Raw genomic sequence first — 57,341 nt, 5'->3', positions numbered from 1 at the left:
GCAATTGAATGGCGTTAAGGATTTTGAGGTGAAGGCTACTGATGGCCTTTCAGAAGTAAAAGACAGTTTTAAATTAATTGTTTCTAACCCGCCGTTTCATCAGGGCGTTAAAACTCACTATGCGGTCACTGAAGAGTTTCTGGATCAGGCAGCTAATCGTCTGACTCGAGGAGGAGAGTTGAGGATCGTGGCTAACAACTTTTTAAGGTATCAGCCCATCATTCTTAAAGCGTTCGGTAATTGTGAATCTCTGGTTGTGAAGGATGGCTTCACTGTATATAAAGCGATCAAGAAATAGTTATATTTCTTTTAGTTATAAAAGCCTGAATAAATAGTATTTCCGCTATAAGAAACTGTTTTGATATTCTTCGCGGCATTAAATTAGCCATAAGCGAAAGAAAATGCTTCTCGTCACACAGGTGAAGAGAAGCATTACACGGTAAAAAGCTTTACGGTAAAAGTGCCGCGACTTATCCGTCCTTTGGTATTACTCATTTCATATTCATGCCTCTGTTAAAAGTCAAAACTTGTGATGGCTGATATGATCCGACCTGGAATAGTGAGAGAAAGATGTTCGGTTTATCCATCAAGAAAACCCTGACCACCACCATGTTGGCTGCAACTGTCGTATTGGCAGGCTGCTCCGGTGAAACAGAAAAACAGGCTGAATCCAAAACGCCTGAAGCATCAGTAGTAAAAGTAGGTATGTCCGGTACCTATTTCCCATTCACTTTTATGAAAGAAGGTAAGCTGCAGGGCTTTGAAATTGATGTCTGGAATGAGCTGGGTACACGTCTGGGCTCCGATATTAAATTCGTGACGGCACCTTTCTCTGGTCTGTTCGGCATGCTGGAAGCCGGTCAGCTGGATACGATTTCCAACCAGATTACTCTGACCGATGCCCGTACTGACCGTTATGCATTTGCTACGCCTTATGTTTTTGATGGTGCGCAGGTGGTGGTTCACAACGATACCAACGACATCAGTTCTGTTACCGATCTGGCCGGTAAAAAAGTAGCCGTTAACCTCGGTTCCAATTTTGAAGCGATTCTTCGTCAACAGGATCCTGAAAACAAAATCGATATCGTTACCTACGACACAGGCATCGAGCGTGATGTAGTTCTGAAGCGTTCTGATGCGTTCGTTATGGACCGTGTCAGTGTTCTGGCTCTGATTGAAAAGTCTGACCTGCCTCTGAAGCCGGTTGGTGAGCCAATTGAGACTCTGCGTAATGCCATGCCTTTCCTGAAAAACGAAGAAGGTATCGCTTTGAGCGAAAAAGTCAGCAAAGCACTGAATGGCATGCGTGCTGACGGTACTCTGGCGACTATTTCCAAAAAATGGTTTGGTGCTGATATCACCGCTAACCCAGCCGGTTAATAACGGATTGAACAGCTGTAATGCCCTGGCTTAGGTCCAATCCTGATGCCGGGGCTTTTTGTTGAGATGAATAGATGATTGATTACGAATACGCCATTGGGCTGCTGCCGACGGTGACCATGAACCTGAGTACAACGCTCTGGATGACGCTGGGTGGGCTGGTGCTCTCCCTGTCATTGGGCCTTGTGCTGGCGCTGCTTAAAATAACACGGCCATTCCATCTTCATCATTTTGCCGATCTCTATATTTCTTTCTTCAGGGGGTCACCCCTGTTGGTGCAGCTGTTCATCTTTTATTACGGTCTGCCACAGCTGATTCCAGCCATGGCTGAGCTGCCCGCTATTGTGGCTGTGATTATTGGTTTAGGGCTTCATTTTGCGGCTTATATGTCCGAGAGTATGCGTGCAGCGATAATCGGCGTACATTCCGGACAGATGGAAGCAGCCCTGAGTGTAGGTATGACCAGAGCCCAGGGCATGCGTCGAATCATCATTCCTCAGGCTGCCCGCGTTGCTTTTCCGGGTCTTATGAATAATGCCATTGACCTACTGAAAAGTACCTCTCTGGCATTCACTCTCGGTGTCGTGGAAATTATGGCCCGAGCCCAGATGGAAGCGGCCAGTAGTTTCCGTTTTTTCGAGAGTTATCTGACAGTTGCACTGATTTACTGGGCCGTAGTAGTGGCTTGTACCTGGTTCCAGAAGTGGGCTGAAAAACAGCTGAACCGGGCCTATGTATAAGGTTTCAGTGTTTGTCAGCTAACTGACAAACGAACATGAAAGGCAGGAGTTTCCCCAACTCCTGCTGATATTCTGACTTCTTCTTTCAACTGCTTTTCTCATTTCTAATATTTCCTATACTAACGAAAAGTTATTGCTTTGTTTGACCAGGGAGAGGTCACAAATGAGTATCAAGACACGCTTACAGTTTATTGCCCCCAAGTATTCAGAGCTTGTTGGTGAACTGAAGAAAAGATATAAGGCTGCACAGCCTGTAAAAGCTCTATTTCGTGGCATTGACCGTATGGTTCAAAGAATGAAGTCAGGCTTTCGATACGTTGGCGGCAAAGCCAATGATCTGGCTTATCAGATTCCCAGACCAAAAATCACCTTCCGCCGAGCCGTTCATGCTCAGGTTGAAAGCATGATGTTTGATAAGAGCTACAAAGGAAAGTGCAAAGAGGGCGTCTTTGTTACTGATAAGGATATGATGGATGTAATTAAGCTTCACTCTGGTGAGATAAACAGTACACAAGTGACTTTGGGAGAAGGGGAACGCCAATCGGTGGGGCTAAAAGTCACTAAAGTTCGGCGAAAAGCCGGTGCCAAGTTAGACAAGGATTTTAAGGTCGCTACTGACAAGCTTGTAAAAGCCCAGCGAGCATATGAGAGGTCTATTGCATCCAGTAAAAGCACAGACACTCAGAATGAAGAACTTGAAGATAAGTTAATTGATGCTGGAAAAGAGCTGAACACTGTATCTCAGGAAAGGGATAAACTCAGAAGCCTGACGATGATGGTTAGAAAACAGGCTTTGGTCGAAAAATCAACTTCACTGGCAGCTGCAAAAGATGCCATCCGAATTGAACATGCGGTTGATTCATTTGCAGCCGCTGATATGCATAACATTCATGGTGAAATTGCCAAGTCAGGTGCCAGAGTAGTAAAGGCAGCGGAAAGAAGAGAAAGCGAAGCTACAGCTAAGGAAGCCAAATTCAAAGCTCAGTTGCATGATGTCTTTACCAGAAGTATTGAAGGCACTGATGTTTATAAGTCTCAGATTGATCATTTCCAGCGCAGGCAGGCCGTTTGGGGTACTGACCAGTTACATACACTATCTTCCAAGATGGGTGGGTTTGAGCAGCGGTTGCCAGGCCTGGATTATTATATGAGTCATGCTTACGAAAATAGAAAGAATAAAAATATTTTCCCGACCACACCTACAAAAGACGATATAAAACTTCAGGCATTCAAGTCAATGCATGAAGACTTGTCAGAACTTATGCCCGCCATTGACGCAACAATGGCTGAAATAAGGGTTGATGAAGATAAGGAGAATGGAATATCGAGATCCTTTGATATGGACAGACTGGAAGAGTTTCAAAGGCTCACTGCTTTGAAAAATGTACACAAAGAGTTTGGAGAGATGCTGGCGCAGAAGCCTACGGACGATGAAGATGTTGATTTGATCAAGAAAACGATGGAAGACATCACGGGTAGTTTTGGTGAGTACTTGGGTTTTGGTTACCACCCTGGATCCGACATGCCAACCTTGCACAAAGAGTCGTCCGAGAAGTACAAGCATATGGACTGGAAGTTATTGAAAGATATTAAAGGAGTCGTCTCTTCAGAAACAGATGAGAAAGAATAGCTTGCTAAGGCTGGCACCTGACTGGGTGCCAGCGTCTTAAAGAAGCAACTCTCTACAGTGCCAGATAATACGGTTGTAAAAACTGGTAAGATAACTCCGAGTATTGTTGCCCTTCCTTAAAAAGAAAAATCTCTTCTTCCTGACATTCTTCTGAAACCAGATCAAGTACAAGAATATTTCTGTGGGCTGCCCGAGCCGGCGATGTCCTTATTGAAATACACCTGGAAAGCTTCAGGTTATGATGTTTTGCCTGCCGCAGAAAACTTTCTGATTCTATGACGGGCAAGAGTAACCATGCTTTCCCTTCAGGTATCATCAGTCTTTTGATATCTCTGGCTAACTCCTCAAAACTCAAGCTGTCTGTATGTCTTGCTTGTGAGCGCTGTTGATCAGGGGCTTTCAGGGAATTTTCAAAGAAGGGTGGGTTGCAGATAATGGTATCGTAGGACTCTGCTGCGTATGACTGTATGGAGGAATGAATTGCGTTTAGCCTGTCACTCCATAAGCTTTGAGAAAAATTCTCCTGACATTGACTAATGGCTTCCTGATCCATTTCTACCGCATCAATAAAGGCTGTACTTCTCTGGGCAGCCATAAGGCTGAGGAGACCTGTTCCTGCACCTATATCAAGAATTCTATGAGACGACTCAACGTCCACTATTGCTCCGAACAGAACAGCATCAGCTGTAACTTTCATTGCACAGCGACCTTGTTCGATGCGGAACTGTTTAAATTGAAAATAATTGTTTCTGGCCATTAATACATATCAATTTGAAGAGGGTTAACGGTCGGTTCGAATGCCTTGCTGAAAAAGTACTGCAGCAATAATCATAACCAGCCCGATATAGGTGGCAGGAGCGATTATTTCATTAAGAATCTGACTGATAAAAATCAGTGACAGAAAAGGGCTTAAATAACTGATATTGCTGATCAGTGCTGTATTTTCGGTTAGCTTGAGAGCCTTTAGCCAGAAGATATAGGCTATGCCCATTTCGATCAAGCCGATATAAACTGCACCGGCCAGGCCTTCTAAAGGGATTGGCCAGATACTGGATTGCCAGAGTGTCGCTGTGGTAATCCATGGCAGACCAAACAGGAAGCAGAGCAGGAGACTGACAAGAGAATCACCTGACTGTTTTGTACTGTAGGTCCAGTAAAGAGCCCAGACCAGTGTCGCCATCAGCATCAATATCACGCCCAAAGGACTGTCGAACGACATGTTGTGAATATCGCCACCGGTACTGATGATAAAGACGCCGAAGTAAGCGGCCAGACAGCACAGGCTGTCTTTCACGGTCAGTTTCTTGCCCAGCAGTAGAGAGGACAATAATGTAAGAGCCAGTGGCCAGGTGTAATTCAAGGCTTGTGCCTGCTGTGCTGGCAATAGGTTGTAACTTTTAAATAGCAGCAGGTGGTAAAGAAAAGGGTTGAATAAACCTAAAACCAGATAAGTTTTCCATGATTCTTTTGCTTGCCTCACGACAAGGCAGCCCTTTCTTTGAATCAGTACGGCCGCACTTAAAAACAGAATAGAAGTCACTACAGGCCAGAAAACCATCTGCCAAGGGTCAATATAAGTCAGTGTGAGTTTAAAAGCTGTTGCGATGGTGGACCAGAGCAAGGCTGTCGCTAGGGCGTAGAGGCAGGCTCTGGTTTCTGTGGTCATTAATATGCCCGTTTTACTGATAACTCTGGGAGAACAAGTATAACGGACAGTTTTTATCAGCTATAGGGCTGTTATTCCTATTTAGCAGGCTTTCCCCAGATTTCTTTCAATCGTTGATCTCTGCCACAGTTGTAGCGGTAAAATTTATAACGAACCGGGTTCTTCTTGTAGTAATCCTGATGATAACCTTCCGCTGGGTAGAAATTCTTGAACGGTTCTACCTCGGTGTAGACTTTTTTGAAGCGTTTACTTTCTTCAAGTTTCTTCAATGAAGAGACTGCAGCGGCTTCCTGTTTTTTTCCCTGATAATAAATACCGGTTCTGTACTGGCTGCCCGAATCGCAGAACTGCCTATTTTCTACGGTCGGGTCAATCGTTTTCCAGTAGATATCGACCAATTGTTGATAGCTCACTTTAGCAGGATTGAAGGTAACTTTTACCGCTTCGGTATGACCTGTTCTGCCTGATGACACCTGTCTGTAAGTCGGGTCTTTTTCCGGGCCTGCGGTATAACCACTGACGGCTTCCAGAACACCATCGACTTTTTCAAAATCCGACTCAGTACACCAGAAACAACCGCCTGCAAAAATGGCTGTCTCAACCTTTGTGCTGCCTGATTTAGTTGGTTGTTTATCATTGCTGCCGGCAACAGCAAGGCTGATACCTAAAGCCAGTCCGGTGATTGAAAGCCACTTCAATTTGCTGTTCATAATGTGATCCTGAATTGTTCTTATGTAGCTATACGCATATTCAGGCAGACTGGATTCATTGAAGAAAAAGAAACACTTTCGACAGAAATATGGACAGTGGTTAGTCAGGTACCCCTGGTGGGCGGTAGTAACCACCCAGTTTGTCTGCGTAGTCTCGCAGTAAAGAGGCCTGTAACCGAAGAATATGAAGCGCTGCAGTAGCGCCAGGCTGATCGGGAGTCTGAAGCAATTCATTAATGGCGGCATTGGTTTGCAGGAAACTCTGGTCGAGCTGTTTACGCTCACTCACTGAAGGGGGGCCGTGCTCTGTTATGTCGCCCGCATAGTATTTGCAGCACTTGTCCATAACGGAGTGCAGATATCGGACATGGGTAAACCAGTGAGTTAAACTATCCTTGCTGAATGCTACTGTGGTGGTAATGGCATTGAAGGGCTCAATGGGTGAATCTACATTTATATCAAGTAGCTTCAGATTAACATTGGCCGATGAAATCCCTGCTGAATAAAAAAACTCTTTATCCATATCTGATTTGTCAGGCTTGGTCAGAGACATTAGAGGGAAATCTGGTAGAGGAAGCTTCTGTCTTTGTTCTTTCAAATGGGCAATTTCAAGTTGCAGGCTACTGTACTCAGCGTGTGCGTTTTTAGGATTATTCTGGAAATCCAGCTTGCCACAATCAGCCAGCCTTCCCTTTATTTCCAGATCGATATCGTCTCTCTGTTGAACCCATTTATTGATAAGCATGCTGACAACTCGTTGGTGCAGTTCTTCCTTCTGACAACGGAAAGTGGATTTGTCATCAGAAGTAACTTGCCCTGTTTGTAAGTGGCATTGAAGCTGTTGTCCGGTTCTTTTCAGTCCCGCACTGTCTTCACCAAAAGCAGGAGGTTTGTAGCCAGTTGTTATGGTTGTTGGAGTGAGGCGAACACTTTCAATGGTAGATCGAATCACTTTTTTTAGTGCTTCAGAGCTTAATGAAGTGCTTCCCTGGTTTTTTATGGGTTCAAAGAAATTCAGGGTGATAGATTCCAGTGCGCCCTCAAGCCATTGCCCACCTTTGTCAGCACTCTCATGAACAGACTGTTTCAGTGAATCCCTGAAACTTTGCATGGTTGCAGGAGAGATATGGTCGCTTATTTGCTCAATGCCCAGTTTTTCGCAGATCTGATCGAATATTTTTCCGCGAGGATAGAAAGGTGAAGCTTTAGTGAGTGCTTCCAGCTGATCTCTGACAGGCTTGTGAGTTGGGCTTGATGGTTGGGGGATCTCAAACGGTTGACCGGTTTCAGTTTTGGCCTTCAAAAGGAACTTCTCAAGCTCACTTCTGAAAGCTGTATCCAGCTGAGCCTCAGTGGCCAATTCTGAATCCAGTCTGTGGTGATTGAGTGTTTCACGAAATGCTGAAAGAGCACTGGTAGAGAATGCTCTTTTTGGGTCAATATTGAGGCGTGTACAGGTCTGTGTGAAGTCTGAGCCTTCAGGTAAGTATCTCTCGAGCTGATTGACGCGATGTTCTGCCTGACTGGCAACAAGCCCTTCATAAAGTTGAGTTAAAGACTGGTGCTGTCGAGCAAGCGCTTTCTGTTCGGTAGATTCAAGGTGAGAAAGCAGATCAGCCAGGTTATTCAATTGCTCTTTAATGCTGTACAGTTTTTCTGACGTTGGGTAGCTATCCAGGGTCAACGTCAAGGCCATATCAGAGGCCATTGTGTCGAGAGTCTGAGAAGTATATTGGGTATCGCTCCATTCATTTATTGTTGACAGTGCCTTTCTTAGTGATTTCAGTTCGTTCTTTTTTACCTGTTTTATATTTTTAAGCAGTTTTTCTCCATCTTCACCTGTTGAAACAGCTCTTTTAGGGCCATAGGGCTTTTTACCCCATGCACTGACTCTGCGAACGGTTTCTTTCAGGGCGGATGTTTCAGGTTCCAAAGATGACTGTATTTCAAGGTGATCCCGATCGATTGATCTCTGGCTAACTGTTTGCTGTCTATGAGTATCACTGATGGAAGGTAAAAGTTTGTGACCGGGAACACTGTTTATCGTCAGAGCTCTAGCCAAAAATCGGGCTGCTTCAATTTTCTGACTTGTTTCTGACGATATTAGAGGGGTTTTGGGTACAGTGGCTGCTAGCTCTTTTTGAAAGTTCTGATCTACTTCAAAGTCTTTGGCTGGCATAGTATCAGCGATAGGCTCACCTTCAGTTGCGCTGAAGAAAGTATCACTCGAAGAGACAGAGCTTGACCGCTCTGTTAACGATAAGGATGGCTGAAGCGTTTGTGGTCGAGTATTAGTGGCTACTTTAGAGGGCTGCTGGTACTTTTTGGCTCTGCGCCCCCGAAAGTCTACGAAATTCCTGACTTGCTTTAATTTAGTGGTACAGCTTCTGTATAGGCCACCAAATGGTCGAAGAATTGTTCCAAACATTTAGCCTTCCCTGGCTGAAGCTGGTTTTTGAAATCTAGAATTTCAGCCAGCTATGAATCATCCATTAATTATAAACCTTTTTTGCTATTCCTCTTCGGTATTCAGCTCAACTCTGCGGTTTCTGGCTCTGCCGTCACGGGTGTCATTATGTTCCTTGATGATACCGCCTCTGTATGGTTCTACCTGCTCAGAGCTGACTCCCTGCTCAATCAGATAATCAGTAACACTTTTAGCACGCCGCAGGCAGAGACCTTCATTGTGACTTGGAGGGCCTGAGATATCAGTATGCCCATAAGCATTCAGCTTCATTTTAGGGTTGGCCTTGAGTTTGTAGGCAACGCCATCAAGATAAGCTTTGGCTTTGTCTGACAGGGTTGATTTATCAAACTTGAACTGAATCTGACCCAGAGGCTTGATCAGAATGATAGGGCAACCCTTGTCATCGACTCTTGTGCCGGGAGGTGTGTTTGGACATTGATCAACATTATCCGCTACACCATCTTTATCCGAGTCTGGGCAACCACTGGCATCGACAGGAGTATTGGCTGGAGTGTTTGGGCAGAGGTCCAGGTAATTGGGAACACCGTCATTGTCACTGTCTACAGGGCAGCCTCTTCTATTGAACTTCGTGCCTTTAGGCGCTGAGAATGGGCAGCGTTTGTTTATGCCTTTGTCTGTCTCCGCACTATGGCAGAGCAAACCACCAAGGATCGCAAGTCCTGCGCCGCCTGTAGCGGCTGCACCAGCGGTTTCCATGGCGCCCAGAATCAGGCCGCCAGCACCGCCAGCGAGGATACAGTGTCCCTGTTGCTTAAGACTGGAGCAGCCAGAAAGCAGGAACATCAGTGGTATAAGTACAAACAGTTGTCGTGCAGGTTTCATCGTCATGAGATCGACCCTGATTATTGATTAGGGTGTGAAGTGTGCAGGCAAGTATAGGTCAGGCATTTGAGGTGTAATGAAAATTAATCAGAGCTTATATTATCTTTGCCCTTCCATAGAGGAATCTACTCCCTTTCGCTCATGAGAGTACTTTAGAAAGAATGGTCTTTTAGTCCGTATGTGGTATCGCAACTTGCCATGATCACGGTTTAATGAAAGACAATAGCAGCCTCTATGGGCTGAAAAAGTGCACACCAAACAGCCAGAAGTAGACAATGCAATGAACTGAAACAGAGTGATTTCGACTGAGTCAGGCATTCTCCAACAATATGGCAAGAAGAATAATAAAGGGGTAAGAGATGCAGTGGGATCGTGAACTGGATGTAGTGGTAGTTGGCTCCGGACTGGGTGCTCTGACCTCTGCCGTCTGTTTGAAAGAGCTGGGTGTTGAGTCGGTTGAAGTCATTGAAAAAGCCGAACGCTTTGGTGGCACCAGTGCCGTGTCCGGTGGCGGCATCTGGATTCCCAATAATCATTACGCCAAAGCTTGTGGCGCTACTGACAGTGTTGACGATGCCCGAGCCTATCTTGCCAGTACTATTGAAGAAGGCACTGTTCCGGAAGAGCTGATTGAAACCTATATCCAGCAGGCACCTGCCATGCTGAAGTTTGTTACCGAGCGAGCGAAAGAAGTCGGTTATATCTCTCTGGAACATTACCCTGATTACTATATGCAAAACCCTGGTGCCAGAGCAGGGCACAGATCTCTGGAACCTATGCCCATCAACCATGATGAGCTGGGTGACGATATGAATAAGCTTCAGTCAACTCACCACATGCTTTACCTCTATGATCGAATTGGTATGACTCAGGTAGAAGGACATGATCTGGTCACCCGTTCAAAGGGCTGGATGGGTGTCATGGCAAAGTTGATGCTGACATACGCCAGTGAAACCTTTTGGCGAATGAAGCATAAAACCAAACGATCGCGTCGTCTTTCCTGTGGTTCTGCCGGCGTTGCCCGTATGTATCTAGCAGCCAGAAAACGTAATGTGGCTGTTACTCTTAACACTGCACTGGAAGAGCTTGTCCAGGACAATATCGGCCGTGTCATTGGCATCAAGGCGAAAGAGAATGGCCGTGACGTTTATATCAAGGCTCGCAAAGGTGTCGTTCTGGGCAGTGGCGGTTTTGAATACAATCAGGAACTGCGTGAAAAGTATCTTCCAAAACCAACCAGCACCGAATGGTCTGGCGGTAATATTCGAACCAATACGGGGGATGCACTGCTGGCCTGCCTGAAACTGGGTGCAAAAACCCGACTGATGAATGGTGCCTGGTGGTGCACAACCATCTCAGCACCGGATGAACCTGCACCAAGATTGGCCATTATGGAGAAATCCCTGCCCGGTTCCTGCGTGGTTAATATGGCCGGTAAGCGAATTGCTAACGAGTCACAAAACTATATGGCTTATCAGACCGAGTTCTTCCAGTCTCACTCTGATGACAACCCTAATGCACCAGCCTACATGGTGTTCGATAAGCGCTTCCGTAACAGTTATCTAGTTGGTCCGCTGTTGGACGTTCAATCCCGTCCGGACTTCAGATTACCGAAGAGTTATTTCGAGAATGGCTTTATGGCCAAGGAAGACTCTATCGACAGCTTGGCGCAGAAACTGGGTATCGATCAGGCTGGTTTGAACAACACTATTACTCAGATGAATGCCTATGCCAAAACAGGTAAAGACCCTGAGTTTCAACGCGGTGATACTGAATACGACCGTTACTACGGTGATGCGACAGTGACGCCTAACCCTTGCCTGCATGCCATTGATGAAGGCCCTTTCTATGCTGTGCGTATTGATCCGGGCGACTTCGGAACTCATGGTGGTATGGATACCAGTGTCAATGCTCAGGTACTTTCTGAAGCCACAGGTAAACCAATAGAAGGCCTGTATGCCATTGGTAACTGTGCTGCCGCTATCCTGCCAACCTATCCGGGACCGGGCTCAACACTGGGTCCAGCTATGACTTTTGGCTATCAGGCGGCGAAACATATTGCCAGTCAGTCAGCATCTGTAGATAAGTCAGATGACAAAGTGACTAAAGAAGAAGCCGTTCCAGCATAATATCCCGTGGCACATAGTTTGCATTCTGATTTGATGCTGATGGGGAAAACAGAAAGGAATCAGAATGCACTCTATGCCTGCAAACCCTAGTAAACAGCTGATGGATTTGTTACTAACAATTAGACGTCGTATAAAAAACGAGCAGGGTGAAGCTTTGAGCCTGATTGATCCCAGTCTTCTGGATCAACTTAAACGGCTTAAACCCACTGTATCCCAGGAAACGTCGATATTGATTGATAACTTGTTTCAACAGCTGAATGAATCTTTGGAGCCTGAACCTTTAGAGAGTAAACCGCACAGAATATATCGTGGTCAGGTTGTTGCTGCTTAAGATTTTTCTAAACAGTCTCTGAGGTTCAATCCAGAAAATAGTAATAAAAATTCAGGAACCATTAATGGCCGCTTCTCAAACAATTAACAGACAATGGTTGCTTAAAACCCGTCCTTCCGGAATGGTCAGTCAGGATAATTTTGAATACGCAGAGTGCGCCATTCCAGAGCCTGATCTGCAGTCTGGCCAAGTGTTGTTGCAGAATCTCTATCTTAGTTTTGACCCGGCCATGCGAGGCTGGATGGATGACGAACCCAGCTATCTGCCACCGGTGCAGATTGGTGAAGTGATGAGAGCATCATCCGTCGCTAAAGTTATTCGTTCTGACAACCGGAGCTGGCCTGAAGGCAGTCTGGTGCAGGGAATGTTTGGCTGGCAGGACTATGCCGTTGCCGGGCCAAATGATCTGGTTCCGCCAACAGCTGTGGCTGAAGGTATTCCGCCAACTACAGTACTGTCAGTATTCGGAGGCAGCAGTCTGACAGCTTATTTCGGTATGATGGATGTTGGTCGGCCTCAGCCCGGTGAAACGGTTTTGGTTTCAGGCGCTGCGGGAGCAGTTGGTTCGGTAGTGGTTCAGTTGGCAAAACTGAAAGGCTGTCGTGTTATTGCCATCGCTGGTACCGATGAAAAATGCCAGTGGTTGAAAGATGAATGCGGTGCAGACGAAGCTATCAATTATAAAACCAGAAATATACATCAGTGCCTGTCAGAGCTTTGCCCTTCAGGTGTTGATATCTTTTTTGACAACGTAGGTGGTGAAACGCTGGAGCAGGCCATTGAACATATGGCTGATTTTGGTCGTATCGTGCTCTGTGGCCAGATCAGTGAGTACAACGCCGAGCAACCTCAGCCAGGTCCTGCCAACCTGAAGTATTTGATTACCCGCCGTATTAAAATGCAGGGTTTTATTATGCTGGACTACCTTGACCGGGTTGAAGAGGCAGCAGGCAAGCTTGGAGAGTGGGTAATGTCCGGGAAGATTAAATATCGGGAAGATATTCAGGAAGGGTTTGATCAGATTCCTGCAACGCTTGAACGATTGTTCCAGGGTGAAAATAAAGGAAAACAACTGCTCGCACTGTAAAGTTCAGGACCTGTGGACTGCGGTTGACAGGTTCATTTGCATCCACTTTGTTTCGCTTCCTGCCGGAACTTTGTGGCATTTACCTCTGTCAGAAACTTTCCTGAAACCGCTAATCTCTTTACTATTCGCTCTGATTAATTGTACTGCTCAATAACGAGTGGTTAAAGCCAGATAGTATTTTACTGAGGTTCTGAATGACAGAAGGCCTGACACAAGCCATCGGTTCTCAACAAAAGACTGATTCAATCGTTGCGAAGCCTGTTTCCAGGCTGTTCAGTGTTGCCCCCATGATGGACTGGACTGACAGGCACTGTCGTTATTTTCATCGTCTGCTCAGTGAGCATTCCCTGCTTTATACTGAGATGGTGACTACTGGTGCTCTGGTGTTCGGTGACAAGGAACGTTTTCTTCGTCACTCTCCCGAGGAGTATCCTCTGGCACTTCAGTTAGGTGGTAATGACCCGGAGCATTTGGCCTTATCCGCTCGTTATGGCGAGCAGGCTGGCTATCAGGAAGTGAACCTGAACGTTGGTTGCCCAAGTGACAGGGTTCAAAATGGTCGTATTGGTGCCTGTCTGATGGCGGAGCCGGAAACGGTTGCTAATGCTGTGAAGGCAATGAAAGACAGTGTTTCGATACCTGTCACGGTCAAGCATCGAATTGGTATTGACGGTCGTGAATCTTACGAAGAGCTGGTGGACTTTGTCGGCACTGTTGCTGAAGCGGGTTGCGAAACGTTTATTGTTCATGCGCGTATTGCCATTCTTCAGGGATTATCGCCGAAAGAAAACCGCGATGTACCACCGCTGAAACCGGAAGTGGTTTACCAGTTGAAGAAGGATTTTCCGGGTCTTGAAGTTACCATCAACGGCGGCATAAAAAGCTTTGATGATATTAGCCAGCATCTTCAGCATCTAGATGGCGTTATGCTGGGTCGTGAGGCGTACCATAATCCTTACTTGTTAGCGGAAGTGGATAACCGTTTGTACGGTTCTGAAAAGCCACTGCCTGAGCGCAGAGCCATCATTGAACAAATGCTGCCGTATATGGAAAAAGAACTGTCCTCAGGGGCGTATCTCAGCCATATCACTCGTCATTTGCTGGGGCTGTATCAAGGAGAGCCCGGCGCGCGCAGATTCCGTCGCTATATCAGTGAGAATGCCCACAAGAAAGGTGCAGGGCTCGAAGTATTGATGAAAGCGGTTGAAGAAGTGGAAGCAGTTCGTCTGCAGGTTAAGGAAAACTTCATCAAAGATTGATTGAAGGCATTTTGACTGGTTGCAGAGCGGTCAGCTTTCCTGACGGCTCTGAACTTCTTCCAGCTGGGAAACCAGTTCACCAAAGGCTTTCTGGTTTTCTTCATTCATGCTCATTAGCACTTTATGGGCATCAATAACCCGCTGAGCTTGCGCTGTCTGTTCATCCGCCGAATCACAGCCAATGCTGTTAAGCGCCAGATTGAGATTCTCAAGACCTTCCAGCTGTTCAACAATATTGAAAACAGAATCAAACCCCATGCTCATCAGGATGCGGGTGATGTCTTCGTGTGTGGAGATAATGACAGGAGTCAGCCCAAATTGCTTTTTAGCCTGAATCGAGAGCCTTGCCAGTAAACCGAGCGATGTACTGTCGATAGTTTCTGTTGCTGAAAGGTCAATGATCACTGACTTGAAGCCAGGTTCGGAGAACATTCGATCAAGAAACAACTCAAGACTGGAGCAAAGGTTCAAACGCACTTCGCCTGAGAGTTTCAGGACATAAGTGCCTTCGTTTTCAGCGTACTGTAATTTTCCTGGATTCATGCTCAACTTCGAGCCAGTATCAGCATGGCAACGTCGTCCGGGGTTTCCTTAATCTTATGCAAACCCAGTTTTTCGGTCAGTGCTGAAACGTTGTCGGCTCCCTCTCTGATGACAGACAACAAATAGTCTTCCTTCTCCTGAAGTGTCTGCTGTGGCAGTACCTCCAGAATACCGTCGGACAGGATAGTCAAGGTGAATTGCTTGGGCAAGTCTATTGTAACGTCCTGAAAGCTGGCATCCTCAAAAAGGCCTACAGGCAGACCACGACCTTCAATGCAGCTGGTTTTTTCCGGCGTGCTGATGATAGGGAGAGGATAGTGACCACCAAAGGCATAGGTCAGAGTTTCATCCCGGGTATCAATAACACCGCCAAAAACTACAATATGTTTTCCCAGACCGGCTTCCAGTAAACTTCGATTGATAAAGCTCAGTACGTGCGAGGGTTTGACTTTGGCTCGGCCACCATGGGACTGGTACTCACGCAATAATTGCATGGACATATGTTTCAGTAACACAGTGACAAAGGCTGACGATGCGCCATGGCCGGAAACATCGGCCAGGTAAAAAGCGAAGCTGTGCTCATTCAATTCAAAGTAATCAACAAAGTCACCGCTCAGATAGAGCGACGGGATAATGTTGTGATCGACTTTGAAGTTTTCAAAACACAGTGGCTCCTGAGGAAGCATCCGCATCTGAACCTGACGGCCGGCTTTTTGATCTTCTTTAAGCAGGTGCAGGTTGTTTTCCAGAGATTTAATCGCTTCCTCAAGGCTTTCTCTGTACCGTCGATTTTCAACGGTCAACTGAGCGCTCTCAAGGGCACGATTGATCGCATACTCAAGAACTTCCAGATCAACGATTGGTTTGATGATGTAATCATTGGCACCAAGCCTTAGGGCTTCGACTACATCAGCCATAACCCCGGCACCCGATACGACAATAAAAGGTGTATCCAGCGACAATTCCCGAACATTGCGCAATACGGCAAGGCCGTCCATACGAGGCATTCGCAGATCGCACAGAATAAGGTCGGGCGATATCTCTGAGTAGGTTGCCAGCCCCTGCTCACCATTCTCAGCCTGTATCACTCTGAAACCACTGTCCTCGAGATAGGCCACGATGCTCTCTCTGACAATAGTGTCATCATCAATGACCAGAATGGTATTGCTGGCCAGACTCATATGAGAACCTCTCGGCTGACAGGATACATAGGCGTTTGCTCAGAGTGTGCTTCAGGAAAAGGTATAGTTAACATCGCATATTATTTGAAACATACTCTCAAGCCGATACTGCCGCAAGCAGTACCGGCAAGAGTTTGAGTTAGAAACCGTCGCCAGGCAGCTCACCGGTAATCATGTATTCACGGCGCTGCAGGTAGGCATCGCGAATAAAACTGTAACGATCACCTACAACAAGCTCTTCAGAGCCTAGCAGATTAGCGCGGAGATTGACGAGATCAATGCCTTTGGCGATGTACTTGTCCTTATCCGGAGAAATGTAACCCTGAGGATCAAGGTATGAGTCAGGGTAGAGACCAAGGCCTGAACGAAGCGTTTTAGGGCCGAAAATCGGCAGTACAACGTAAGGGCCTGAAGGTGCACCCCAGTTAGCCAGAGTCAGACCAAAGTCCTCATACTTTTCTTCCAACCCAATCGGTGTTGCAACATCCACCATACCCAGCATGCCAACGGTTGAATTCAAACCAAAGCGACCAATCGCGGTTGCTGTTTCACCCAGTTTGAACTGCAGCAGTGAGTTAGCTGCGTTACGGATTTCGCCAAGGTTGTTGAAAAAGTTGGCCACCAGGTTCTGTACCGGTTTCGGTGTTACCTTGTCATAGCCTTTAGCCAGAGGCTTAAGGGCATAGCTGTCGATGACATCATTAAACCTGAATACTGCCCGGTTGGCTCCTTCCCATGGGTCGTCATAGGAAACGACTTGCGCATGGCCGACACTGATCATGCCGCAGGATAATAGAATTGCTAAGAAAGTATTTTTCATTTTGCCAGATTTGGAAGTAGTAGATGTTTTGGCCACAGCATGTCCCTCTTCGTCCCTGATTTAACTGCCTGAGTCCAGAATGTGACGCCAATTGGGTCACATAAGCTAAATGCATTGGCTTTTTCTGGCTATGAGTATTTCACGGAATTATCTCACTGTCCGTAAAATAAAGTAAAAGCTTATGACGTTATATGAACCCGAAAGGGTTTATATGAGTGCTCTTCAGGTCGATATCGGCAGAATCGGCTGTTTAAAAAATGCTCTGGTGTGTGGTCAATGTTTGTGCGACTATGAGTCACGTCACGCTCAGGAGGAAACATGGATAGAAATCTTGAAGTTGGCAGTAAAAGCGATCACACATCGCCTGAAGACAGGCAAGCCCATATTCAGATGCTGAGAGCAGCTTATCTGGAAGGGAGTTTAACCGTCGACAGCAGTCGGCTGGCTGATAAAATGCTGAAGTTTGAGCAGGCTGTTGAAGAAGTCTTACCTAAACAATAGATTAATCAACTGTTTAGGACGATGTAAATATACTCAATAACCTTCAGACAGTATTGGCAAAAATCACTTCATTATATAGAATGCAAATAAGTCAGCGACGCTTTGTTAAAAAGCAGACAGATCGCTGGCTTTTCTTATGCTCCCGTAGCTCAGCTGGATAGAGCAATCGCCTCCTAAGCGATAGGCCAGTGGTTCGAATCCACTCGGGAGCGCCAGTCATACCAAGCCTCGCACTACTTCTAACACTCTCTGTACTTAGCTTACTGTACTTATGAGTGTACTCATGCCTTCATATCAACAACAAAAGTCTGGAAACTGGAAAGCCATAATAAGGAAGAAAGGATACCCGACTCAGAATAAAACCTTCACTACAAAAGCAGAGGCTATTTATTGGGCTGAGAAGGTAGAAGCTTTAATAGTCGATGCAGTAGAAGGGACGGTCTCCGAGAAGCTACCTGAAGGCCAAGACTACCCTTTCCCTGAGTTATTCCTTCTTTATATAGGTTCCATCCAGAGCAGACTGAAGAGGCCAGATAAAGAAGAAGGTTATATCCGCAGACTTTTACCCTACCTGAAGAACAGAACCCTCCTAACCTTATCCCCTATTGATTTAGAAGTAATAAGAGATACCAGACTTAAGAAGCTGACAGGAACTACTGTCAGAAAAGACCTTCTATTTATATCAAGAGTTTATACATTCGCAATTAAGACACTGAAGGTTACAGTTGATAACCCTATTAAGAGTCTGCACCTACCATCAGAGAACCTACCTAGAGACAGAACGGCTACAAAGGGTGAGTTAAACCTTCTACTTGCTAACGCTCCTGATAGGATGAAACCAATCTTTGAACTTGCTGTTTATACCAGTATGAGAAGGTCTGAACTTGTGGCTCTTAATTGGGACTGGATAGACCTTAATAGACGTATAATTACCCTTCCTGATTCAAAGACCGGACAGCGTGTAGTACCTCTCTCTGAGGCTGCTGTACAGCTCCTGTCTGCCCTTCCTATGAGACCTGCCACTGTCGTATTCCCTGTTACTCCTGATGCTGTGACAAAGGCTTTCTCAAGAGCTAAGAAGAGAGCAGGGCTAAGGGATATTCGATTCCACGACCTGAGGCATACGGCTATTACTCATTATGCAAATAAAGGCTTGACGGCTCCACAGCTACAGGTGATTTCTGGTCATAAAACACTCTCTCAACTGAACCGCTATTGTAACCTCAAGGCGGCTGATGTCCTCTGTCTGATGGATTAGTGATGGATTAGGACTACTGTACCGATAGAGCGCTCTGTTGGCTCTGTATGGAGGTCTTGGGTAAGGTCTCAGCAGAGCTGAGAGAGTAGTTCCTTTAGTGGTCGTGAGCCTTGTCGATGCGGAGGTGATAAGGTTGCACTATTGAAGTGAGATGCAGTAGGAGGGTAGTCGGTCACTGATCAACTGAATAAGGCTCTATTCTTGCTGCTCCCTTGATACCTCTTTGACCAGCTATACAGTATTCAAGCCCTTCTACTGGCTTTGCTCTGCAAAGACAACTATTGCATCGTATAGGCTTTAGCCATAGAGCGCTCTGTCTACGACAGTAATCATATATTGAACTTCTTCTATCTTCCTTCTTCCTTCTCTGGAGAGAAGTCAGAGAGTAGTAGCCTTAAATCCCTTGGAAAGAGTATTGGTAAAAGTATTGGTAAAAGTATTGGTATGTTTATCAATATTGAATAGACCCTCTTATTAATTTTAATAACACCCCCTTATTAATATTGAATAGACCCCCTTATTAATATTGATAACACCCCTTATATTGATCGAAATTCAACCAACTTCTGCTAAATGCCTAAAAATGTCTAGCATGCTAGACAGATATTTCTGATCCCTTCTGAATAAACCCACCCTATAGATATACAGCTTCCTCAAGGCTGACCTTTTAACCAAACAACTTTATCTGAATAACTCTTCCTGACTGCCTTCCAAGTATGTGCTTGGTTTGGGCTTGAGAAGGATGAGGCTTATCAGAGAGGAGTTATTCAAATGGAGTTCACATACCATGCTAAATCTCAAAGGAGTAAAGAACGCAGAGGGTAAGAAGACCACTCTGACCCAGAAGTATTCAAGGGAAGCGTTACTTAAGCTCAAAGGTGGTCAAGCCTTCTCTGTCTGGTTCGTAATGGCAGATGACTTTCTGTTTATGTCGATGCACGACGGCAAGACAGTACTGAAGCATTACCAGCCTACAGCCGGAACTCTGGCGGAGAAGACCGGATTAGGTGTTCAGGCAGTGAGAAGAGCTATCAAGGCACTGAAGGAAGCAGGGTTAATTACTACTGTCTCCAGCAAGAAAGGCTTTGCTGACTACTTGTACGTAGAGACTGGTAATGATCTCAGAAAGTTCTTCCCATCTCTTGCTACTTCAGAGTCAGTAGCAGAGCAAGTACCGGAGCAAGAAGCTTCAGGCTGCACCTCGCTGACCCTTAACACTGCACCTACTGCATCTCCTACTTACCACCCTTCAGGATTAGACCCAGACGCTGAGTTCTAGGCTGAGTCTTAATAGGACAATATATGCCCACTCTATTACAGCTACAGGACGATACAGCAGAGGCGATCAGAGCACTCCTTGAAGCCCGATTACAGGGCGAGCTGAGCAAGGCAGGCAATCATAGTCCTACTGTCGTTCAAGCGCTTCTGAGCGCCTATAGCAGGCAGTATGAGACAGTACTGGCTAGTCTGTCCCTTTCGTCTTGGGGTAAGGCTCACCCGATAGCCCCTGAATTGGGGAGGGAATTATCTATTGTGGTAGACAAGCCAATATTTGAACCCCTTGCAGGACTAGGGCTGGAATAAACCCATACTATAGATACACATAAAGCGGATTGAATTCCTAGCTGACTGTATCGAATAGAGCAGGCGCTTAAAATTGAGCGCCTAGTACAACCCGTCAGGAGCAAGATTTCTTGCGCCTAGCAAATCAGTTTTAAAGCCGTTTCAGGCTACTTCTCTGCTGCCTTACCCAAGGCATACATCAAACCATAACGCTTCATCAGAAAGCTTATTCAGCTTGCCATTACGGGTAGTTTCCTCGTTATGGGCTTGTAATGGATGGGTCTTGCTGAGTGAGCTTTTTAATGAGGGAAACTCATAATGAATACTACTACTGAAACACTCACAGACTCAGAAGTACAAGCTGAATACAGCAAGATTCAAGAGCTTCACAAGGTAGAAGTCAAGCTCGGCTTTGATAGCTCAGGTTGGATTGATCTACGTTGTATCGCTGCTGACACTGGCAGGTTGCACAAAGATTTGATGAAGAGAGTTCGGTCTCGCTTCCAAGCTGTTGATTTCTGGAACCCTGAAGATGAAATAGGTGGGCGAAAAAATGCGCCCACCTCAACTAGGCCATACAAAGTCTTCTCTGAAGAGTACGAGACAAGTCAGGGTGACCTAAGACCTACTTACTCCCTGAACAAAGCAGCTTGTTATTATCTCTTGATGGGTATGACAGGCAAGAAGACAGAAGCGATACACGATGCCTATGTTCAAGCATTCGAGGCTATGGATACTCTGCTCAAGCGTATCAGTGAAGCTCAGCTCAGTAGCTTACAATCTCAAATGCAAACTGCTGGTACTAATATGAAGCTGGCTCAGAAAGAGCTGGTAGACATTTACTCAGACTGCTGTATCAGAGATGTGTATATGTCTCATGCTCGTAATGCTGCATTCAAGACAGCTTACCCTGTTCAGAAGGACTTCTTTGCTCTTCTTCGACACATCAAATGGATTGGCCTGAAGAACAAGCCTATTCAATCTGCGGTGCAGAAAGGATATGTAAGAGCTACTTCTGTTGAGAAGAGAGGTAAGAACGGGAAGTCTTATACACAACAGAATACCTACATTACTTCAGAAGGTCAGGAGTACTTGTCTTTCAGAGTTCAGAAGATGATCGAACTGAAGCCAGAGGTAGTTAAGCTTCTGGAGAGAGATAAGAAGACCAAAGGATGGTCACAGGAAAGGATTGATGCCTTTACTGATATGGGGATTATCTGACCCTCGTCGCTCAGTTAGTACCTCGTTCACCATCCCTTTTACTACCGCATCGTAAAGAACTTGCCTTTAGTCATGCAAGTCTCCAAGTCCTGAGTACTGACTTCAAACTACTCACTTCAACTACTCCCTACTACCTACAAAACCCCGATAGGAGAACCTATATGGTTACAAGCACTAATGGAGGATATGACCTCCAAGAGAAGTTACGTAATGGAATCAAGATCACAGGTCAAGACCGTTACCAAAGTACAAAGACTCCACAGCAAGAAGCAGAAGCCCTGAGCTTGTTCATGCCTAATGAGTTGAAAGGTTCCTCAGTCGAAGGAATTCAAGCTAATGCAGATGCCCTGTCTCGTATGGGAAGTGGCAGCCTGTCCGGTGGTGTGAAGAAGTATCAGAAGGAGCAGTACCGATGAGCAAGCAAATTACAGTACAACCAGTGAAGCCTAAGATTGAGCACAGCTTCAACCAGCTTGGTCTAGATGCACTAAGAGGGAACCTTAATTCCTACTTTGATCAGTTTGCTTGTAATCACATGGATTCTGAAGACATGGAGTCTCTTTCTAACTCTCTGTCCAAGATCAACTCTGCTGTACAGGCTGACTACAAAGCTCTGGTTAAGTACGAGAAAGACTTAGCAGCTTTCCAGAAGTGGGAAGAGAGCGAGGCCAAGCGTATTCAAGCTGAGTTACTGGCAGAAGAGCAAGCCGCTGAAGCTGCTGAAGATGCAAGAATCTCCGGTCTGTCTGATATGGCTCTGACTGTTGAAACACTTGAGACACCTAAGGGTACAAGTCTCTACAGCAAACTTCTTACAGCTATGAAAGGGAGAGTCAAGTAATGACAGCCAAAGGTTATACATTCAACAAGCGTTCAGGCCGGTTCAAGGCTCAAGCTCGATGCAATGGTAAGACAGTTCATATCGGTTACTTCGATACAGCAGAAGAAGCCTCAGTTGCATACTTAGCTTTCAAGGAGAATCAGGCATGACATTTGGTGTTAATCAAGATATGTACAAGGGTACGACCTGCCTGCAAGAAGAGAAGACTAAGTACTGGTCTCCTTCTCAAGACCATAAAGGGCGAGTGCCTTGCTCTCTCGGTGCAGGAGATGTAACACGCTGCTACATTGGTCTGAACTGTAAGCAGGTAGAAGAAGATGGCCGTATGTACTTTGTCCCTCTTGACTACAAGGAAGGTGCAGAGTGAGAGAAGTCCAAGTACAAGGAGGTGATACCTTAGCGGGTATTGCTTCCAGAGCTGGCACTACTGTGTCTAAGCTTCAGTCTCTGAATGGTATCCGTAACCCTAAGCTGATTGCTGAAGGTCAAACTATTAAGCTCCCTGTCAATAAGGAGGTGCAGAATGTCTCTGAAGAAACAGCTTAAGAAGTGCAATCTTCTAGCTCCCTACCTTGAAGGATCAGAGTTTAGTGTCACGAACTCAGGGTGTATTACTGCTGGTACTTGCTCTTGGTCTGTAGACACGTTCATTGATGGTCAGGCTGCTGCTCGCTTGGGTGTACCAGATAACATGCTGCATCAGTTCAACCTGATTGAAGCAGAAGGCATCAGTCGTAAGGCTGGCAAAGCTACTACTCATCATCCATTTGGAGATGCAAGTACACAAACCACAGCCCGTACAAAGGGACACTACACAACCTCACAAGGAGACTTTCTATAATGGCATACTCTAATCTTATCGGCGATATCCCTACCAAAGCAGTAGAAGCGGTAGCACTGGCTATTCCGTTCCCTACTGTAACAGTCGCTAACTTGGCAGACGTAGGCCACCCTATTAACAACCCTGAGAAGTCAGGTAAGAAGCTTGGTGCTTGTGCTATCACTGAGACAGGTGTTCTGTACGTAAGCACTGGTGCTCTTGCTGCATCTCCTTGGAAGGTTGTTACTACTACTGAAGTGACTCCTGCCTAATGGATATCAGTACTCTGACAGTAGTAGAGTTAGTAGCTTACTTACAGCTCCTGCAACGGCTTATTCTCGATGCCAGTTCTGACTCTTCAGTGATGGATGTACTATTGGTCAAGCAGGCCGCTCTTAAGGCAGAAGCACAGACCCGAGCATTGGTACTGGTATAGAAAGATAGGGGCTACAGCAGCCCCTGAGGTACTCTGATTCCTACAGGAGTCAAGAACCAATCAACGACCAGCCAGAGAAAGGCGGCATCTGTCTCTTCACCTTCTGTACTAATTCCCTCTCTTCCCTTCAATTCACTACTCAGGCTCCAATAGGGCGCTCTCAGTCGTCTATCAGACTCAGGCTACCCGATTGCACAGGTCTGTTGTAACGACCACAGGGAGGCACTCGATCCCGTAGGGATGATTAACCGCTTTTGCAGTGCAGAGTAGGGAGCAGCAGTCAGTAGCGCCACGGTCTCAAGCTGGAAGAAGAAAGCAGTTCGCCCAATGATTAACAGTCTTGTAATCTCTCTGTCTTTGAGGTGCAAGAGGCAGTACAAGCTCTATCGGTCATCGACTAATTCCCTAGCCTTCTTGGTTAGGGTTCTTTTTCTAAGTACAGAACCTAAGTACATACTCAGAAATAACTTGGAAAATATTCTTCAACTTTGATGTCAGATTCAAATACTTGATTCGGATTGTGTTAGGTATTCCCCCTATATACCAAAGTGCCCTGCCCCGTACGGGTACTTGCTAGGCTGGTGCTGAACTTGTGAGAGAGGGAGGGCTTTTGTAGGTGGAAATAATTACATCATGCTATAGAGAGAACAGGGTATCCTGTAGGGTTATTTGTCTAGGATACTAGATACTTTATTCTATCTTGGTAGTCTATCCGATAGGTGGGTACAGTCACTCGTACCTATCTTAACTACTACTCAGCTACTGAAGGTGGGCACGTCTGCTATGAAGTGGGGCTTGTGCTCTTGAGCGTAGCGAAAACCATGTATGTGATACATGGAAAAACTCCCAAATTAGGGAATAACTAGCAGTTAGAAGTAGAAGCTATAAGTCAGTATTAGTATAATAAGTACTCCCAAGCAATCTTTAAGATTCACGGAATTACAAGACTATGACTTTTAAATACTCAGCTCCTGCTCTGGATTCTTTTACTCTGTTGTTAGATTCAGAGAAGATACAAATCAAAGACAAGAGATTAACCTGTAAAGCTGTCACTGCTTACATTGATACTGACACAGGACATCTTGACTTAGATGATATAGAGAACCCAAGACAGAACCCTACTATTAAGCACTCGCATGGTAGCTTCAGTACTTACTATAAGATGACTGCTGTCAGGCATGGCAGTACAGGCACAAGAGATTATCTGACACTGACAGTTAACTCTAAGCACTTAGGTAGCAAGTACCTTGAAGGGTTGCAGCACTCAAACATCAAAGACGCTTACGACCTGATACAGGAAGAGGGTATATTCTCTTGCTCCTTCTCTGACTTCTTATCTGGTCTGGTATGGGATGTTGATATAAAGAGAGACTTCTACACAGACAAGCCTTATGCAGCATTGATTAAACAGCTTAAGAAGATGCCTAAGCCAGAGTACAGAAAGCTTGCAAAGGCTCATCAGCAGAAGACTAACCAAGGCTTTCAGGTATCAAGAAGAGATACAGCAGCTTATCCAATGCTCAAGACATATAACAAAGAGCTTGAGCTACTACATAACTCTTCTGACTTTGCATCTGAATACTTGAAAGAAGTTAAGGTAGAGTATCCATACAGAACAGAGGTTACATTACGCCGTAAGTCTCAAATGAAGAAGTACGGTTTACTCTCTGAAGATCAGAATAACTCTCTCGGCATCGTGCTTAAGGCTGCACCTGAGAGGGGAGTAGCTATTATAAGCAAGCTGAGAGATCAGTACTTAATTAAGGAAGTGCCTGCTATGTCTGAAGATAAGAAGGCTATAGATGAGAAGCTAGATAAGCTTGAGAAAGAGCGATACAAGATAGGCCGTACAGTTAAGCTCTGTGTCAGGCTTGATATGTCCTTAGAAGAGACAGTAGAAGAAGTCATAGAGACTCATCAGCCTAGCAAGAACTACCTAGCAAGATTCAAACGTATTGCTTCTGAGTGCTGGGATGACTACAACGATATTCTTATCTCTGAAGCTATAAGAGTTGTGTCTACTCCTTTTGAAGGTGAGCAGTAAGACTATGAAGAGGTTGATTAAGCCCTTGCTATTTACTGTGTTTGGACTCTTCTTACTCTGTTGTGTAGCTGTTGTCTATGTGCTTGGTACTCTTGCTGGAGGCTTTGCTGAAGGTGGTGGTATGATGGCTGTAGACTGCAAGAAAGAGCTTGTACAAGAAGGCACATATAGTAATGACTGCGAGCAGTTCATAGAAGATGCAGAGGTGAACAGTGACACTTAAGAAGGTTGTTAAGTCTTTGCTCATTGCTCTTACTTTAGCTGTATTATGTGTTCTTGTGTACCTTGGTTACGTAGGGTATGTAGCGTTTGGTTATATAATGGATGGCGCTCTGTAGTAACGGATAACAATAAATAGAATTATGGAAATCATTATAGCTGTTGCAATCTTGCTGGGCTGGCTCTATCTCTTGGGTTTAGACAAAGAAGGGAGAGAGTCAGACCTGATACTTGCTGGTATCTTTATCCCTCCATTAGGAGGCTTAATAGGGCTGTACTACATACTCAGAAGATTCTTTTAATGATAGGGAGCTAAGTGCTCCCTTTCTTATGCTTGTCTGAAGCTTGCACTACCTTAAATCCAATCCCTGATTTCTAATCTGTACTTGAGTGTACTTACTGTACTTGCCTGTACATGCACCTTTGATAGAATAGGCTCTGGAGCAGAGAGAAGTTAGCAGTAGCAGCCTCCTAAGCGATAGGCCAGTGGTTCGAATCCACTCGGGAGCGCCAGTTTCTAGTGTTATTTATTACATGTCTCCATTACTTTTCTTTCATTCAAGCCAATAATTTTGAACACTTCTCTTTGTGTTATATGCGAAGCAAAACTTCGCAACATTGCGCACTGCTGACGGTTGCTTGGTTTTTCAATATGCGTTGCGAATAGTCGTGCGGTATCCAGCTTTGAACTTTCAAAATCAAGATGCCTGATAATAGTCAAAAAGGTGTCGAAGCGAAGCTTGTCAGTTGAGCTGTTCAGAAAACTCTTAAGAATAGAGATCTTATCGATGTCAAACTGCCTGCTGTTCATACGCTCAAGAAGAACACTGTCCGGGCTTTTGCGAGTAGCCCAAAAATGGCTCTCGGTATAATCACTGTTCAATGCAGATAAAGGGATTGCGTAACTGCAGGTAAGCAGTAAACAAAAAACGATATTTATTCTTTTTATGAGTTTCATTGTATAAGCCCTTCAATACGTTGAATGCATTGACTGCCCCTGGCCAGATAGGATGATTTTTAAAGAAGGGGAGGGAACTTGCAACGCCAACACTCAGACAATATTAGTGTTCCTGGTCAGCGTTGCAGTTTAATGGGCTTGAGGAATTAGCTATCAGAGTCTTTTATACTGTGGAAATGAGTTAGCACTTTATGCATCTCCTGAATTTTAATTAAGATCTGCTTTATCTTATTCTGCTGGTTTTGCTCTTCCATGATCTTCAGGCTCTGAATCTCGTCGTTCAATTCGATAAGGTAAGGAAGAAAGCGGTTTGCTTCTACGGTAAATTCGCTGTCTTTTTGAAAGATAGCTGAAAACTTACCTTTATCTTCACCCTGAAGTACTTCCAGTTGCTCATCGGCATTCATGGCGAGCGGGTAAAGCTCTTTTAGTGCTTCAACCAGTCGGGCCTGAATTTGTTCTATGTTTGCTGCTTGTGACATTTATCGATACTCAAAAATGAGCCTATTATACGGATTCTGATCAGGAAGAGAGTAGTTGTTTGATGTGTATACTCCGTGAAAATGATCAGTTAATCGCTGAAATTAGTTCAGCGCCTTGTTTTGGTTCAGGGATTGATAGAACTTTTCCAGTTCTTCCAGATCACACGTACCTGCAAGCAGTGTGATATGTTCGCTGTAATCTTCAAGTTTATGAAGCTGGCAATAGTCAGCCAGTGATGTCAGAGATTCTATGTCCCCCGTTTCAATGGCTTTCTTAATTTCAGATCGCATGTAATCTACATGTTGCGGTGCAGCTGGTTTCAGCTGTGTACTTCTATGCGATGCTTCGTTGTGAGTGAGACACTCAAGATCCAGTTGTTTGGAAAGCAGCTGTAAAAGGTGGTTGAGGCGAAAAGGTTTGGACAGTGAGCCATTGAATCCATGTTTTGATAGTTGACTGGTAAAGTCAGCCCCGGTACTGGCAGTAACAGCAATAACAGGCAGTAATTGCAGAGAAGGGTGTTGTCGAATGCGTGCAATAACTTCGAAGCCATCCATTTTTGGCATTCGGATGTCTAATAACACCAGATCTATAGACTGTTTTTCAAGTATTTCGAGTGCCTCTACACCATTACTGGCCTCAACAGTATTGAAGCCGGAGTCCTCAACAATATCTCTTAAAAGGTCCCGATTAATTTTTATGTCATCAACAATTAGAACGGTAAAAACGACGCCCTCTGGAATTACCAGTTCAACATTGTCGTTGGACAGTTGTTGTTCGTTTTTCAGAGCGATGGTTTGAACTATGGGAATGTGGAAACTAAATTGACTGCCGTTTCCAGGTTTACTGCTTACCTTAAGATCATCCCCTAGCGCTCTGACAAGACTTCTGCTGATGGCCAGCCCAAGGCCTGTTCCACCACGCTTCAAGCCTGCGTCCAATTGTTGAAAGGGATCGAAAATGGTTTCTATATTATCAGGCTCAATGCCTATACCAGTGTCTGATACCGAGAAATGAATCTGGTTCCTGGATAGTCTGGCAGACAGTTTTATAGAGCCCGTCTCTGTGTATTTGATAGCATTTCCCAGCAGGTTGGTCAGTACCTGTCTGAGTTTTACTTCATCGGCTTCAAGCCATTCAGGCAGACTGGGGTCAATCGCAGAAATAAGCTTCAGAGACTTATTTTCAGCCTTAGGTGCAAAGAGAAGGTATTGCTCTTCGAACAGATTTTTAATACTGAAGGGAACAGGGTGAAGATTGACCCCCTGACTTTCTATTTTAGTTAGATCGAGAATGTCGTTAATCAGTGTCAGAAGGCTTTGACCACAGCGTTCAAGAATGGCCAGTTTTTGTTGTTGTTCCTGATTAAGCCCTTTCGATCGTTGCAGTACCTGAGCATAACCAATCACGCCGTTAAGCGGGGTTCTCAGTTCATGGCTCATGCACGAAAGAAATAGGCTTTTTGAACGGCTTGCTTTCACTGCCTCATCGTGGGCAGTAAGGAGATCTTTTTCTATTTGCTTGCGTTCGCTGATGTCCCGAAGAACCACCGATACTAAAACACCTTCCCGGGTCACCAGAGGGTTGCTGGTCAGCTCTGCGGGGAAAGGTGCGCCAGCAAGAGCGATAGCTCTGGCCTCATGCTGGGAGAGGCTGCAGGCATGCCAGTTTTTGTTGTGAAGTGCTTTAAGCAGAGGGTGAGAGTCTCTGTCCTGTGACGGGATGATCAGTGCGAGCGGCATGTTCAATAAATGCTCCCGCTTAGCTTTGAACAGGGAAAGTGCTCTTGAATTTGCCATGGCAATGATGCCATCCGGATTAATTATAATCATGGCATCAGGCGCAGAATTTAACAGGGCTTTGAACTTCTCGGTATCAGTGACACGTTCAGTAACGTCATTGGCAAGACCTTCAATCACTCCGGGCTGACTACCTTGTTCAAAGTAACTCCAGAAAATTTCCAGTGTTTTGATAGACCCGTCTGGATGATGAATGTCGACTTCAAAAGCATCAGTTTGACCACCTTGAACAATAGTCTGAAAAGATCGGTTGAATCGTGAGTGATCCTGAGGGGTATTCAGTATCGTCGTGAATGAGCGCGACAGGTCATCAGATTCAAAGCCTGTGATGGCCTGAGCGGAAGGGCTGATATAAACAGCATCCTTATTTTTGTTGAGTTGAAAGTAAAAATAACTGCCCTGCATTCCCTGCACGATGTGACCCATATTATTGGCTCTTGCGACCTGCAGTTCCTGATTCCTGTTATCCAGCCATTGCGTTAATTTAATGAACGAGCGGCTGAGGGAATCTGTTTCATCATTACTTGCGGCTTCTGGTAAGGCGAGAAGCTGGTGGCCATGAATAAACTGATCCATACAATCTTTAAGTTGAATCAGTGGTTGAATAATTCTTTTTGATGAATACCAGATGCCGGCAAGTATAAGCAGCAGAGATATCAACATAATGACGATATCCATCAGAGCCAGTTCAAGAATTCCTTTTAATGCATGTTGTCTGCTGACTGATGTATATAACCACCATTTCACGGAGCTGACGGGCGCACCAAAAAACCAGTACTCTTTCTGGTACTGTGGGTTTGGCAGCCAGATACGAGAATTATAAGGCTTGTCATTCTCTAAAAGTTGGGGAATATTCTTCCCGAAGTCGTCTACGCCATAAACATCACCGGTTTCTTTCAGGTTGATGTGGCCATGGCGGTTCGCCTGCACACTGTCACTGTATAAATAGTCACCATTGTTATCGACCATATTGAACTTCCACATGTTCAGTGTGATGCCATGGCCGGAGTAGAGCGATGGATCGATGATTGACAGTATCAATTGGCGGATATCAAGATCGAGTTTGAGCAGGTGTTGACTGTTACTGGCAGGTAAAAAGTAACTTATCAGGCGTTTTCCCGATTTTGGGTCCTTGTATAAAGATGTCCAGAAACTGCCTTCCAGGTAGATGGAACGCCAGCTCGATTTATAAGTGATATTCGGAACGCTTTCTTCCTGACAGCGGCTAAATACCCCAGAGTGGTTTTGGGCACAAATAGAGCCATGGGTTGGGTTGTGAATGTTAATCCAGCTAATACTGACCAGATAAGGGCTTATATCGAGGAAGTTAGCCAGCAGTGAAAAATGATCGGTTTCATTCGCCTTCCCCAGCAGCTTCAATCTGGCTTCGGCAGAAGATTGGATATTTCTGACATTGACATTGATGGTCTGAGCAAAGTGGACCACCGTGTTTTGCATTTGGGTTTCAATTTCTTTTGATGAACTCTCAAAACTTAAATAAATATGTATTGCACTCAGTAAGTTATAAAAGAGCGTAATGGGTACAACCGTAAACAGTATGATTTTTTTTCGAATACTAGGCTTTACCACGCGTAGCCCCAGCCAGAATGTTCAGAACAGGAGTTATGATAGTCAAGGCTTAATAGCTTGGCTGATTAGTTTATGTTTGAGTTTTTATTTATATATCCAGCGATAATCAGAAGCAGCCAGGAAACCATTTCAGTTGTCGCTATTCCATTTTTACTTTCAGGTGGGACAAATGTTTGTTTTTGAAACTCTCTCGGTATCTGATAACCAGTGAATGAGCGCGATAGCAGTTTTTGTAGATTGTCTTCTGTCATCGACTGGGAATAACTGGAGCCATCGGATGACTCCTGGCTGCTTTGTCTGCTGAAAGACATTTGAAAAGTTCTTTTACGGTTGTGAGTGATCAGTTGAGGGTTGTGTATTGGTATTAAACTGATTTGTTCTTGTGGTATCAAAGGCTGCCAGTGAGTCCCTAGTTGGTAATGCTGTCCGCCTTGCTGGGCTGCGTTCTGGTTAATCCAGCCATGAAACAGGCTAAAGATTGTAGGGTTGTTGACTGATTCAAGGATGGTTTCAATGTTGTCATGGACATGTTCAGTGACCTGAGGAGGAATAAATCCTGCTGCTGGTTGAAATTCCATGTGTATAGCGGTGATTGGGGTGTGAGGTGTTTCAGTGGCGACATTAACCATTTGAATAGCGGCAGGTAGGCCGGCTGTTGCAAGCATCGGGAGAACAATAAACTGCAGCATATCCTGATCAGCCCAGCTGGCAGTCCCTGTAATCTGTTGAGGCAGTAACCACTGCTGAAGGTTAGCAGCGAGTTGTGCTGTGATGTTTTCAGGAGGATGATTGATCCAGAACAGTCCTACCCCAAGAAAAAACAGTGCAGGCGTAATTGCAAAGTCAGGTTGGAGCCATTCATCTGTAAGAGAGTCGAGAAGATCCGTAGTGACGGCAAAATCGAGTGGCACTGGGTTTGAAGGAGCTGTGAACATGAACTCTTCATTACCAAAGAGAGTGTTCAGTGCATTTGCTATCGCCATACTGAGACCCGGTGATAAATGTTCTTGTTCTATGAGTTGCTGGAGCATGTCGATCAGTTCTGAATCGGTGTTACAGCTCTGAAGTTGATCCAGAAGTTCTGTAGGAGTGAAATGTATTAATTGGATTCTGTTCTGACAGATTTGGTCAATCATTACTATGATAGTTTCTCTCAAATTGGCCACATGGATTTGCTTGAGATGAGCCAGATAACCTTTAAGACGCTCTATTCCCTGGGGGGATTGCAAGGCAACGAAAATAATATTGCGCATGAGTGCGCGAGCTATATCCCTGTCCATATGCCTAAAGAAACCTTCTGAAAGAACTTCTCTCAGTTGCCGCAGAATATACGCTATTAAACGACGGTTATAATCAGGATTAAGTGAGATCAGATAGCTCAAACTATTGTATAGACATAGGTTATCAGGGCAGGAGGGTCCTAATAGAGCACCACCATTCTGGAGCACTCCAATTGCTGCGTTTTCTATTTCAGGAAGAGGTGGCGATGTGGAGTCAGGCTCGGTTCCAGCACTGACAGGTAGCTGAGGTGTTTTATCCTCTGGATCCAGTTTGATTCGTTTCGCTAGAGACGGTTTGATAGGTTCATTGCTCTCGACTAACTGCTGCTGTGTGGTTGAGTCAGGGGTATCAAATTCTATTGGTGATGGAAAAGAAAGTGTAATTCTGTTTTTTTTTCGTATGGGTAATTCATCTTGATCAGTCGCAGAACTGAGTGAGTGTTTCCCATCTGCAAGACTGGCTGAAGAGACTCTTTTGTTAGTAGGAGGTTTTGGGGGTTTTAACCAGAACCAATAGTCCTGATTTTGAGGTTTGCCTGTTCCAGTTAAACTGGGAGAACAGGGGGTAGCAAAAACCCGTGCTACAAAATCAACCGCTTGCTTATCCTGAATAATACGGTTCAATCTGTCTAAAGAAATTACTTCCTGGTTAACGACTATGTGTTCATTGATTTTTTTTGTCGTCAGCAGAGTAATTCGGGGATTGTTAGCAAGTTGAAGGGCTAATGATTGGGTCAGATCAATAATAATCAACGGCTTTTCGTTAGAAGTTACCAGCCCGCGAGAATTAGGGAATGCAGCTTTGATCGCCTGAATGACGGTATCTCTGCCTACATAAGAAGGGAAATCCGTTTTGGCATTGGGGTTAATCAAAACCAGTATTTGAGAGAGCTCCTTTGCTGAATAAGCTCGTTCCTGAAGGTGTAACGGAACTGAGCCTAGAGGAAGGTGCTTCTGAGGATACTCATTGCTGACTTTATTTTGTATATCACTCCAGTTACATGCTTTTAATTTGGCATAGGCATCCGTGAAACTGACAGGTTCATTATTTTGTGCCTTAAGAAAAGGTATTCCAAAGAACTCCAAGGCTTCGTTGATAGAATCTTTATGAGGCCTGTAGCGCACATCGGTTATAGACAGTAGCTCACTTTCAGATGTCGGAGAGGTTAATTGAATTTTGCTGTCATGTGCCGGTAAGATCATGACTTTATCTTTTTGAGGAGGCCTGGCAGCAAGAGCATGGTTGGGCACAGTACTCACAAACGTTGAATCAACTCTGTCTGCTGAAGAGGAGGCGCACTCTTCTTGAACCATTTCATCTTTAAGGATATCAGTGATCAAGATTTCGAGTTCCTCCTTGAAAGCAGTGTCTTCAATGTTGTCGAGGAATTCTCTGGCCCTGTTTAGTCTTAGAGTATGGGTTTGCTCGTTTTTTATTTCTGGATTAAAGCTGGCAAGTTTGAGACTGAGCTCTCTCATTCTTGTGCTGAAACGTGATTGGGCAATGTCTAGCCAGGGAGTTGTTTTTAACTTGAGCAAAGAGGCGCTGATCTCTGTGGATGCAACTTCTTCCGGGAGAATGAAGGCTGTAGATACGTACCAGCTGAGAAGGTCTTTTATTTGCTTCCACTTCGAATACTCTGCAATGGCTTGCCACAAATTCTGCTGGACCTCTCTAAAAAGGGCACGGGTCCTGACGTGTTGCGAAAATGGCGGTGGGAGTTCCTGAGTATTTACTTCCTGCCAATAAAGGGAAACTTGCTGGCGGATTTTCTGCCTATATTCTGGTACTACTTGATCGATCCAGCTCTGGATATCAAGCTCTTCTATCAGTCCTGAGTCCGTCTGAAAAATATGAGTAAAAGCTGACTGTTGGCCTTTGTATATATGAGTTAAAAGCCCATTAATCAAGGTTTCCTGTTCGCTTCTTGATGCCACTTTCTGATCGATAAATGCCTGAATGTTTTTATTTTCAAGCATATTTGGCAAGTTGGCTTCATCATATTCATATCCTGCCGCTATGAAGTCACTGATAAGTTGCTTTATTTCAAGGTCGAAGTCGTTGTGTAAATGGGTTAACCACTGATCCCTCAGCATCAAGAGCAGCTCGTTGCTGTCCTTCCCGGTAAGTGATCCTGAATGGTTCATTTTCTTGAAGTACCAATGCAAAAGCCTCAACAAACCAGCTCGGTGTGACAGTTGATCGTTACTGACAATGCTTGCTATTTGTTCTCTTAACCGCTGTTGATCTTCTGCATGATCCTTATTCAGGAATGCATCGTATATCCGGGCTTCCAAAAGAGCTTTTAGTTCTTTTTCATGGTAAAAAGACACCACTCTGAGCCACCAGTCCTGTTGAGAGTCTACAGGGGTGAAGTCGTTCAACTCATATTCGTCTGGTGCTATTGTGCTGGCCATCCCCAGAACGTAGTAATGGAGCCTGAGGTTTAAATTTTTTCTTCGACTGTTTTCTCTGTAAGCCAGAACGGTTTCCAGGTTCAGGTCCTCAAGGTTGAAGAATAGTTTTTTATAATCCAGTCCTGGATTCTCCTGGCCGGAATCCTCACCATTCTTAAACCTCTGGAAACGTCTATTCAGTTCTGAACCATGGGCTGTCCATAAGCTGTAAATGACATGTTTAGACCGCTCGATCAGCAGCACAAGTTCGTCTTCACTTTGGTCACTGGCGTGGTAAGCGATGTTAGCAAGTGCTTTAGTAGCCAGTTTCTGGGCATTTGCCCAGCTACGAATACCTCTTTGATAATCCTCAAAAGGAGTTTGGCCCAAAAGTGTCATAAACAGTTTGCTGTGTGGACCGCCATCAAATAACAGGTTTCCAAACAGAGCCAGAGAGCAGGGGTGAAAATCGGTCAAACTCACTGTGGTACCAATAGTGTCAACGGACAGTTCATCTTTAATCCAGTCGCTGGTGTACTGGAAAGCGCATTGAAAATTATCCGGTTTACCGTCACAGCAAATACTAACGGCAGAATCGTCCCGGTTAAGCTTCAGTAAATTCTGGTAAATACCGGCCAGAACAGCTTCAAGAATAAGCATGACTGCTTCACGGTTATACAGGCTGTATGTTTTGTGAGTGGCACTTCCCAGTTGCATATTGATGCCATCAGGATCAGAAAAAAATTTCTCTATATGGTTCTCTGCCAATTGTTCAGGTGTCAGAAGCGGTTGTATAAGGTAGGCCGAATAGGATGTCCCCTTACCTTTTACTAACGCGGTTGTTGTGGGCATGACGGGCAACTCAAGCTCTGTATAGGCAACCAGAGCGGCCTGGTGAGTTAAAATAAAATTATTGGCCTCCTCCTGGGATTTAAAACCGGAAAATCGGCGTAGAGCAAGGCCAGGAAAGACATTGTCGATAGAAAAAACAACTGAAAACTGCCCTCTACCCACCACGCGGATATTGGCTGTTTCGATGACTGGATACTGCTCCTTGACGTCAATTTTAAGTGTATCTTCCTGATTCAAAAAATTACCAGGTAGCTGTTTTTCAAGGTAATTAAGAAAACTCAGATAGTAGCCTTGATTCTGATTAAGCCCTCTTGCTTTTAGCTCTGTGTCTTCAGGCGTAAACAAGAGTGTTCTTCTTGCGTACTGACTTTGCCGTTGAAGATAATCGATCGGGTATAGCATGTCAGAAGCATCATACTCGACACAAACATCGTAATGAGATGCTCCATCATGGATGTAGTGACAAAAGAAGGTTTTATTGCTGCTTGGCGGACTTGATTGGAGAATACGCTTGGATGTTACTTGGCGGAATGGCCACTCACTGCTTTCTTCTGTGCTATTTCTAATAGCCAGTCGAACTTCAAACTGCTCTGCTGCACTGGAAAAAAAACCAGGAAAACCGGGTAGGATCCTGTCGCTGATGCCCATCCCCTCCAGCTGACCATCTTTTACCTTCCATCTAAGCTCTCGGGTTGCGAACGCGGCTTCCAGAGCTTTAGCAAAATTTTTTTCTTGTGGAGAGATATAAAAATTAAAGGGCTTCTGCCCCAACTCTTGTGTTGGTGTTCCCGGGACCGCAGGCGTCTGCCCCGGATTTCCCTGAATAGTAACACTGATGGGACCTGACTGATCGAACTTGATAATGATCTTGGGATAATAGTCCTGACTTGTGTTAAGGCCCGTGATCTCCTTAATAATTCTGCCAAGCTGTCTGAACAGGTCTTCATATTGAATGACCTTTTCAGCATCACTAACAAGTCCGGCATAAGTAAATTGTGGAAAAAGAAAAGTTGTGATCAGAAAGCAAAATAACCTGATAGATTTCACAGCTGATGATTTTGGTTTTAATAAAAGTTCAGATTTATATTTCATCAAACATGTAATCAGCTTCTTGTCCTGCAGAAGAGTTAATTAACTGGGCAGGTATGATTTTTTTAAGACAGCTCGGCGAAAAGGTAAACAGCATTTACAAAGCTATGCTTTTCTCCTTTTATAAATCATAAAAAGAATAGACCAGTTAAAAGGCTAGCTTATGGTTTTTTTAGATAATTATGATTACTTAATAATGTTTATAAATGCTTATATAAAGTCGATTTTATCTGGCTATCAACTAGCGGATGATGAGATGAGGAGAGGGGCCTGCCTGGTCGAATAGTTCGCCAGACAGCATATTTATCTATTTAAGTCAGTAGGCCAGCACGAGCCAGTTGCCACTGTTTTTGTTGTTCCTGAAGCAGGGTTTTTAACTCTTCATATTGTTTATGAACATCAGAGGTTTCCCAATTCTGCTTTAGTTCTTCTTTTTTCAATTCGACCCATTGCTGGCGAACCTTTGACCACTCTTGCCAGGTCTGGCTGATGGCTTCGTATTGTTCTTCAAGGTTCTTCAGAGCCTGCTGACAGGTCAGCTTCTCACTGGCGTATTTAAATTGCATATCGATACGGGCTTTTTCAATACGATAGTTGCTGACGCGTTTTAACCCTTTGGTCAGTCCAACTTTGGAACCAAAGTAAATGATCCATTTAGTCGGGTCATAGTGCCACCAGCGGATACCGTTGCGGTAATCGTATTGAAATATATGGTGGTAGTTATGGTAGCCCTCTCCCCAGGTTAAAAGAGCGAGAACGCCGTTATCCCGAGCCGTATTTTTGTCGGTGTAAGGTCTTTTACCCCAGATATGAGCAAGTGAGTTGATAAAGAAGGTGAAATGATGGCTCAGTACCAGTCTCAGAACACCAGCCAGTAGTAATGCTGCAACTACGTTACCGGTTAACAGGCCTGCAATTAAAGGAAAGCCAATGTTGGTAGCCAGTACCAGGAGAAGGTAGTACTTATGCTGCCAGACCACAATGGGGTCACGCTTCAGATCTTTGATGTTGGAGAAATCGCTTGCTTTCGGATCGTATTCTTTCAACATCCAGCCAATATGGGAGAACCAGAAACCGCGTTTGGCAGAGTAAGGGTCTTTGTCATAATCATCGACAAAGGCGTGGTGACGGCGGTGACCAGATGCCCAGTGCATAATGCTGTTCTGAGTGGCCATGGCTCCCCAGATGGCAAACCAGAGACGCATGCTCCAGTGTGCTTCATAGGCTTTATGAGACCAGAGTCTATGGTATCCAGCCGTAATGGCTGTGCCGTTAAAAACAAGGAAAAGACCAGCTATGATAATGTCTGCGGCAGTATAGCCATAGTGAAAGCCATACCAGGGAATCAGGGTTACTGCCGCAACAAACGTCAGGGAAAACAGAAGCGTGTTAACCCAGATACGACGGGGTTTATCCATTATGTTCTCTTTATTATATTGACAAAGAGACTCATTTTCTCATACCCGTTTCTGACTGTTAAGTATTTGCTGCAAACTGGCCGCTATTAGATGCAAAATACAGCAATTAACTCATCAATTCTTCCTGGCTGGTCAGCAGATGGATGAGCCATGAAGCCAGTCTTGCGGTACGGGAGTCATGATCGTATTTTGGGTTGTACTCGGCAACATCAATCACTCTTAGTTTTTCGCTGCTTTTGATAACTTGCAGTAATGTTTCAGCTACTTCCAGAGGAATGCCCCGCACAGAAGGTTCGCTGACACCTGGGGCCTGCCAGCCAGAGAACACACTGAGGTCAATACTGAGATAAACGTGATCGACCATGCCAGTGAAGCACTCCAGTTCTTCGATCAGAAACTCATAGTTGTCATCATTTACCTGATCATCGGTGAGCCAGGCGACATCCAGCTCGTCAGCCTGTTCAAACTGCGCTCGAGTGTTACTGGTTCGACTTATACCCAGGCACAGATAGTGAAAGGGGTTGTGATGTTGCTGGCAGTGTTCATGCACTTGTCTAAAAGCAGTGGTTGAAGAAGCACCTTTATCAGAGGGCTGAAGATCAAAACAACTGTCAAAATTAATGACACCAATGTTGATATTTTTGCGGCTTTTGCGATCGAGACTCAGGTGCTCAATCAAGCCTTGATAACCTGCCCAGGTGATCTCCTGGCCTCCACCAAGGCCGAGAGGTAGCATTCTGTTGTTTAGAGCACGGCTAACGGCTTCGCTGTATTCACTTTGAGCTTTATCAAGATTCTTGTTGGTACAGACAATGTTGCCCATATCATAGGCCTGATCGGCCCTGTTCCAGGGCAGGTTGCATAACGAACTGCGGATAGCATCAGGCCCTTCTTCAGTGCCTAGACGACGCTGGCTTCGTACAGACCCTTCGTCAGATGCCAGCCCGATAATAGCCAAGCCAGGTTCGCCTTTATGGGCATAGAACGGTTTTACCTGCTGGTGCCAATATTGTGACGAAGGGTCTTTGCCCTCTTGTTCAATGCGGCCAGTCCAGATACTTTGATGGTAAAAAGTTTGCTCAGGCATGAAGTAAACACCCTCTCGCTCTAAAGAAACGGTTCAAATGTTTCCTTATTATGATATTGGCGCAGTATTCGATCAGCTAAGGCAGTAGACCCTGATAGGTGGCGGCCTTTCGAAAATACTTGATAGCAGATTAAACCCAGAATAGAAAAAGCGACAGTCTCCAGGGCAGTTAAAGATAAAAATAATAGCTTGAATCAATATTTCTATTCATAGAAGAGAGAGGCTGCAGCCAGAGCAGGCTGCAGACGTTATTCTGGAAGGTATTTGATCGCTTTTAGTTCTTCAGTGCTTCAAGAATGGTTTCAGCGTTGCTGACGTCAAAGCTCTTTGCTGCTTCAACATTCAACAAGGTGACAACACCATCTTCAACAATCATGGCATAACGCTGTGAGCGAACACCGCCAAAGCTGCCGGTGTTCATATCCAGACCAATAGCCCTGGTGAACTCGGCATTACCATCAGCAATCATGGTGAGGTGCTCTGCATTCTGGGATTCACCCCAAGCTTTCATGACAAATGAGTCATTAACCGACAGGCAGGCAATTTCGTCAACGCCCTGTTCTTTAATCTGGTCGGCCAGAACAACATAACCAGGAAGGTGTGCCGCAGAGCAGGTAGGTGTAAAGGCACCCGGTAGAGCAAAAAGCACTACCTTTTTACCTGCAAAGAAATCGGTTGAATTAACGGACTCACCATCGGTTAGGCTCAGGCTAACGGTTGGCAGCTTATCACCTGTCTGGATCATGTCGTGGTATCTCCTGACTTTATTCTGGGAAGATGGTTGAAGTCTGGCTGATTGTAAAAGATATCAAAGGAGATACAAGGTTATAAAGTATCAAGCCAGTGACGTCAGACCCCTTCTGTATCAAGCGACATAGAAAGGGTCAGTTATTCAGCAGGCTGACTTCATCCAGTAAATCTTTCAATTGTTCCATTTTCTCTGGACTCAGGCCTTGGGTCAGTCTTGCATAACTTTCCTCAACTGTTGGTGCCATTGTGTCAAGAAGTTGAGTGGCTTTTGGAGTGGCTCTTACAAGTATACGTCGATGATCTTCTGAGGATTTACGGCGGCTTATATAACCTTGTTGCTCCAGACGTTGAATAATACCGGTCAGGCTTGGACTAAGAATACAGCAGGCTTCGGCAAGCTTTTTCGTTTCCAGCTCTTCAACATCGTTGAGAACCCGCATAACGCGCCACTGCTGTTCAGTAATGGAATATTCCTGAAGCATGGGACGAAAAAAGCTCATAGCAGCTTCTCTGGCCTTCAGTAACTTCAATGGAAGAGAGTCTTCGTACTTACGCATTTTGTTAGATAAAACAGCTGGTTACAGGAATTAGAGCGGATTGTGTGCATCTTGAACTTGATAATCAAGGTCAGGAGAAGCTTTTGGGATGGGTAATTACCCTTACCAGTCAGCCAGTACCGAGACTCACAATGCCATTAGGACAATCCGCTGAACAGCTAGAAACTTAGGTCAAAGCCTAGTGGTTGGCAAACATCTGAAACCTGCTTTTGCTATCAAAAATGGTTGCTATCTTGCGTAGGTATTGCAGCACTAAGGCTGCAATAAAATAATAAAAGACAAAAATCATTCGACAGTTGTCTTCAAAGAGATGGATAGCTGAATTGTCAATAAGCGTCAGTGTTCAGTTAACTGAATGCCTTTAGGGAAAATCATAATTTTCCGCATTTTGTAAAGTTTTCCGATGGCCATCTTGAAACTGCGTTTACTGACACCGAAAACCTTTTTAATCTGCTCCGGATCGCTCTTGTCATTCATCAACAGGATGCCGTCAGAGGCTTCCAGTTCCGCCATGATTCTGTCACAAATAGTATCGATTTCTGATTGATCGAATCCGGGTTTTCTGAGGCAAAGGTCGATTTTTCCATCAGGACGCAGGCGTTTGATAAAACCGTTTAATCGGGTGCCGGTCCTAACATTGGAACCAATCTCCTGATTAAACAGCAGGCCCTGATACTGACCATTGATGATGGCCATAAAACCCAGATCTGTCTTGTCACTGACCAGCAAGGATACTTCCTGACCATCCTTGAGGTCTTCCGGTTTCTGATCAATAAAACGATGCAGACGGCTGGAGGCAATAATACGTCGGCTGGTGTCATCCTGATGCAGGTATACGACATAAGACATATTAGGAAGCATTTTTACCCGCTGCTCGCGGAATGGGACCAGCAGGTCCTTCCCTAAATTCCAGTCAAGAAAAGCACCAACCTTGTTGACTTCCTTAACCTTCAGGAAGGCAAATTCGCCGACCTCGGCCAGTGGTTTTTCGGTGGTGGCGATCAGGCAGTCATCGGAGTCCAGATAAACGAATACATCCAGTTCGTCTCCTACTTTACAGTCTTCAGGAACAAACCGTTTGGGCAGCAGAATTTCATCGAACTGACCGCCGTCGAGAAATACGCCGAAGCCGGCACGGTCAACCACTTTCAGGCGATTGTGCTGACCTACTTTCACTGCTGTATGGGACATCTTGCTCTTCACGCTGTAAAAATAGCGATTATATCATTGAAGTTCATTCAGCGTATGAATCCCTTGGTTATGTCTTGTACTGTTTTTTAATGGCATTAATGCGGACTTAACTTTCCGGTAAATAAACGTAATATGAAATGATTCATAAGTGTGCAAGCGCATACAGTGGAATATTTAATTGTTATTTGCCTGCCGCAGGCGGGCAAATAACCTATGCAATCAGATGTCTGAGTATTTGTTCGGAACGACATTAACTGGAGATGCCAATGGCTTCGCTGTACTTCTATTTTTCTTCCATGGATTCGGGAAAGAGTACATACCTGCTGCAGTCTGCCCATAACTATGAGTCGGCAGGCAAGCGGGTACTGGTTCTTACACCGGGCATAGATGACCGTTATGGCATGGGTAAGGTTACTTCTCGCATTGGCCTGCAGAAAGAAGCCCTGGCTATTTCAGCCAGGGATGACCTACTTGAACAGATTGGTCAGCAGCATAAGGAAAACAGATTGTCCTGCATCATGATCGATGAAAGTCAGTTTCTTTCTGAACAACAGGTCTGGCAGTTGTCGAATGTCGTTGATCAGTTGGGGATTCCGGTGTTGTGTTTTGGTCTTCGTACAGATGCTTTCGGTGAAGCTTTTCCTGGCAGCAAGGTATTACTCGCTATTGCAGATGAGCTGTGTGAAATCAAAAGTATCTGCAAAAAATGTGAGAAAAAAGCCAGTATGCAGGTTCGCCTGGACGGTGGCGGCAATGTGGTCAAGAGCGGTAATGTGGTTCAGATTGGCGGTAATGACTCCTACCTGTCAGTATGCCGCAAACACTATAAAGCCTTGATGGCAGATTAATTCGTATCACGAAAATACCAGTGAAGACGTTACTTTCTCAGCGCAGGCGGGGAAGTAACTATTTTGTCATTGAGAACGCCCCCTAGGTGACTTGTCTATCCAATCCGTACGAGCACGGATGCAAGCGATATAACTTTTCTGTATATTTGCCTTTCATTTTTGCATATAGAAGTTCGCATTGTGTTGGATGCCGAGATAGCCCATTACTTATTAGCCATGCTGGTGGTATTTTTTGGCGCCTGGGTGCAAGGCATGATCGGCTTTGGTCTGGCGGTCGTCTCTGCTCCGGTGCTCTATCTTGTGGCACCACAAATGGTGCCTTCTGCACTGATTTGTGTCAGTTTTTTTACCGCTCTGCTTGGTCTTAGACGTTACCGTGAACAGATTGACTTATCACAGATCAAGTATGCTATTGCTGGTCGTGTGCCGGGTTCTCTGCTGGGCGTTTTACTGTTGTCGTTTGCTACCCGCGAGACAATGAGCCTTCTGATCGGCGTATCTGTTCTGCTGGCTGTTCTGGTCAGCCTGAGTCGTATTAATGTTCAGGTCAGTAAGCAAAACCTGTTATTTGCCGGTTTTATTTCGGGAGTAACAGGTACCACCTCCTCGATTGGCGGCCCACCTGTGGCTCTGGTTATGCAGAATGAAAGTGGTGATCGCATTCGCTCTGGCATGTCAGCCTATTTTGCCTTTAGTAATCTGATTTCTCTGGCCTTTCTTGCGGCTGCAGGCTTGTTCGGTTTGGATGACTTTGTGATGGCGCTAGCACTGTTACCCGCTATATTGGCAGGGAATAGCTTGTCCAGAAAACTGAGCCTGAAAGTGAACCAGCGAATAATTCGCCATATGCTGTTGCTGATCTGCAGTTTTGCGGGCGTCAGTGCCCTGGCTTCTGCTCTTAACTAAACCCTCCTGTGAACGCTTAGCTGAGATGTTTTTGAAAAGTATCTGAGCTTCACTATAAAAGTGCATTACAGCGCTTGTCTGATGTCAGTGCATTTCAATGGTGCATAACGACTGTTTAATTGAATTCTCAGATTAAGGCGATGGTTATAGTAATCATCGCCTTTTTTCATTGTTGGCCTGTCTGTTGCTTAGTCAAAGAAAAACAACGATAAAACTTTTAAGGACGGACAATGGCTGAGAAGCAATCCCTGGTTGTTGTGGGCAACGGCATGGTCGGTCATCGCCTGATTGAAAACCTTGTGGAAGCAGGCGGCCTGAACCAGTTTGATATCACAGTCTTTGGTGAAGAACCCCAGGCAGCTTACGACAGGGTTCATTTAAGTGAATATTTTACCGGCTCATCTGTAGACGACCTGTCACTGGTTTCTGAAGGCTTCTATGACAAGACGGGTTTAAACCTGATTCTTGGTGATCAGGTGACCGCCATAGATGCTGATCAGAAAACAGTGCAATCAGAATCAGGGCTGACTGTGGCGTATGATCGACTCGTTTTGGCAACCGGTTCTTATCCTTTTGTCCCACCTGTAACAGGGCATGATCGTGAAAACACCTTTGTGTATCGAACCCTCGACGACCTGGATGCCATCAGAGCAACGGCAGCAGGGTGTAAAACCGGCACAGTAGTCGGAGGGGGCCTGCTTGGACTTGAAGCTGCGAAGGCTCTGAAAGACCTGGGATTGCAAACGCATGTCGTGGAGTTTGCGCCAAGGCTGATGGCCGTTCAGGTCGATGATGATGGCGGCGCTTTGCTGCGGAGAAAAATTGAAGAACTCGGGGTGCAAATTCATACCAGTAAAAACACCCGGCAAATTGTTGATGGTGACAATGCGTTCCATCAAATGCAGTTTGCCGATGGTGAATCCCTGGATACGGATCTGATACTTTTTTCTGCCGGTATTCGCCCGAGGGATAATCTGGCGAGAGAGTCAGGGCTAGAAGTGGGTGAACGTGGTGGCATTGTTATTAACGATGATTGCCGTACATCCAGAAAAGATATTTTTGCGATCGGAGAGTGTGCGCTCTGGGAAGGGAAGATCTTTGGTCTGGTGGCTCCTGGCTATCAGATGGCCAAGGTGGTTGCCGGTCAACTGACCGGTTCTTCAGAGAGTCGTTTCAAAGGTGCCGATATGAGCACCAAGTTGAAGCTGATGGGGGTTGATGTTGCCAGTATCGGTGATGCTCACGGTGCAACAAAAGGAGCGATCAGTTACCGATTCAGTGATGAAGAGCAGCAGTCGTATAAAAAACTGGTAGTGTCTGCCAATAAGAAAAAACTGCTGGGTGCTGTGCTGGTCGGTGATGCCTCCGATTATGGCAACTTGCTGCAAATGACGCTGAACAGTATTCGGCCGCCAAAGAATCCGGCTGAGTTGATACTGCCTGCCAGCAGTGGCCAGACAGAAGGGCAGGGTATCGCTGCATTGCCTGAGACGGCTCAAATCTGCTCCTGCTTTGATGTCACCAAAGGGGATCTTTCCTCGGCTATATCTGCTGGATGCCAGGATATAGCCAGTCTAAAGTCAGAAACCAAAGCCGGTACGGGGTGTGGAGGTTGTTCAGCACTGGTTAAGCAGGTGCTCGACCATCAGCTGACAGAACTGGGAGTGGAGGTTAAAAAGGATCTCTGTGAACATTTTGCTCATTCACGGCAGGAACTTTATCACCTGATTCGCGTAGAAAAACTGACGACTTTCAAGGAAGTCATTGCTTCCCATGGGCAGGGCAGAGGCTGTGATATCTGTAAGCCTACAGTGGGTTCTATTCTTGCCTCATGCTGGAATGATTTCATTCTTAAAGACGACCATGCACCGCTGCAGGACACTAATGATTATTTTCTGGCCAATATGCAGAAAGACGGCACTTATTCAGTAGTGCCCAGAGTGCCGGGTGGTGAAATTACACCGGAACGTCTGATTGTTATTGGTGAAATTGCTAAAGATTTCAATCTCTATACCAAAATTACCGGTGGCCAGCGTATCGATCTGTTTGGTGCCAGAGTTGATCAGTTACCGCTGATCTGGCAGCGAATGGTGGATGCCGGCATGGAAACCGGTCATGCCTACGGTAAGTCCCTGAGAACCGTTAAGTCCTGCGTTGGCAGTAACTGGTGTCGCTATGGGGTGCAGGACAGCACCAGTATGGCAATCGCTATTGAGCATCGTTATCGAGGAGTGCGCTCTCCACACAAATTCAAAATGGCTGTATCCGGCTGTACCCGTGAGTGTGCGGAAGCCAAGAGCAAGGATGTCGGTGTTATTGCCACAGAGTCAGGCTGGAATCTCTATCTGGGCGGTAACGGTGGTATGAAACCAAGGCATGCAGACCTGTTTGCTACCGGCCTGAGTGATGATGAACTGGTGCGTTATATAGACCGCTTCCTGATGTTCTACATTCGCACGGCTGACCGATTACAGCGGACGTCGGTCTGGCTGGAAAACCTTGAAGGCGGGCTGGAATATCTGCGCGAGGTGATTGCTAACGACAGTCTTGGGATTTGCGCAGAGCTGGAAGATGAAATGACGCATCTGGTGAGCAGTTATCAGTGTGAATGGAAGAACACCTTGTCAGATGATGAAAAACTGAAGCGTTTTAATCATTTCATCAACAGTGATCAGAAGGACCCTGCGGTTGTTTTCGTTAATGAACGTGAGCAAATCCGTCCTGCAAGGCCTGATGAAAAATCCGAACAAAAAATTGCCGTCCAGCAACTGTAAGGAGAACAGTGATGACTAATACTCATTGGAACCATGTCGCACATTTAGACCAGCTGCTGCCTGATCTCGGTGGTTGTGTATTGGTTAATGATCATCAGATAGCACTCTTTCATCTTGCAGGTAAAGTTTTTGCATTGGATAACTACGACCCGTTCAGTTGTGCCAATGTGATTTCCAGAGGCCTTACGGGTGACTTGAACGGCAGGCTGGTGGTTGCTTCGCCAGTCTATAAACAGCATTTTGATCTGGAATCCGGCCAGTGTCTGGAAGATGAAAATATTCGACTGAATGTCTACCCCGTTAGCGTTATTGATGATCAGGTGTATGTCTGCAGTACTGTACTTGCAACAGAGGTAGCCTGATATGAGCGCTGCCGTTAAGCGACTGCTGGTGGTTGGTAATGGAATGGGTGCGGTTCGGTTTCTGGAAAAACTTGTCGAGTTCGGCGCTGAATCCTTTCAGGTCACAGTGTTGTCAGAAGAAGATTTGCCGGGATACAACCGTATTCAGCTTTCTTCATTGCTGGCAGGTAATTGCTCTTTATCAGACATTCAGTTGCAGAGTTTAAGCTGGTACCAGAGCAATAACATTACTCTGTTAATGGGTGCCGAATATAAAGCGGTCAGTATTGATCGGAACAATAAACAGGTGACCACCAAAGTTGGTGATTGCTTTGATTACGATGAGCTGGTGCTGGCTACCGGCTCAGTGCCGAACCGAATCCCGGTTTCGGGTGCAGACCTTGATAATGTTATTGCCTTTCGAACCCTTGATGATGTGAAAGTCATGCAGAGCATTGCCTCAGGTCAGGGTGCTGTTGTTATTGGTGGTGGCTTGCTGGGACTTGAATGTGCAGCAGGACTGGCAGCGCAGGGTTTGCATGTGACTGTGATCGACACCATGCCTTACCCGATGCCAAGACAGCTGGATGCAAGAGCAGGAGAACTCCTGAAACAAGCGATGGAGCAAAAGGGGGTTGCCTTTCGTTGTGGCGCTCAACTGGAGTCGTATCTTGGCCATAATGGCACAGTCAGTCATGTGCAGCTAAAGAGTGGAGAAAGACTTTCCACTGAACTCGTGGTGGTGACCGCAGGTGTCAGACCTGACATCAGTCTCGCGGTTGAGGCGGGCCTGGATTCAGGTAGAGGTATATGCGTTAACGACCGTATGCAGACATCAGACCCTTCCATTACTGCCCTAGGCGAGTGTGTTCAGCTCGGGGAGCAGCTGTTTGGTCTGGTTGCTCCGGTTTACAGTCAGGCGGAAATTGCAGCTAAGAGACTAACGGCCAGATCGGGTGAGCGATTTGTTTCCGAGCCGGTTCCTGCACGGTTAAAGGTGGCAGGCGTTGAGGTTTTTTCTTGTGGACGACACTCAACAGATGAAGAGGCAGGTGATGAAGAAATCATTCTTGATGCAGGTCGGCTGGGTGTTTATAGAAAATTAATCGTCAATAACGGCTGCTTGCAGGGCGTATTGCTGTTTGGAGACACTGCTTCGGGTAGCTGGTATCAGACGTTACTGGAAGAGCAGCAGAACATTACGGCAATCAGGCAGCAGCTGATTTTTGGTCAGGAATATATGGACTCCATGACCGCTTCGATCGTTGATCGAGCTGCATAGGGATAAAGCAAAATGTCGGATATTAAAATCATCAAAACCACCTGTGCCTACTGTGGTGTCGGATGTGGCATAAAAGCCAGTGTGCTTGATGAACAGCAGCATCTGATCGAGGTCAGTGGTGATACTGAACATCCTGCTAACTTTGGCCGACTCTGTTCTAAAGGCAGTGCTCTGGCGGAAACGATTTCTCTGGAAAACAGACTGTTGTCGCCTTCTATTAATGGCAGAGAAGTCGCGTGGAGTGACGCTCTGGATGATGTCGCAGGCAGATTGAAGGAAACCTTAGCGAAATATGGTCCTGAGTCTGTAGCCTTCTACGGTTCCGGGCAGTTACTGACCGAAGATTATTACGTTGCCAATAAGTTGATGAAGGGGTTTATTGGCAGCGCCAATATGGATACTAACTCCAGACTTTGTATGGCATCGACCGTAGCCGGTCAGAAAAGAGCTTTTGGCGCTGATGCGGTATCAGGTAACTATCAGGATCTGGAGTTGGCTGATCTTCTCGTACTGATCGGCAGCAATACCGCATGGTGTCATCCGGTACTGTTTCAGCGGATAAGGGCTGAAAAGGAAAAAAGGCCCGAACTCAAAATAGTCGTGATTGATCCACGTAGAACCGAAACCTGTGATATCGCTGACCTTCATCTGGCTATTCGTCCAGATGCGGATATTGAATTGTTTAATGGCCTGTTCAACTACCTTGTTGATCGGAGTTTTTTGGATAGCGATTTTATCGAAACATCTACATCAGGCATTGATCAGCTTCAAGGCAGTAACACCGACCTGCTTTCTGTAGCCGAAATTGCAGACTACTGTCGTCTGGATAAGAAAGATCTTGAGCAGTTTTATCAATGGTTTGCTGATAATGACAAAACAGTAACTTCCTGGTCCCAGGGAGTGAATCAGTCGACATCAGGTACCGATAAGGTTAATGCCATCATCAACTGCCACCTGCTTACAGGTCGTATTGGGAAACCGGGTGCAACGCCCTTGTCGTTGACCGGACAGCCCAATGCCATGGGTGGCCGAGAGGTTGGTGGATTGGCAAATCAGCTTGCGGCACATATGGATTTTTCTGATCCTGCTGATATTGATCGTGTGGCTCGATTCTGGAATACAGATAATATTGCAGAAAAACCCGGGCTGACTGCAGTTGATCTGTTTCAGGCAATGGCCGATGGGAGAATCAAGTTCGTCTGGATTATGGCAACTAACCCTGCGGCCAGTCTTACTGATACGGATAAAGTACGAGAAGCTCTGGCTAAATGCCCGAATGTTATTGTCTCTGACTGTGTGCAGGAGACGGACACCTCAGCGTTTGCCCATGTAAAACTGCCTGCGGCTGGCTGGAGTGAAAAGGAGGGTACGGTCACCAATTCCGAACGTAGAATTTCCCGACAAAGGGCGCTTCTGCCTTTATCCGGTCAGACGAAGCCGGACTGGTGGATTATTTCTGAAGTTGCCAAACGTCTTGGCTTTGAAAACGCGTTCAACTATCAGAAACCTGCAGATATTTTTCGTGAGCATGCGGCACTGTCCGGATTTGAAAACAACCTGCAGGGTAAAAAGAGAGCATTCAATATTTCAGCGTTAGCTGAGATCACAGAACAGGAATACGATGAAATGCTCCCTGTGCAGTGGCCGCTTGTGGCAGACAACAAAAGCAAAAATGACCGCCTCTTTGTGGATGGAGTATTTTTTACCCCGGATGGTAAAGCTCAGTTCATAATGCCTCAAAAAAAACTGTTCCAAAATAACAATAAAGGTGAAGAATCGTTATACCCCTTAACACTCAATACCGGCAGGGTACGTGACCACTGGCATACCATGACTCGGACAGGTTTAACTGAACGACTTGGTCAGCATATTGAGGAGCCCTATGTCACGGTTCATCCAGAGACTGCAAAAGTGTACGGGCTATCGAAGGATGGTTTTGCCCGAGTAAAAACAGCAGCAGGGCATTCTACGTTTAAAGTGCATATATCAGATGCTATGGCAATGAATGAACTCTTTATTCCCATTCACTGGACTCGAACGCATTCCAGAACAGGGCTGGCTGGTTGTTTGATGACATCAGAAACGGACCCTTTTTCACGACAGCCAGGTTTTAAAAATATCCGTGCTGCTATTGAATCAGTGAATTTCAGTCATAAAGCGGTGTTAATCAGCCGGGAAAAAGTGAAACTGACAAGCTTCAGCTATGCCACTGAAGTCAAGCAGGAAGGTTGTTATCGCTATGAACTGGCAGGTTATTCAGAGCTTACAAAGCAGTGTCTTGGTGTGCTTGAAGGAAAGGATAGGGAAGAAGGAAAAGCACAGCCACTGACGTATAGTAATCCTTTGTCGGATAGCCTTACTGCCGCTGTTTACAGCAACGGACAGATTGATGCTTTTGTCATTGTCGGTGAGTTATCACTTCCAGTGGATCGTAACTGGTTAAGGGGCAAGTTTGCCGTTAGGTCAGAATCAGCTGTACCAGAGTGGCAGCTGTTAGCTGGTGTTTCATCTTCAGGCGACAGCTCGGATAAGACAGTCTGCAGTTGTATGGGAGTGGGAGAAAAGACGATTTGTCAGGCCATTGAAGAGCATGCTTTGGTGTCAGCAATAGAGGTTGGAAAAGTCACTAGGGCAGGAACCAATTGTGGCTCCTGTATTCCTGAAATCAACCAGCTGATAGCGAGTGCTAACCCGCTTCAGAAGGCCAGCTGAAAGCGAAACTAGGCGTCCAGTGGCATCAGGCCGCTCTGGACGTCAGCCTCTGACAGAATAGGGTACTGGTTGCTGTCTGGAAGCTGGTAGTGCCACCATTCACTTTGAAGAGGGGTAAAGCCTGCAACACTCATAATGCCAGCCAGTAACAAACGGTTCCTTTGAGCCTGCTCTGAGACCTGGGTATTGCCATGATGTGCCAGTGGGCGAAAATCATCGAAGTCGGTGCCCATGTTCAGTTCATTGCCATGGCTGTCTATCAGAGTCAGATCAATGGCCGTACCGCGGCAGTGAGGACGCACACCTGTTTCCGGATGTGATACATACTCAGGATTTGGAGCAGCCTGAAATAAGGCTTTTTGGGCAGACAGAGGCCGGTAAGCGTCCATGATTTTAATACCCAGCCCCAGAGGCTCCAGCAATTCCAGTGCTCTCATCAGGGGAGCCTCAGCACTTTTATGAAGCATGCAATTGTCGCTGATGTAGATAGGCTTGCCTGTTACGTTCTCTGCTGTGGCGTAAGCCAGATCTATAATCAGTCGATCGGGAATCGGCTGAACACTAACCAGAGGGGATTCTGTATTCATTGGCTGATTGTCTTTTGTCATAAAGAAGGTCTGTAGTAGCTAAGCTTGAGTCTGATTCCTTCTATCGGCAAAAGCTACTCACTGTGAAAATTGTTTTTCTCTCAAGGCTGTTTTGTGACGGGTTTCAGGGCATTGACTAATAATGCTGTCACCAGAGAGCCAATGATAATGGCGGCGATGTACCCTAGCCGACCCTCAACAATGGGCAAGACAATAAAGCCTCCCCAGGGGGCATGATTGATCACTTCAAAGGTGAAGCCTGTGACACAGGCTGCCGCACCACCAGCAACAAGAGCGGGAATGACTCTAAGCGGATCTGCTGCTGCAAAGGGAATAGCGCCTTCAGAAATTCCGATCAGTCCCATGATCAGTGCCGCATTACCGGCCTGTAGTTCTTCATCAGAATAACGCTTACGTGACAGCAAAGTAGCCAGCCACATTCCCAGAGGTGGGGTGGATATGGCTGCACCCACACCACCCATAAGATAAGGGTGAGTATTAACCTGAGTCTGGGCAAACAGCGTAGCAACCTTATTGACAGGGCCGCCCATATCAAATGCGGTCATGCCGCCCATTATCATGCCAAGCGTTGTTCTGGAACCTCCTTCAAGTGCATGAAGCCAGTGATCAAGACCTGCCATCATTGAAGAGATAGGTTCGCCTATAACAAAAATAACGACGGCACCGGTCACCAGACTGCCCAGCAGTGGGTAGAGGAAGATAGCTCCGATACTTCGGGTAGAAGGTGAAAGAGGTATCTGTTTCAGTGTCTGAACGATATATCCGGCGATAAACCCGATAAGAATTGCGCCAATAAAGCCGCAACCATATTCTGCCGCCAGCCATGCACCGATCATGCCGGGAGCCAAGCCTGGACGATTGGCAATTGACCAGGCTACATAGCCACCGAGTACCGGAATAAAGAGTTTGAATCCGGCGCTGCCGATATCAGCGAAAGCCTGCAGATACAGCGGGTTAGCGTTACTGCCTTCTGTGTACCCAAGCATTACCGCCAATGCAGCGAGAATGCCGCCAGCACTGACAAAGGGAATCATATGGCTGGTTCCGGTCAGCAGGTGTGACCTGAAATGTGCCACCTCTTTTTTTATAGCCTTGAGCGTTGTCATGAACAGCCTGTCTAGAGTAATGCGCTAATACTTCTGCCCGGTTACATAAGCAAGAGGGTTAAGGTAATGGCGGAACTGGATAGAGAATAGATTTAAATTCAGACTTTGCTCGAATTTTGAAACTTTGGCTGGTCGTGAGGAGTTTGCTACTAAGGTGTTAGCAAAAAAATGTTCCGTTTTAGAGGAGGCTCCGAGAGAGGGAGAAGTGCTTCATGACCGTCTGACACGACTGTTGATAACCTCCACAACCAGTGAAAAGGCCATGGCAAAGTAGATGTAACCTTTGGGGATATGAAAATCCAGACCTTCACCCACCAGAGAGACACCAACCAATATAAGAAACGACAGTGCCAGAATTTTGAAGGTAGGGTGTGCACTGACAAAATCGCCAATAGCGGCTGCTGCAAACATCATAATAAAAACAGAAATTACTATGGCGGTGACCATAACCCAAAGCTGTTCAGCTAATCCAACCGCGGTGATTACCGAATCCAGTGAGAACACAATATCGATCAGGGCTATCTGAATCAGGGTAACAATAAAACCTCTTGGCTTAAGATTGGGTGCTGATTCTGTAGCCTGTTCCAGAGAGTCATGTATTTCATGGGTTGATTTGGCCAGTAGAAACAGACCACCAGATAATAAGATGAGGTCACGCCCTGAAATGCTGTGCTGAAGTACCTGAAACAGAGGCGCCGTCAGACTCATGATCCAGGTGATTGAAAGCAGCAAGCCAATTCGGGTTCCCATTGCCAGCAGTAAGCCCAGTCTGCGGGCACTGTTGCGCTGATGAACCGGCATTTTATCAACAACGATGGTGATAAAAATGATGTTGTCGATACCCAGGACAATTTCCAGCATGGTTAGCGTCGCCAGAGCCATCCATGCTTCCGGAGTGAGTATCAGTTCGATCATTTTTTTCTACCTGAAAGTGCCATCGTGGCTCCATGTTCATTATCGGATGTTTTTCCGGTCACTGAAAATTACCGCAACCAGAGACACGTTTTAGTTTCACCAGCTACTTAGACTCAGCATTTTTATGCAATGGATCAGGTCTATGGAGCTGCAAGGTCGATTGACGCTGGTACGTATACTCAGAGAATTCTGGAAGGGTATCGCCGTAACCTGGTCAATGGTGCTGGTTGAAAATCTGCTGCTGGCTCTTATGCCGCTGGCACTAGGATACAGCATAGATGGTTTGATAATGGACGATAGCTCCAGCCCTTTGACATTGGAAGGCCTGTTGACAGCTTACAGTCTGGTTATGGTTGCACGCCGGTTTCATTATACCCGGGCTTATGGGCGAATTCGGATAAGTCTGGGGTTATCCGTAGAAAGGCGGCATCAGGATCACTCTGTTTCAGTCAGAAGCGCCCGAATGGACATGTCCAGAGAGCTGGTGGATTTTCTTGAACAAGAGGTACCTGATCTGATCACGGCAGTGGTTCATATCGGAGTCGCTATTGTGGTTCTTGCCAGCTTCAGCCTTGAGCTGTCTTTGTCTGCTGTCGTGGCAGGAATAATAATGGTTGGGGTATACAGCCTTTTTCATAACCGTATTCACTTCTTGAATAATCGTCTGAACACCCAGGTTGAAAAGCAGGTCAATCTGCTTGAAATGGGCAAACGAAGACCGGTTATCAATCATCTGATGCAACTCAACCGTCATGAAATTCATTTGTCTGATGTGGATGCCCTGATGGGCGGGATTATTTTGTCGTTGCCTCCTGTTTTTTGTTGATGAACCTCTGGCTGGGTACTCAGATGGCAGAGGTTACTGCCGGTCGCATCTTCACGGTCATCAATTATTCATGGGATTTTATTGAGTCAACGTTTGCACTGCCAATGGCGCTTCAGGGGCTGGCACGCTTGCAGGAAATTACCACTCGCCTGAACAGTAATGAGTTGATTTCGATGTAAGGCTGGCAAGCATTTATTCGCTGTATCCTAGCGGGTTGTGCACTCAAAGCCTGCGGCTATTTCTTTAGTTTTTGGCGAGTTGTTTGCAACACCGATTACTCTTATATTGATACCCGTTCTGCTGGCGTTCGGCCGCTATGGAAATGGTATTCAAAAAAGGTAGCCCCTGTTCATGAAGTCAACTACCAGTCTGGTGGCTGAAGAGTACCTGACTGATCAACTGGCACCGCTTTGGCGGCGTCGTTTGATCGATGCTACGAACTATGTCAGGCAAACACTGTCGTTAAATCCCGCGCCCTCCCTGAGCGATATTGCCCACCATTGTGCCGTGTCGCCTTTTCACCTGCATCGCATGTTTCAAATGGTGTTCTCAGAAACACCTGGCCAATATATTCGAAGGTTACGGTTGCAGGTTGCGGTCAACTGGATTTATGAAAGGCCGGATAAGGCTATTACAGAAATTGCTCACGAGTGCGGTTTTTCCTCATCACAGGCGCTGGCAAAGGTGCTTAAAAGAGAATTGGGGATGACCGCCAGAGACATAAGAAACGCTATAAAAAATGGCGATAATCGTCAAATAGACCAACTCTGTTTAAAGCTAGGACATCCTCAAGGGACTGAAGTCGGCAGCCTTGAAGAAATAGCGGCGAAAACTATTGATTTTAGCGTCGTTGAGAGACCTGACATGGCGATGAAAGTATGGCGTTGTGAATTTCCATGGTATGAATCTGTAGAGGGTTTATACAATAAAGGTCGAATGAAGCTGACGAATGATCTGTATCTTGTTAATGAGATAGAGGATCTGAATAAGCCTTATGCAGAGTGGAATATGAAGGTTGGAACGCTGACCGAGACTGGGCAGCAGGAAAATCTGGCCGTTAAATCCGGGCGCTATCTGAGTTGTGATGTGTCGTTATCCAGTGATGCGGGTTATATAGCTGTCTGGATGGCAATGTTTGACCATATCACCAGAGAAGGGCTTGAGGTCAATGAAACCGGGCTGATTATTGAGAAGGTGATGAATCCTGATGTACTGGTTACGGAGCTGAAACCGGTCAGATTGCAGGTTTTTCTGGAATTGGCTTGAAAAGGAATGTCAGCACGGCAGAGTTGATCTGCCGTGCTGATTTAAACGGATTTAGCGGTCAGAGACAGCAACAAAATCACGTTTGGCTTCACCAGTATAAAGCTGACGAGGGCGACCGATACGGTAGTCGCCACTGATCATCTCGTGCCAGTGAGCAATCCAGCCTGGAGTACGGCCAGTCGCAAAGATTACGGTGAACATCTCAACCGGAATGCCCAGAGCTTTCAGGATAATACCGGAGTAGAAGTCAACGTTCGGGTACAGTTTCTTGGACACGAAGTAATCGTCTTCCAAGGCAATCTGTTCCAGACGTTTGGCGATCTTCAGCATTGGATCATCCGCCAGACCCAGCTCACCCAGAACTTCGTCACAGGTTTCTTTCATAACCTTGGCGCGAGGGTCAAAGTTCTTGTAAACACGGTGACCGAAGCCCATCAGACGGAACGGATCGTTCTTGTCTTTCGCTTTGGCAATGAACTCGTCGATGTTCTTCTCGTCACCGATTTCGTCCAGCATTTTCAGGACAGCTTCGTTAGCACCACCATGAGCAGGTCCCCACAGAGCAGCTATACCAGCAGCGATACAGGCGAACGGGTTGGCACCGGAAGAGCCAGCCAGACGAACAGTCGACGTGGAAGCGTTCTGTTCGTGATCGGCGTGCAGCAGGAAGATACGGTCCATGGCGCGAGCCAGAACAGGGTTTACTTCGTAGTCTTCACACGGTGTAGCAAACATCATGTGCAGGAAGTTACCGCCATAGCTCAGATCGTTACGTGGATAAACGAAAGGCTGACCAATGGAGTACTTGTACGTCATGGCTGCCATTGTTGGCATCTTGGAAATCAGGCGGTAAGCACAGATTTCACGGTGACGTTCGTTGGTGATGTCCAGAGAGTCGTGATAGAAGGCAGATAATGCACCTACTACACCACACATAACGGCCATCGGGTGTGCATCGCGACGGAAACCGGAGAACAGATCAACCATCTGCTCATGAATCATGGTGTGACCCATGATGGTTTTTTCGAAGTGTTCTTTATCTTCTTTGGATGGCAGTTCGCCGTAAATCAGCAGGTAGCAGGTTTCGAGATAGTCGGACTGCTCTGCCAGTTGTTCAATAGGGTAACCACGGTGCAGAAGGATTCCCTTGTCACCATCAATGAAGGTGATCTTGGATTCACAGGAGGCAGTAGATACAAAGCCAGGGTCGTATGTAAAGTGGCCGTTGCCGGTCAGGCTTCGAACATCTATTACATCGGGGCCCAGAGTGCCTGAATAGACAGGCAGTTCAAGTTGCTTGTCTTCAATCGTAAGGAGTGCTTTTTTATCAGCCATTTATGGGCTCCTGTAGTGACTAATTATTCTGTCGTTTATCTGTGAGTCCGTGTTTCTTATTAAGAATATTCTTTCATTAAAAGATGACTGAAATACTCTTTTAATCAGGCTTTTATATTGCTGCTTTTGTGTTCTGTATAAAAAGCAGCATTTAATTAGCTTGTTATTTATTCGGACCTCTTTACGGACGACCACTATAGGGCCAGAAATCTGTTTGTCAAACGTGTGTGCAGTTGTGCAAGTTTGGTGCGGTTTTTTTGTGGTACTTCCATTCGGCTTTAGTAGATCTGCCTAGCAAGTCATTCAATTGTAATTAAAAACCGAACTGTATATACTTCGCAGCCGAAGTCCTAGTGGCTTCATGAGGGGGGGAAGAAAAAAACGTTAACAAATATTAACGCCGTTTCTGACCTGAAGTCAGGACATCGCTCGATGACCTGATTCAATATGCCAGAGTCTCTGGATTATCGTTGCTGATTCAGCTGTGCACGCCATAAGGCGTTGGGACAAAGAAAGTGAATAGCAAAAGACCTGTCAATCTAGACATAGCCACAATAAAACTGCCTCTGCCAGCATACACATCGCTGCTTCATCGGATTTCCGGTATCGCACTGTTTGTTGGTGTTGCGTTCCTTCTGTACGGACTCGACATGTCTTTGTCGTCGGAACAGAGCTTTGCCGAGTTAAAAGCAGTATTAACGGGCGGGTTCGCAAAATTTGTTGTCTGGGTTCTGCTTTCCGGTCTGATTTACCATTTCGTCGCGGGTATCAAACACCTGCTGATGGATATCGGTATTGGTGAAGGAAAGGAATCCGGTAGAACGGGTGCAGTTGTAACTATCGCAGTTTCAGTTGTACTGATTGTACTTGCGGGGGTGTGGGTATGGTAAAGAATGTCACCAATCTGTCCCGAAGCGGACTGAACGATTGGATGTTGCAAAGGGTATCCGCCATTATCCTTGCAGCTTATACCTTGTTTATAGGTGGCTACCTGCTGAGCACTCCAGAAGTGGATTATCAGCAATGGAATAGCCTGTTCGAACAGACGTGGGTACGTGTTTTTACCCTGTTAACTATTTTGTCCATTGCTGTCCACGCCTGGATCGGTATGTGGACTGTTACCACGGACTACCTGAACTCTCGAGCTCTGGGTGGTAAGTCTGTTCTGGTTCGTTTCCCCGTACAGCTGGTCTGCTTTGTAGCAGTATTCAGTTATGTCGTTTGGGGCATTCAAATTCTCTGGGGGCACTGATTTATGGCGGCTCTTCGCACTATTATCTAC

At 45.8% G+C, this 57,341-nt stretch carries 56 protein-coding genes and 1 tRNA gene (2 of these 57 only partly in view); 36 read left to right on the top strand and 21 right to left on the bottom strand.

Features of this window, described 5'->3' with window-relative positions; translation table 11 throughout:
- The 4 genes from EOPP23_RS17005 to EOPP23_RS16990 all read left to right on the top strand — a co-directional run.
- A protein-coding gene (locus tag EOPP23_RS17005) for a class I SAM-dependent methyltransferase (RefSeq protein ID WP_153767171.1) crosses the window boundary here: on the top strand, positions 1-298 show its 3' portion. The gene continues 767 nt to the left of window position 1, outside the view; the window shows 298 of its 1,065 coding nt (coding positions 768-1,065); the start codon falls outside the window, past its left edge; its stop codon occupies positions 296-298.
- 272 nt (positions 299-570) lie between these two features.
- On the top strand, positions 571-1,380 hold the full coding sequence (locus EOPP23_RS17000) for an amino acid ABC transporter substrate-binding protein (protein ID WP_228550749.1): 810 nt from the start codon (positions 571-573) through the stop codon (positions 1,378-1,380).
- A gap of 74 nt (positions 1,381-1,454) precedes the next feature.
- Positions 1,455-2,120 (top strand): amino acid ABC transporter permease, encoded by a 666-nt coding sequence (locus EOPP23_RS16995; protein WP_153767170.1) that lies wholly within the window; start codon positions 1,455-1,457, stop codon positions 2,118-2,120.
- A 163-nt stretch (positions 2,121-2,283) separates the two neighbouring features.
- The gene (locus EOPP23_RS16990; protein ID WP_153767169.1) at positions 2,284-3,750 is read left to right on the top strand and encodes a hypothetical protein; all 1,467 of its coding nucleotides are present in this window, start codon (positions 2,284-2,286) and stop codon (positions 3,748-3,750) included.
- Positions 3,751-3,802: 52 nt separating this feature from the next.
- On the opposite strand, the gene EOPP23_RS16985 is transcribed toward EOPP23_RS16990, so the two are convergent.
- The 5 genes from EOPP23_RS16985 to EOPP23_RS16965 form a co-directional block, all read right to left on the bottom strand.
- Complete coding sequence (locus EOPP23_RS16985) at positions 3,803-4,447, bottom strand: tRNA1(Val) (adenine(37)-N6)-methyltransferase (RefSeq protein WP_194842651.1); 645 nt, start codon at positions 4,445-4,447, stop codon at positions 3,803-3,805.
- A gap of 84 nt (positions 4,448-4,531) precedes the next feature.
- Positions 4,532-5,416: a DMT family transporter gene (locus EOPP23_RS16980; RefSeq protein ID WP_153767167.1), complete on the bottom strand. Its 885-nt coding sequence runs from the start codon at positions 5,414-5,416 to the stop codon at positions 4,532-4,534.
- A 77-nt stretch (positions 5,417-5,493) separates the two neighbouring features.
- Entirely contained in the window at positions 5,494-6,126 is a 633-nt protein-coding gene (gene msrA / locus EOPP23_RS16975) for a peptide-methionine (S)-S-oxide reductase MsrA (protein ID WP_153767166.1), read from the bottom strand.
- A 100-nt stretch (positions 6,127-6,226) separates the two neighbouring features.
- The gene (locus tag EOPP23_RS16970; protein ID WP_153767165.1) at positions 6,227-8,554 is read right to left on the bottom strand and encodes a hypothetical protein; all 2,328 of its coding nucleotides are present in this window, start codon (positions 8,552-8,554) and stop codon (positions 6,227-6,229) included.
- A gap of 84 nt (positions 8,555-8,638) precedes the next feature.
- Positions 8,639-9,442 (bottom strand): OmpA family protein, encoded by an 804-nt coding sequence (locus EOPP23_RS16965; protein WP_153767164.1) that lies wholly within the window; start codon positions 9,440-9,442, stop codon positions 8,639-8,641.
- Positions 9,443-9,795: 353 nt separating this feature from the next.
- On the opposite strand from EOPP23_RS16965, the gene EOPP23_RS16960 reads away from it, so the two are divergent.
- From EOPP23_RS16960 to dusA, 4 genes are all read left to right on the top strand, one after another.
- Entirely contained in the window at positions 9,796-11,565 is a 1,770-nt protein-coding gene (locus EOPP23_RS16960) for an FAD-binding protein (protein ID WP_153767163.1), read from the top strand.
- Between the two features lie 73 nt (positions 11,566-11,638).
- On the top strand, positions 11,639-11,896 hold the full coding sequence (locus tag EOPP23_RS16955; protein WP_153767162.1) for a hypothetical protein: 258 nt from the start codon (positions 11,639-11,641) through the stop codon (positions 11,894-11,896).
- 64 nt (positions 11,897-11,960) lie between these two features.
- The gene (locus tag EOPP23_RS16950) at positions 11,961-12,983 is read left to right on the top strand and encodes an NADP-dependent oxidoreductase (protein WP_153767161.1); all 1,023 of its coding nucleotides are present in this window, start codon (positions 11,961-11,963) and stop codon (positions 12,981-12,983) included.
- A gap of 194 nt (positions 12,984-13,177) precedes the next feature.
- The gene (gene dusA, locus EOPP23_RS16945; RefSeq protein WP_153767160.1) at positions 13,178-14,242 is read left to right on the top strand and encodes a tRNA dihydrouridine(20/20a) synthase DusA; all 1,065 of its coding nucleotides are present in this window, start codon (positions 13,178-13,180) and stop codon (positions 14,240-14,242) included.
- A 30-nt stretch (positions 14,243-14,272) separates the two neighbouring features.
- Here the strand turns inward: dusA and EOPP23_RS16940 are convergent, their stop codons facing one another.
- From EOPP23_RS16940 to EOPP23_RS16930, 3 genes are all read right to left on the bottom strand, one after another.
- Positions 14,273-14,785, bottom strand: a complete 513-nt coding sequence (locus EOPP23_RS16940; protein ID WP_153767159.1) for an STAS domain-containing protein — start codon at positions 14,783-14,785, stop codon at positions 14,273-14,275.
- 2 nt (positions 14,786-14,787) lie between these two features.
- Positions 14,788-15,966, bottom strand: a complete 1,179-nt coding sequence (locus tag EOPP23_RS16935; protein ID WP_153767158.1) for a response regulator — start codon at positions 15,964-15,966, stop codon at positions 14,788-14,790.
- Positions 15,967-16,105: 139 nt separating this feature from the next.
- Complete coding sequence (locus tag EOPP23_RS16930) at positions 16,106-16,822, bottom strand: VacJ family lipoprotein (protein WP_370514796.1); 717 nt, start codon at positions 16,820-16,822, stop codon at positions 16,106-16,108.
- A gap of 282 nt (positions 16,823-17,104) precedes the next feature.
- On the opposite strand from EOPP23_RS16930, the gene EOPP23_RS16925 reads away from it, so the two are divergent.
- From EOPP23_RS16925 to EOPP23_RS16850, 16 genes are all read left to right on the top strand, one after another.
- On the top strand, positions 17,105-17,287 hold the full coding sequence (locus EOPP23_RS16925; RefSeq protein WP_153767157.1) for a flagellar biosynthesis anti-sigma factor FlgM: 183 nt from the start codon (positions 17,105-17,107) through the stop codon (positions 17,285-17,287).
- Between the two features lie 138 nt (positions 17,288-17,425).
- Positions 17,426-17,502, top strand: a tRNA-Arg gene (locus EOPP23_RS16920).
- Between the two features lie 68 nt (positions 17,503-17,570).
- Positions 17,571-18,545 carry a site-specific integrase gene (locus EOPP23_RS16915; protein ID WP_194842650.1) on the top strand — a complete coding sequence of 325 codons (975 nt, stop codon included), beginning with the start codon at positions 17,571-17,573 and terminating at the stop codon, positions 18,543-18,545.
- A 787-nt stretch (positions 18,546-19,332) separates the two neighbouring features.
- Positions 19,333-19,824, top strand: a complete 492-nt coding sequence (locus EOPP23_RS16910) for a helix-turn-helix domain-containing protein (protein WP_194842649.1) — start codon at positions 19,333-19,335, stop codon at positions 19,822-19,824.
- Between the two features lie 23 nt (positions 19,825-19,847).
- A complete protein-coding gene (locus tag EOPP23_RS16905; protein WP_153767154.1) occupies positions 19,848-20,129 on the top strand; it encodes a hypothetical protein in 282 nt (93 codons plus the stop codon).
- A 297-nt stretch (positions 20,130-20,426) separates the two neighbouring features.
- Positions 20,427-21,329 (top strand): Rha family transcriptional regulator, encoded by a 903-nt coding sequence (locus tag EOPP23_RS16900; protein WP_153767153.1) that lies wholly within the window; start codon positions 20,427-20,429, stop codon positions 21,327-21,329.
- Positions 21,330-21,490: 161 nt separating this feature from the next.
- On the top strand, positions 21,491-21,745 hold the full coding sequence (locus tag EOPP23_RS16895; RefSeq protein WP_153767152.1) for a hypothetical protein: 255 nt from the start codon (positions 21,491-21,493) through the stop codon (positions 21,743-21,745).
- Entirely contained in the window at positions 21,742-22,170 is a 429-nt protein-coding gene (locus EOPP23_RS16890; RefSeq protein ID WP_153767151.1) for a hypothetical protein, read from the top strand. The genes EOPP23_RS16895 and EOPP23_RS16890 overlap by 4 nt, the downstream gene beginning before the upstream one ends.
- The gene (locus EOPP23_RS16885) at positions 22,170-22,319 is read left to right on the top strand and encodes an AP2 domain-containing protein (protein ID WP_153767150.1); all 150 of its coding nucleotides are present in this window, start codon (positions 22,170-22,172) and stop codon (positions 22,317-22,319) included. Before EOPP23_RS16890 ends, EOPP23_RS16885 begins: the two co-directional genes overlap by 1 nt.
- Positions 22,316-22,537, top strand: a complete 222-nt coding sequence (locus tag EOPP23_RS16880; RefSeq protein WP_153767149.1) for a hypothetical protein — start codon at positions 22,316-22,318, stop codon at positions 22,535-22,537. The genes EOPP23_RS16885 and EOPP23_RS16880 overlap by 4 nt, the downstream gene beginning before the upstream one ends.
- On the top strand, positions 22,534-22,716 hold the full coding sequence (locus tag EOPP23_RS16875; protein WP_370514794.1) for a LysM domain-containing protein: 183 nt from the start codon (positions 22,534-22,536) through the stop codon (positions 22,714-22,716). Before EOPP23_RS16880 ends, EOPP23_RS16875 begins: the two co-directional genes overlap by 4 nt.
- Entirely contained in the window at positions 22,694-23,011 is a 318-nt protein-coding gene (locus tag EOPP23_RS16870; protein ID WP_153767148.1) for a hypothetical protein, read from the top strand. The genes EOPP23_RS16875 and EOPP23_RS16870 overlap by 23 nt, the downstream gene beginning before the upstream one ends.
- Positions 23,011-23,262, top strand: coding sequence for a hypothetical protein (locus EOPP23_RS16865; protein WP_153767147.1), 252 nt, complete (start codon positions 23,011-23,013; stop codon positions 23,260-23,262). The genes EOPP23_RS16870 and EOPP23_RS16865 overlap by 1 nt, the downstream gene beginning before the upstream one ends.
- Entirely contained in the window at positions 23,262-23,426 is a 165-nt protein-coding gene (locus EOPP23_RS16860; protein ID WP_153767146.1) for a hypothetical protein, read from the top strand. The genes EOPP23_RS16865 and EOPP23_RS16860 overlap by 1 nt, the downstream gene beginning before the upstream one ends.
- A 949-nt stretch (positions 23,427-24,375) precedes the next feature.
- Positions 24,376-25,470, top strand: a complete 1,095-nt coding sequence (locus tag EOPP23_RS16855) for a hypothetical protein (RefSeq protein WP_153767145.1) — start codon at positions 24,376-24,378, stop codon at positions 25,468-25,470.
- 4 nt (positions 25,471-25,474) lie between these two features.
- Complete coding sequence (locus EOPP23_RS16850) at positions 25,475-25,693, top strand: hypothetical protein (RefSeq protein WP_153767144.1); 219 nt, start codon at positions 25,475-25,477, stop codon at positions 25,691-25,693.
- A 519-nt stretch (positions 25,694-26,212) separates the two neighbouring features.
- Here EOPP23_RS16850 and EOPP23_RS16845 read toward each other — a convergent pair.
- From EOPP23_RS16845 to EOPP23_RS16805, 9 genes are all read right to left on the bottom strand, one after another.
- Positions 26,213-26,647 (bottom strand): hypothetical protein, encoded by a 435-nt coding sequence (locus tag EOPP23_RS16845; protein WP_153767143.1) that lies wholly within the window; start codon positions 26,645-26,647, stop codon positions 26,213-26,215.
- A gap of 146 nt (positions 26,648-26,793) precedes the next feature.
- Positions 26,794-27,129 (bottom strand): hypothetical protein, encoded by a 336-nt coding sequence (locus EOPP23_RS16840; RefSeq protein ID WP_153767142.1) that lies wholly within the window; start codon positions 27,127-27,129, stop codon positions 26,794-26,796.
- A 102-nt stretch (positions 27,130-27,231) separates the two neighbouring features.
- Positions 27,232-30,387, bottom strand: a complete 3,156-nt coding sequence (locus EOPP23_RS16835; RefSeq protein ID WP_153767141.1) for a PAS domain-containing hybrid sensor histidine kinase/response regulator — start codon at positions 30,385-30,387, stop codon at positions 27,232-27,234.
- 197 nt (positions 30,388-30,584) lie between these two features.
- Positions 30,585-34,136 carry a hypothetical protein gene (locus tag EOPP23_RS16830; RefSeq protein ID WP_153767140.1) on the bottom strand — a complete coding sequence of 1,184 codons (3,552 nt, stop codon included), beginning with the start codon at positions 34,134-34,136 and terminating at the stop codon, positions 30,585-30,587.
- 2,312 nt (positions 34,137-36,448) lie between these two features.
- A complete protein-coding gene (locus EOPP23_RS16825) occupies positions 36,449-37,555 on the bottom strand; it encodes a fatty acid desaturase (protein ID WP_153767139.1) in 1,107 nt (368 codons plus the stop codon).
- 106 nt (positions 37,556-37,661) lie between these two features.
- Positions 37,662-38,642 (bottom strand): formimidoylglutamase, encoded by a 981-nt coding sequence (hutG, locus tag EOPP23_RS16820; protein ID WP_153767138.1) that lies wholly within the window; start codon positions 38,640-38,642, stop codon positions 37,662-37,664.
- Between the two features lie 274 nt (positions 38,643-38,916).
- The gene (locus tag EOPP23_RS16815) at positions 38,917-39,387 is read right to left on the bottom strand and encodes a peroxiredoxin (protein ID WP_153767137.1); all 471 of its coding nucleotides are present in this window, start codon (positions 39,385-39,387) and stop codon (positions 38,917-38,919) included.
- Positions 39,388-39,526: 139 nt separating this feature from the next.
- A complete protein-coding gene (gene hpaR / locus EOPP23_RS16810) occupies positions 39,527-39,949 on the bottom strand; it encodes a homoprotocatechuate degradation operon regulator HpaR (protein WP_153767136.1) in 423 nt (140 codons plus the stop codon).
- Positions 39,950-40,285: 336 nt separating this feature from the next.
- A complete protein-coding gene (locus EOPP23_RS16805) occupies positions 40,286-41,140 on the bottom strand; it encodes a S1 RNA-binding domain-containing protein (RefSeq protein WP_153767135.1) in 855 nt (284 codons plus the stop codon).
- A 266-nt stretch (positions 41,141-41,406) separates the two neighbouring features.
- On the opposite strand from EOPP23_RS16805, the gene EOPP23_RS16800 reads away from it, so the two are divergent.
- The 6 genes from EOPP23_RS16800 (at position 41,407) to EOPP23_RS16775 (ending at position 50,003) form a co-directional block, all read left to right on the top strand.
- Positions 41,407-41,988: a thymidine kinase gene (locus EOPP23_RS16800; RefSeq protein WP_153767134.1), complete on the top strand. Its 582-nt coding sequence runs from the start codon at positions 41,407-41,409 to the stop codon at positions 41,986-41,988.
- A gap of 180 nt (positions 41,989-42,168) precedes the next feature.
- A complete protein-coding gene (locus EOPP23_RS16795) occupies positions 42,169-42,894 on the top strand; it encodes a sulfite exporter TauE/SafE family protein (protein WP_153767133.1) in 726 nt (241 codons plus the stop codon).
- A 230-nt stretch (positions 42,895-43,124) separates the two neighbouring features.
- A complete protein-coding gene (gene nirB / locus EOPP23_RS16790; protein ID WP_153767132.1) occupies positions 43,125-45,668 on the top strand; it encodes a nitrite reductase large subunit NirB in 2,544 nt (847 codons plus the stop codon).
- An 11-nt stretch (positions 45,669-45,679) separates the two neighbouring features.
- Positions 45,680-46,030, top strand: a complete 351-nt coding sequence (gene nirD / locus EOPP23_RS16785; RefSeq protein WP_153767131.1) for a nitrite reductase small subunit NirD — start codon at positions 45,680-45,682, stop codon at positions 46,028-46,030.
- 1 nt (position 46,031) lies between these two features.
- Positions 46,032-47,291, top strand: coding sequence for an NAD(P)/FAD-dependent oxidoreductase (locus EOPP23_RS16780; RefSeq protein WP_153767130.1), 1,260 nt, complete (start codon positions 46,032-46,034; stop codon positions 47,289-47,291).
- Positions 47,292-47,303: 12 nt separating this feature from the next.
- A complete protein-coding gene (locus EOPP23_RS16775; RefSeq protein WP_153767129.1) occupies positions 47,304-50,003 on the top strand; it encodes a nitrate reductase in 2,700 nt (899 codons plus the stop codon).
- Between the two features lie 8 nt (positions 50,004-50,011).
- Here EOPP23_RS16775 and ddpX read toward each other — a convergent pair whose 3' ends face one another.
- The 3 genes from ddpX to EOPP23_RS16760 form a co-directional block, all read right to left on the bottom strand.
- Positions 50,012-50,590 carry a D-alanyl-D-alanine dipeptidase gene (gene ddpX, locus EOPP23_RS16770; RefSeq protein ID WP_153767244.1) on the bottom strand — a complete coding sequence of 193 codons (579 nt, stop codon included), beginning with the start codon at positions 50,588-50,590 and terminating at the stop codon, positions 50,012-50,014.
- A 101-nt stretch (positions 50,591-50,691) separates the two neighbouring features.
- Complete coding sequence (locus EOPP23_RS16765; protein WP_153767128.1) at positions 50,692-51,717, bottom strand: PTS fructose transporter subunit IIC; 1,026 nt, start codon at positions 51,715-51,717, stop codon at positions 50,692-50,694.
- 210 nt (positions 51,718-51,927) lie between these two features.
- Positions 51,928-52,632, bottom strand: coding sequence for a TerC family protein (locus EOPP23_RS16760; protein ID WP_153767127.1), 705 nt, complete (start codon positions 52,630-52,632; stop codon positions 51,928-51,930).
- Between the two features lie 142 nt (positions 52,633-52,774).
- Here EOPP23_RS16760 and EOPP23_RS16755 point away from each other — a divergent pair, with 142 nt between their 5' ends.
- The 3 genes from EOPP23_RS16755 (at position 52,775) to EOPP23_RS16745 (ending at position 54,724) form a co-directional block, all read left to right on the top strand.
- Complete coding sequence (locus EOPP23_RS16755) at positions 52,775-53,458, top strand: ABC transporter six-transmembrane domain-containing protein (protein WP_194842648.1); 684 nt, start codon at positions 52,775-52,777, stop codon at positions 53,456-53,458.
- On the top strand, positions 53,458-53,637 hold the full coding sequence (locus EOPP23_RS16750; RefSeq protein ID WP_194842647.1) for a hypothetical protein: 180 nt from the start codon (positions 53,458-53,460) through the stop codon (positions 53,635-53,637). Before EOPP23_RS16755 ends, EOPP23_RS16750 begins: the two co-directional genes overlap by 1 nt.
- A gap of 172 nt (positions 53,638-53,809) precedes the next feature.
- Entirely contained in the window at positions 53,810-54,724 is a 915-nt protein-coding gene (locus tag EOPP23_RS16745; RefSeq protein ID WP_153767124.1) for a helix-turn-helix transcriptional regulator, read from the top strand.
- Positions 54,725-54,775: 51 nt separating this feature from the next.
- On the opposite strand, the gene gltA is transcribed toward EOPP23_RS16745, so the two are convergent.
- Positions 54,776-56,059, bottom strand: a complete 1,284-nt coding sequence (gene gltA / locus EOPP23_RS16740; protein WP_153767123.1) for a citrate synthase — start codon at positions 56,057-56,059, stop codon at positions 54,776-54,778.
- Positions 56,060-56,574: 515 nt separating this feature from the next.
- Here gltA and sdhC point away from each other — a divergent pair.
- The 3 genes in view from sdhC to sdhA are tightly spaced (at most 3 nt apart) and all read left to right on the top strand, a layout consistent with a single transcriptional unit that may run on beyond the window.
- Positions 56,575-56,949 (top strand): succinate dehydrogenase, cytochrome b556 subunit, encoded by a 375-nt coding sequence (gene sdhC, locus EOPP23_RS16735; RefSeq protein ID WP_370514793.1) that lies wholly within the window; start codon positions 56,575-56,577, stop codon positions 56,947-56,949.
- Positions 56,943-57,311 carry a succinate dehydrogenase, hydrophobic membrane anchor protein gene (gene sdhD, locus EOPP23_RS16730; protein WP_153767122.1) on the top strand — a complete coding sequence of 123 codons (369 nt, stop codon included), beginning with the start codon at positions 56,943-56,945 and terminating at the stop codon, positions 57,309-57,311. Before sdhC ends, sdhD begins: the two co-directional genes overlap by 7 nt.
- 3 nt (positions 57,312-57,314) lie before the next feature.
- A protein-coding gene (sdhA, locus tag EOPP23_RS16725; protein ID WP_153767121.1) for a succinate dehydrogenase flavoprotein subunit crosses the window boundary here: on the top strand, positions 57,315-57,341 show its start. It continues 1,746 nt past the right edge of the window; the window shows 27 of its 1,773 coding nt (coding positions 1-27); it begins with the start codon at positions 57,315-57,317; the stop codon falls past the right edge of the window.

It is taken from the genome of Endozoicomonas sp. OPT23 (assembly GCF_009653635.1).
Taxonomy (GTDB): Bacteria; Pseudomonadota; Gammaproteobacteria; order Pseudomonadales; family Endozoicomonadaceae; genus Endozoicomonas_A.
Note: the sequence above shows the minus strand (reverse complement) of the source record. Positions and strands in the feature narration are given on the sequence as shown.

What these genes read in the sequence shown, in the direction of transcription:
- EOPP23_RS16855 (WP_153767145.1), top strand. Translation starts at nt 24,376, where the DNA reads ATGACTTTTAAATACTCAGCTCCTGCTCTGGATTCTTTTACTCTGTTG.
- EOPP23_RS16815 (WP_153767137.1), bottom strand. Translation starts at nt 39,387, where the DNA reads ATGATCCAGACAGGTGATAAGCTGCCAACCGTTAGCCTGAGCCTAACC.
- sdhD (WP_153767122.1), top strand. Translation starts at nt 56,943, where the DNA reads ATGGTAAAGAATGTCACCAATCTGTCCCGAAGCGGACTGAACGATTGG.
- EOPP23_RS16970 (WP_153767165.1), bottom strand. Translation starts at nt 8,554, where the DNA reads ATGTTTGGAACAATTCTTCGACCATTTGGTGGCCTATACAGAAGCTGT.
- EOPP23_RS16825 (WP_153767139.1), bottom strand. Translation starts at nt 37,555, where the DNA reads ATGGATAAACCCCGTCGTATCTGGGTTAACACGCTTCTGTTTTCCCTG.
- dusA (WP_153767160.1), top strand. Translation starts at nt 13,178, where the DNA reads ATGACAGAAGGCCTGACACAAGCCATCGGTTCTCAACAAAAGACTGAT.
- nirD (WP_153767131.1), top strand. Translation starts at nt 45,680, where the DNA reads ATGACTAATACTCATTGGAACCATGTCGCACATTTAGACCAGCTGCTG.
- EOPP23_RS16835 (WP_153767141.1), bottom strand. Translation starts at nt 30,387, where the DNA reads ATGCAAAACACGGTGGTCCACTTTGCTCAGACCATCAATGTCAATGTC.
- EOPP23_RS16885 (WP_153767150.1), top strand. Translation starts at nt 22,170, where the DNA reads ATGACAGCCAAAGGTTATACATTCAACAAGCGTTCAGGCCGGTTCAAG.
- EOPP23_RS16980 (WP_153767167.1), bottom strand. Translation starts at nt 5,416, where the DNA reads ATGACCACAGAAACCAGAGCCTGCCTCTACGCCCTAGCGACAGCCTTG.
- EOPP23_RS16765 (WP_153767128.1), bottom strand. Translation starts at nt 51,717, where the DNA reads ATGACAACGCTCAAGGCTATAAAAAAAGAGGTGGCACATTTCAGGTCA.
- EOPP23_RS17000 (WP_228550749.1), top strand. Translation starts at nt 571, where the DNA reads ATGTTCGGTTTATCCATCAAGAAAACCCTGACCACCACCATGTTGGCT.
- EOPP23_RS16890 (WP_153767151.1), top strand. Translation starts at nt 21,742, where the DNA reads ATGAGCAAGCAAATTACAGTACAACCAGTGAAGCCTAAGATTGAGCAC.
- EOPP23_RS16955 (WP_153767162.1), top strand. Translation starts at nt 11,639, where the DNA reads ATGCCTGCAAACCCTAGTAAACAGCTGATGGATTTGTTACTAACAATT.
- EOPP23_RS16870 (WP_153767148.1), top strand. Translation starts at nt 22,694, where the DNA reads ATGTCTCTGAAGAAACAGCTTAAGAAGTGCAATCTTCTAGCTCCCTAC.
- EOPP23_RS16960 (WP_153767163.1), top strand. Translation starts at nt 9,796, where the DNA reads ATGCAGTGGGATCGTGAACTGGATGTAGTGGTAGTTGGCTCCGGACTG.
- EOPP23_RS16845 (WP_153767143.1), bottom strand. Translation starts at nt 26,647, where the DNA reads ATGAAACTCATAAAAAGAATAAATATCGTTTTTTGTTTACTGCTTACC.
- EOPP23_RS16865 (WP_153767147.1), top strand. Translation starts at nt 23,011, where the DNA reads ATGGCATACTCTAATCTTATCGGCGATATCCCTACCAAAGCAGTAGAA.
- EOPP23_RS16990 (WP_153767169.1), top strand. Translation starts at nt 2,284, where the DNA reads ATGAGTATCAAGACACGCTTACAGTTTATTGCCCCCAAGTATTCAGAG.
- nirB (WP_153767132.1), top strand. Translation starts at nt 43,125, where the DNA reads ATGGCTGAGAAGCAATCCCTGGTTGTTGTGGGCAACGGCATGGTCGGT.
- ddpX (WP_153767244.1), bottom strand. Translation starts at nt 50,590, where the DNA reads ATGAATACAGAATCCCCTCTGGTTAGTGTTCAGCCGATTCCCGATCGA.
- EOPP23_RS16780 (WP_153767130.1), top strand. Translation starts at nt 46,032, where the DNA reads ATGAGCGCTGCCGTTAAGCGACTGCTGGTGGTTGGTAATGGAATGGGT.
- EOPP23_RS16940 (WP_153767159.1), bottom strand. Translation starts at nt 14,785, where the DNA reads ATGAATCCAGGAAAATTACAGTACGCTGAAAACGAAGGCACTTATGTC.
- EOPP23_RS16965 (WP_153767164.1), bottom strand. Translation starts at nt 9,442, where the DNA reads ATGACGATGAAACCTGCACGACAACTGTTTGTACTTATACCACTGATG.
- EOPP23_RS16840 (WP_153767142.1), bottom strand. Translation starts at nt 27,129, where the DNA reads ATGTCACAAGCAGCAAACATAGAACAAATTCAGGCCCGACTGGTTGAA.
- EOPP23_RS16910 (WP_194842649.1), top strand. Translation starts at nt 19,333, where the DNA reads ATGCTAAATCTCAAAGGAGTAAAGAACGCAGAGGGTAAGAAGACCACT.
- EOPP23_RS16860 (WP_153767146.1), top strand. Translation starts at nt 23,262, where the DNA reads ATGGATATCAGTACTCTGACAGTAGTAGAGTTAGTAGCTTACTTACAG.
- EOPP23_RS16905 (WP_153767154.1), top strand. Translation starts at nt 19,848, where the DNA reads ATGCCCACTCTATTACAGCTACAGGACGATACAGCAGAGGCGATCAGA.
- EOPP23_RS16750 (WP_194842647.1), top strand. Translation starts at nt 53,458, where the DNA reads ATGAACCTCTGGCTGGGTACTCAGATGGCAGAGGTTACTGCCGGTCGC.
- EOPP23_RS16800 (WP_153767134.1), top strand. Translation starts at nt 41,407, where the DNA reads ATGGCTTCGCTGTACTTCTATTTTTCTTCCATGGATTCGGGAAAGAGT.
- EOPP23_RS16805 (WP_153767135.1), bottom strand. Translation starts at nt 41,140, where the DNA reads ATGTCCCATACAGCAGTGAAAGTAGGTCAGCACAATCGCCTGAAAGTG.
- EOPP23_RS16775 (WP_153767129.1), top strand. Translation starts at nt 47,304, where the DNA reads ATGTCGGATATTAAAATCATCAAAACCACCTGTGCCTACTGTGGTGTC.
- EOPP23_RS16915 (WP_194842650.1), top strand. Translation starts at nt 17,571, where the DNA reads ATGCCTTCATATCAACAACAAAAGTCTGGAAACTGGAAAGCCATAATA.
- EOPP23_RS16925 (WP_153767157.1), top strand. Translation starts at nt 17,105, where the DNA reads ATGGATAGAAATCTTGAAGTTGGCAGTAAAAGCGATCACACATCGCCT.
- EOPP23_RS16900 (WP_153767153.1), top strand. Translation starts at nt 20,427, where the DNA reads ATGAATACTACTACTGAAACACTCACAGACTCAGAAGTACAAGCTGAA.
- hpaR (WP_153767136.1), bottom strand. Translation starts at nt 39,949, where the DNA reads ATGCGTAAGTACGAAGACTCTCTTCCATTGAAGTTACTGAAGGCCAGA.
- msrA (WP_153767166.1), bottom strand. Translation starts at nt 6,126, where the DNA reads ATGAACAGCAAATTGAAGTGGCTTTCAATCACCGGACTGGCTTTAGGT.
- EOPP23_RS16895 (WP_153767152.1), top strand. Translation starts at nt 21,491, where the DNA reads ATGGTTACAAGCACTAATGGAGGATATGACCTCCAAGAGAAGTTACGT.
- EOPP23_RS16950 (WP_153767161.1), top strand. Translation starts at nt 11,961, where the DNA reads ATGGCCGCTTCTCAAACAATTAACAGACAATGGTTGCTTAAAACCCGT.
- EOPP23_RS16850 (WP_153767144.1), top strand. Translation starts at nt 25,475, where the DNA reads ATGAAGAGGTTGATTAAGCCCTTGCTATTTACTGTGTTTGGACTCTTC.
- EOPP23_RS16745 (WP_153767124.1), top strand. Translation starts at nt 53,810, where the DNA reads ATGAAGTCAACTACCAGTCTGGTGGCTGAAGAGTACCTGACTGATCAA.
- EOPP23_RS16755 (WP_194842648.1), top strand. Translation starts at nt 52,775, where the DNA reads ATGGAGCTGCAAGGTCGATTGACGCTGGTACGTATACTCAGAGAATTC.
- EOPP23_RS16995 (WP_153767170.1), top strand. Translation starts at nt 1,455, where the DNA reads ATGATTGATTACGAATACGCCATTGGGCTGCTGCCGACGGTGACCATG.
- EOPP23_RS16880 (WP_153767149.1), top strand. Translation starts at nt 22,316, where the DNA reads ATGACATTTGGTGTTAATCAAGATATGTACAAGGGTACGACCTGCCTG.
- EOPP23_RS16760 (WP_153767127.1), bottom strand. Translation starts at nt 52,632, where the DNA reads ATGATCGAACTGATACTCACTCCGGAAGCATGGATGGCTCTGGCGACG.
- hutG (WP_153767138.1), bottom strand. Translation starts at nt 38,642, where the DNA reads ATGCCTGAGCAAACTTTTTACCATCAAAGTATCTGGACTGGCCGCATT.
- gltA (WP_153767123.1), bottom strand. Translation starts at nt 56,059, where the DNA reads ATGGCTGATAAAAAAGCACTCCTTACGATTGAAGACAAGCAACTTGAA.
- EOPP23_RS16985 (WP_194842651.1), bottom strand. Translation starts at nt 4,447, where the DNA reads ATGAAAGTTACAGCTGATGCTGTTCTGTTCGGAGCAATAGTGGACGTT.
- EOPP23_RS16935 (WP_153767158.1), bottom strand. Translation starts at nt 15,966, where the DNA reads ATGAGTCTGGCCAGCAATACCATTCTGGTCATTGATGATGACACTATT.